The sequence below is a fragment of the Ruegeria arenilitoris genome, from assembly GCF_013032445.1.
Lineage (GTDB): Bacteria > Pseudomonadota > Alphaproteobacteria > Rhodobacterales > Rhodobacteraceae > Ruegeria > Ruegeria arenilitoris_F.
In genome coordinates this window covers 170,188-226,555 of the sequence record NZ_WQCA01000008.1, presented here as the reverse complement: position 1 = coordinate 226,555, position 56,368 = coordinate 170,188, and the positions used below count along the sequence as shown (strand labels likewise).

Here is a 56,368-nt window from a genome sequence, read left to right as displayed (position 1 = left end):
TATGGAATGTGATCCTCGAACCGCCAGCGCAGGCCACCGGACATGTCCAACTGCCGCTCGACCGGGTGGCCTTCGGCGTTGTGGCGGGTATGGGCATAATAGCCGGTGCTGTCCAGCATCGCGCGGTCCGGTGCGACTCCGTTCGGATAAGCGTTCAGGTCGTCGGCATAGAGGTCGATCACATGGCTCAGCATCGCGTCGCGGCGTTCTTCGGCGTGAAAGGCCAGCAATTCGCCCACCGTTCGGGTCTCGCAAAACGGAAAGAACAGGTATTCGGCGTTGTAGCAGTAATACATCCAGATGCCGGGGGCGGCGTGGATGATTCTGTTGATGGTGTCGAAGACAACGGCGCTGGGTACACAGGTCAGGGCGACGCGGTGGATGCGCTCGGACAGCTCGGGGTCCAACGCGAAATCCTGCGGCATGAAGGCGATCACGGATTTGAACCCCAGATGCAGATGGTGCCGGATGGTGCTGTCGATCTCGACCATGTCCTCGGCAAAGATCAGGGCGACCGGGCCTTTGGCCAGCGCCGATTTGCCTGAATTCAGGAAAACGTCGAGTGAGTCGTATTGCATTGCCTGTCCGGTTCCACTTTGCTGGAATCTTCGGCCAAAATCGGGTATCCGCCCCGGCATTGCAAGCGGCGTTCGTAAGGTATAGATGACGCCGATCCCGCGAACGCAAAGGCCATATCCATGTCAGAACCCAAAAAGCTGTACATCAAAACCTATGGTTGCCAGATGAACGTCTATGACAGCGAGCGCATGTCCGAGACGCTGGGCGGGCAGGGCTATGTGGAAACCCAAAGCCCCGATGATGCGGATATGATTCTGTTGAACACTTGCCACATCCGGGAAAAGGCCGCCGAAAAAGTCTATTCCGAGTTGGGCCGGTTCAAGGGGCTGAAAGCGGAAAAGCCTGATCTGAAGATCGGTGTGGCGGGTTGCGTGGCGCAGGCCGAGGGCGAGGAAATCATGCGCCGTCAGCCGCTGGTCGATCTGGTGGTTGGGCCGCAAAGCTATCACCGCCTGCCCGAGATGGAGGCCAAGACCCGCACCGGTGCCAAGGCGCTGGACACGGATTTCCCCGAGGAGGACAAGTTCGAAAAGCTGAAGAACCGCCCCAAGGCCAAGCGTGGCCCGACGGCGTTTCTGACCGTGCAGGAAGGCTGCGACAAGTTCTGCGCCTTCTGCGTGGTGCCTTATACCCGCGGTGCCGAGGTCAGCCGCCCGGCGGATCGCATCATTCGTGAGGCGCATGATCTGGTCGAACGCGGCGTGCGCGAGATCACTCTGCTGGGTCAGAACGTCAACGCCTATCATGGCACGGGTCCAAACGGAGACATGACGCTGGCCGGTCTGATCTGGGAGTTGAACAAGGTCGACGGGCTGGAGCGTATCCGCTTTACCACCTCGCACCCCAATGACATGGCGGAGGATCTGATCGAGGCGCATGGAACCTGCGAAAAGCTGATGCCCTATCTACACCTGCCGGTACAGTCGGGATCAGACCGCATCCTCAAGCGCATGAACCGCAGCCACACGGCTGAGAGCTACCTTCGTCTGATCGAGCGTATTCGTGCCGCACGCCCAGATATTGTTATGTCCGGTGACTTTATCGTCGGCTTCCCTGAAGAAACCGAAGAGGATTTTCAGGCCACGCTGGATTTGGTCGAAGAGGTTAAATACGGCTATGCCTATTCCTTCAAATACTCGACACGCCCCGGGACCCCAGCGGCCGAACGACCTCAGGTCGATCCTGCGGCGGCGGATGACCGCCTACAGCGCCTGCAGGAAATGATCACCTGGCATCAACGGGAAATTCAGGACTCGATGGTTGGCCGCAAGGTCCGCGTTCTGTTTGAGAAAACTGGTCGTTTGCCGGGGCAAATGGTTGGAAAGTCTGAGTATTTGCATTCGGTTCATGTGTCTGATGCAAATGTCGATGTGGGTGACTTGCGAGAAGTTTTGATCACCGACTCTGGGGCCAATTCGTTAGCAGGGGCGCTGGTTTGATCCTGTGGGCAAGTGCTGTTTGAAAACCATAGTCAGCATTTGTTTCCGTTTTTAACCCTTGATTTATCACTGGTAACTATGGTCCGAGAAAGCTCAGGTTTTTTGGGCGCTAAGTTTACGCGTCCCTTAAGGCCCAAGTATGTGCTGACCCGAATCGCGGGCTGGGACGATGGAGGTTTCGAGTGCTTTTTCTAACACGTTGCTTTGGATCAAATAGCCGAGTTGCTTTAACTGCGGTTTTGGTCCTTTCACTTTGTTCTAACGCAACGGTTGCGGGCAATCTCGAACAGGGCGTGACTGATCCCCCGGTTGTCAGTTCCAAGCGCCTTGGTAGTGACGTAAGCGCTTTCTATTTGGGCCTCAGTGGCGGTCATGCCTCAAACGGGTCGGATCGATTCGGTCTGCGGACCCCGGCGGGAACATTCCAAGTTGGTGAATTGGACCTGCGCGGAGGGTATTTCGGTATTCGAGGTGGCTGGCGTGGTGTTCTTCCGGCCGCGGGCGGGCGTGACTATGTCTATGGGGTCGAACTGGGTTATGATACTGGAACGATTGATGATTTGGTCTCAACCGAGATTGGCGGCATCACGGCCACCGGAGGTTCGAAGGTCTCGGACGTTCTCTCGATACGGTTACGTAATGGTCTGACCAACAAAAGCGGATCCGTCCTTTATTTTGTTTCAGTCGGGTATGTGCAAGGTGACGTTGAAACCACCAGCAGTTTGGCCCTTGGGCCCGTCCCACAACGCTTTGAAGAAAGTGATACGCGCGGCGGGTACTCGGCCAGTATTGGGGCGGAGCACAAGCTGAATGAAAACTGGTCGATCACAGGCGAGTATGAATACGTGCAGTTCGATTCACGTACCGTTGAGTTTGACAACGGATTTTCGACGAAATCCACACCTCGTTACCGTGGCCTGAGATTTGGATTGAACTATACATTCTGATGGCGCGGGTCTTGCCGATCTGTGTCCCGCGTCGGCGGTTTTACCATCCATTGGTGAAAATTTGAATCTGTGGCTTGCGCCTACCGAGATTTGTTGTCTACGCTCAGGGTGAAACGCCAAGACAGGAGAACGGATTGGCCATCGGTGCCCTTACCCCACCGCAAGATGACATGCCCCAGAGCGAGGCGTTTGTTGAATTCCCTGACAATCGGTTGTTGATTGATTTGTGCGGCGAGTATGACCGCAACCTGACCGAAATCGAACACAAGCTGTCTGTGCAGATCGTGCGACGCGGCAATCAGTTGGTTGTCATGGGCGACGAAGACTCGCAAAAACAGGCCATTGAGGTGCTGCAGGCGCTTTATACCCGTCTTGAGGGCGGTCGCGATGTAGAGGCTGCGGACGTGGACCGCGAGCTACGGATGGGCAGTTCCGAGACAGGAACCGGCAGCCGCGACGGCGACCAGCTTGAGATGTTCAAGGGTGGCACGGTTGAAATCAAAACCCGCAAAAAACTGGTTGAGCCACGCACAGATGCACAAAAGGCCTATGTCCAATCCCTGTTCAACAACGAACTGGCCTTTGGAATCGGCCCTGCGGGCACCGGCAAAACCTATCTGGCGGTGGCTGTCGGCGTGTCGATGTTCATCGGAGGGCATGTGGACCGGATCATTCTCAGCCGTCCCGCCGTCGAGGCTGGTGAAAAGCTGGGCTATCTACCGGGCGACATGAAGGACAAGGTCGATCCTTACATGCAACCGCTCTATGACGCGCTGAACGATTTTCTGCCCGGCAAGCAGTTAGCCAAGTTGATCGAAGAAAAACGAATCGAAATCGCTCCGCTGGCGTTCATGCGCGGTCGGACGCTGGCCAACGCGTTTGTTGTGCTGGACGAGGCGCAGAACGCTACCACCATGCAGATGAAGATGTTCCTGACACGTTTGGGTGAGGGCAGCCGCATGGTCATTACCGGAGACCGGTCGCAGGTGGACCTGCCACGTGGGGTTCAGTCGGGGCTTGCGGATGCCGAACGGTTGCTGAAGACGATCCCGAATATCAGCTTCAACTATTTCACCTCGAAAGACGTGGTCCGCCACCCGCTTGTCGCCGCCATTATCGAAGCGTATGAGGCCGACTCAGGCCGTGAGACGGGGTAATCGTCCAGGGCCGTGGGCTTTGGGCACGGTGACATGAACCTTGAAATAACGATCGAAGACACGCGCTGGCAGCGGCTGGAGCCCTTGGCCACGCGGGCCATACAGGCGGTATTGGATCATTGCGATCTGGACGCTGATCTGTGTGAAATCAGCCTGCTGGCCTGTGACGACACCCGGATCGCCGATCTGAATGCCGAGTTTCGGGAAAAGCCCACTCCAACCAATGTGCTCAGTTGGCCAGCCGAGGATTTGGCTGCTGACCAACCGGGCCAGTCGCCGCTGCAGCCCGAACAAGACTTCACAGGTGAAATCGCGCTGGGGGATATTGCGATTTCCTATGACACCTGCGCGCGCGAGGCGGACGAGGCGGGCAAGCCCATGGATGATCACGTCACGCACCTGATCATTCACGGAACTTTGCATTTATTGGGATACGATCACATCCGTGATGAAGACGCGGATTTGATGGAAGCCGTCGAGGTCGATATACTTGGCAAACTGGGTCTTGATGACCCATATAACGCGTAGACAGGCCTATACGGCCGATTAATTGGAACAGGATTATGGGCGATACAGACGGCAGTTCTATGGCGGCGCAGAGCGCGCAACCAAAGAACGGCGGTGACAATGTCAAAGAGAAACCCGGATTGTTTTCTCGAATAGTGGATGCGTTCTCGCCACCGGACGAGGATGAAGTCCACGTAGCCAATGGGCACGAGGCCGACAAGGCGCAGCCGCGTGGTATGATCAACCTGCGGCGGATGCGGGTCGAGGATGTGGCCATTCCAACGGCCGAGATCATCGCAGTCCCTTCAACGATTTCCAAAGATGAGCTGGCACAACTGTTTCGCGACAGCGGGTTGTCCCGGATACCGGTGTATGAGGGCACGCTGGACACGCCCTTGGGGTTCGTGCACCTCAAGGATTTCGCGCTGACCCATGGATTTAACGGCGGCAGCACCGAGTTTGATCTAGTGTCTATGCTGCGGACATTGTTGTTTGTGCCGCCCTCGATGCCGATAGGTGTGCTGCTGACGAAAATGCAGACAGAACGCCGCCACATGGCGCTGGTTATCGATGAATATGGCGGTGTTGATGGCTTGCTGACCATCGAGGATCTGATCGAACAGGTGGTCGGTGAGATTGCCGACGAACACGACGCTGACGAGGACCAGCTTTGGGTACAGGAAAAGCCCGGTTGCTACATCGTTCAGGCCCGGGTGCCGCTAGAAGAGTTCGAGGCTGAGATCGGGCGCTCGCTGACCAGTCACGAGGACGTGGACGAGGAAGAGATTGATACTCTGGGCGGTCTGGTCTTCATGCTGTCGGGTCGCGTACCCGCACGGGGCGAGGTCGTTCTGCATCCCGAAGGCCCCGAATTCGAGGTGATCGACGCTGACCCGCGCCGGATCAAGCGGTTGCGTGTCATGCTGCCGGATCTTGCTGCATGAACCCATCGCGGGGCTGGCCGTTTTGGTTAAGGTTCGTCCTGTCGGCCCTGTTGGGTTCGCTGGCAGCGTTTGGTCTTGCGCCGTTTGGTATTTGGGTAGCCACTCTGGTTGCACTGGTGCTGTTAGCCCCTTTGTTTCTTTCGATTGAGACACGTGGTCGGGCCGCGTGGTTGGGCTGGGCCTTTGCCACCGGTTACTTTGCCCACGGTCTCAGTTGGATTGTCGAGCCGTTTTTCGTAGACGCCGAGCGCCACGCCTGGATGGCGCCCTTTGCCCTGATCTTCATGGCAGGTGGGTTGGCTCTGTTTTGGGCGCTGGCTTTTTGGGCTGCGAAACGACCGGGTGGACACCCTGTCGGGCAGGCGGTTTTTCTTGCAGTCGCAGTGTCTCTGGCGGAATGCGCCCGAGGCTATGTGTTGACGGGGTTCCCCTGGGCTGGTCTGGCGCAGGTCTGGGTCGACACGCCGGTGGTGCAACTTCTGTCCCTGTTCGGGCCGTATGGTCTGGGGGCGGTGACTCTGCTGGCAACCTTGCCACTAGGCGCGGCGCTGGCGCAACGTAGCGGGTTCGCACTGCCACTGGGACTGACGGTTGGCGCGGCCTGTTTGGCGCTGGGCTATGCTGTAACGCGCCCGCCTGTCATAGAAACCGACCACATCGTGCGCCTGATCCAGCCTAACGCGCCACAGCATCAGAAATGGGACCCGGATTATGCGCCCTTGTTCTTTGCGCGCCAGATCGAGTTCACTGCCGCACACCCCCGGCCAGATCTGATCGTTTGGCCGGAAACCTCAATCCCCGCTTGGCTGGGCAGCGCGCAGCCGTATTTGACTGCCGTTACCGATGCAGCGCAGGGCGTGCCTGTGTTTCTGGGGATTCAACGGGGTGATGGGCCGCGCATCTACAACTCGATGATCTATCTGGATGAGCAGGGCCAGCAGCAGGGCCTGTATGACAAGCACCATCTTGCACCGTTCGGAGAATACGTGCCGTTCGGAAACCTGATGGCAAGGTTCGGCATCCACGGGATGGCCACCACCGCTGGTCACGGGTTCAGTTCGGGACCGGGCGCTGTACTGATGGACGCGGGAAAGCTGGGTAAGGCCCTGCCGTTGATCTGCTATGAGGCGGTTTTCACGCAGGATGTTTTGGCCGCGCCTGCCCGCGCTGATTTCCTGCTGCAAATCACCAATGACGCCTGGTTCGGCACGCGGTCCGGACCGTACCAGCATCTGGCACAGGCGCAGATGCGCGCGATTGAGCAGGGCCTGCCTATGATGCGTTCGGCCAACACCGGGGTGTCGGCGATGATAGATCCGTTGGGGCGCGTCACTGTCTCACTGGCTTTGGGGCAGGCGGGCTTTGTGGACGCAAAATTACCGGCATCGCTGCCCCGGACATTATTTGCCCGGATCGGGGATATTCCGGTCTTCGCACTGCTGGCGGTACTGTATGCGCTGCTTTGGCGCAACGCTCGACGGGAACGGGTTTAATTACCGATTGACCCCGTGTTGCTGTGGGCGTATCCACTCGCATGCCTGTCACAACGGCTTCCTGGCGTGATGGGGAAATCTTAATGGAGCACTTTTATGTCCCGACAGAACTATGTTTTTACTTCGGAATCCGTTTCCGAAGGGCACCCGGACAAGGTTTGCGACCGGATATCCGATGCCGTACTTGACGCTTTTCTTAACGAAGAACCCGAAGCGCGCGTGGCGTGCGAAACCTTTGCCACGACCGACCGTGTGGTGATTGGTGGAGAGGTAGGTCTTTCTGATCAGGAAAAGCTGCACGATTATATGGGTCGAATCGACGAAATCGCGCGGGCCTGTATCAAGGATATCGGATACGAGCAGGACAAGTTTCACCATGAGACCGTCGAGGTGACGAACCTGTTGCACGAACAGTCCGCCCATATCGCGCAGGGTGTGGACGCGTCGGAAGACAAGGACGAGGGTGCAGGCGATCAGGGTATCATGTTCGGTTATGCAACGACCGAAACGCCCGCTTTGATGCCGGCTCCGATCCAGTATTCGCACGCGATTCTGCGTCGTTTGGCTGAGGTGCGCAAGAACGGGACCGAGCCCGCATTGGGGCCGGACGCAAAGTCGCAATTGTCGGTCGTGTACAGAGACGGCAAGCCGGTCGGTGTTAGCTCAATCGTGCTGTCGACCCAGCATCTGGAGGAGACGCTGACCTCGAAGGACATCCGCGCCATCGTCGAACCCTACATCACCGAAACCTTGCCCGAGGGCTGGCTGACCGCAGAAACTGAATGGCACGTAAACCCCACCGGCAAGTTCGTGATTGGCGGACCGGATGGCGATGCGGGTCTGACAGGGCGCAAGATCATTGTCGATACCTACGGCGGTGCCGCGCCGCACGGCGGTGGCGCGTTTTCGGGCAAAGACCCGACCAAGGTGGACCGTTCAGCCGCATATGCCGCGCGCTATCTGGCCAAGAATGTGGTCGCTGCGGGTATGGCCGAGCGCTGCACCATTCAGTTGAGCTATGCGATCGGTGTGTCCAAACCTCTGTCGATTTATGCGGACACGCACGGTACGGGTCAGATTGCGGACGCGGTGATCGAGAAAGCCGTCGGTCAGGTGATGGACCTGACACCGCGCGGCATTCGTCAGCATCTGGAGTTGAACAAACCGATCTATCAGCGCACTGCAGCCTATGGTCATTTCGGTCGCGAGCCGAATGCCGATGGCGGCTTCAGTTGGGAACGCACCGATCTGGCCGACGCCCTGAAAGCGGCGGTTTGATCTGAAACCAAGGAAAGCGCGCCGAGGTTGGCGCGCTTTTCGGTTCTGCGCCGGGGTTGCAACGTGGCGACCCGCGCAGTATGGGCACCGCCATGAGCACCCAGACACCACAACGCCCCCGCAGAAACTTCTATGGTCGCTTCAAGGGCAAGACCCTCAAGCCCAGCCAAAAGACGTATCTGAACGAAGACCTCGACGCCCTGTCGCCGGGCGCTGTCGATTGGGAGGCCAACCCAGAACGCCATCCTTTGGACCTGAAGGCGCTGTTCGGAGGCAAGGAGGTCTGGCTGGAGGTCGGCTTTGGCGGCGGTGAGCATCTGGTCCATCAAGCCGCCAGTAACCCTGATATCGGGATCATCGGCGCCGAGCCCTATATCAACGGTGTTGCCATGCTGTTGGGCAAGATACGTCAGGCGGGGGTCGAGAACCTTGCTGTCTATCCCGGTGATGCACGCGATCTGTTTGACGTGCTGCCCGAAGCCAGTATCTCGCGCGCGTTCCTGCTGTATCCTGATCCCTGGCCCAAAACCCGGCACCATCGCCGCCGCTTTGTGACACAGGAACATCTGGAGCCTCTGGCACGGGCGCTGAAACCCGGCTCGATCTTCCGCGTGGCCACTGACATCCCCGACTATGTTCGCCAAACGTTGGAAGAGGTGCCGCGTGCCGGCTTCGAATGGCTGGCCGAGCGCCCAATTGATTGGCGCGAGCCTTGGGAGGATTGGATTTCCACCCGCTATGAACAAAAGGCCCTGCGCGAAGGGCGGACGCCGCATTATTTGACCTTCCGGCGGACCGGGGTCTGATCCGTTTCAAATTTCTGTAATCCTGAACGCTGTGCTAGGCTGAGTGTGTTTCTTAGCTTAGCGTTTTTCCAGGATTGCCATGTCTGATATTCGGATCACGAACTGTCACACGCACTTGTTCCATTCGCGTCACGTGCCGGCGGCTTACCCGTACCCGGCGCTCAAACCGTTCAGGAAGATGCCGTGGCTGATAAAGGCTTTGTCATTTGGCGCACACCTGATCGGCCAACAATCTGTCTCTGAAAAACTGGCTCGACTGTACCGCTTTCAGAAGGAAGCGGACGAGGCCAGCCAACGCGACATTTTGGACAACCTCAGACGACACTATCCGAACAATACCCGGTTCGTAGCGCTACCAATGGAAATGTCGGCGTTTGGGTTTGGTGCGCCAGAGGTCCCACTGAGCGCGCAGCATGACGAGTTGGCAAAGCTGTCCGGTGATCCAGAGGTTGGTCGGTCAGTGATCCCGTTTGCAACGATTGACCCGCGTTCCGATCCTCAGGCGCAGGAACTTTGGCGCGCAATTGACGGTTTGAAGTTCCGTGGCCTCAAACTCTATCCGCGATTGGGGTTTGCGCCTGACGATCCGGTCCTGATGCAGAAAGTGTACCCCCGGTTGGAGGAAAAGAACCTGCCCGTAATGTCGCATTGCTCGCGCGGTGGCGTACAGGGGCGATATCTTTCAGACCATTGGGCAGATCGATACACGGAGCCAGAGGCCTTTATTCCGGTTATGCGTGCGCATCCAAAACTTCGGATTTGCCTGGCGCATTTTGGTGGGCAGCGTGATTGGGATGCTTACATCAATCCCGACCTTGAGGATCCTCTGGACGACGCTTTTGGCCGAAACTGGCAGGTCGCGATTCGGCGCATGATCGGCAGCGGAGATTATCCGGGTCTGTGGACCGACATTTCCTACACGCTGTTTCAGTTCGAGGAATACGCCCCGTTTCTGAGGATGTTCCTGACCGGCGATGATGACGAAAGCGAAAGGCTCAGGTCCCGGGTTCTGTTCGGGTCGGATTACTACATGACCCGGCTGGAGGCGCTGTCGGAAAAGGCGGTCTGTATCCGGTTGCGGAATGTACTGGGGGAAGAGATTTTCAGGCAGATTGCAGAAGAAAACCCCGCGAAATGGCTGGGTGAGGCCTGATAGACGCTTTCGCACCCAAGCGGCGCGTCATTGCGGCTGGACCAACCGGCGCCAATTCGCTAATCGGCTTGGGCACTGATAGCGAAAACAGGAGCCCCCATGTCCGGACACGGCACGCCCATCCCGATGACCTCGCATCCCTGCGGCCCGCTGACCGGCACGGCAGAGGTGCCCGGTGACAAATCGATCTCGCACCGGTCGCTGATTCTGGGTGCTATGGCGGTAGGGGAGACCAAAATCTCGGGCCTGCTTGAAGGTGAAGACGTTCTGGATACCGCCAAGGCGATGCGCGCCTTTGGCGCCGAGGTGACGGATCACGGCGGCGGTGAATGGACCGTGCATGGTGTTGGCGTCGGTGGCTTTGCCGAGCCCGATCAGGTGATCGATTGCGGCAACTCGGGCACTGGGGTGCGGCTGATCATGGGCGCGATGGCGACCTGCCCTATCACGGCGACATTCACCGGCGACGCGAGCCTGAACAAACGCCCGATGGCGCGGGTGACCGATCCGCTGGAGCTGTTTGGCACGCAATCCGTGGGCCGTTCCGGTGGGCGCTTGCCGATGACCATCGTGGGCGCGGCGGAACCCGTTCCGGTCCGCTATGAAGTTCCAGTGCCGTCTGCGCAGGTGAAATCCGCCGTTCTGCTGGCCGGATTGAACGCACCCGGCAAGACTGTGGTGATCGAGAAAGAGGCCACCCGCGACCATTCGGAACGAATGCTGGCCGGTTTCGGTGCTGAAATCACCGTTGAAGACAAGGATGAGGGCCGGGTGATCACTCTGACCGGGCGCCCCGAGCTGAAACCGCAGGTCATTGCCGTACCGCGCGATCCGTCCAGCGCGGCCTTTCCGGTCTGTGCGGCGCTGATCACGCCCGGCTCGGACGTTCTGGTGCCGGGTATCGGCCTGAACCCGACCCGCGCGGGTCTGTTTACCACGTTGCGTGAAATGGGGGCCGATCTGACCTATGAAAATGAACGCGAAGAGGGTGGCGAGCCAGTTGCCGATCTGCGCGCGAAATACTCTCCCAATATGAAGGGCATCAATGTGCCACCGGAGCGGGCGGCCTCGATGATCGACGAATATCCCGTTCTGTCCGTGGTCGCGGCGAATGCCACGGGTACGACGATGATGGGCGGCGTTAAAGAGCTGCGCGTCAAGGAAAGCGACCGGATCGACGCGATGGCACGCGGGCTGCGCGCCAACGGCGTGACCGTTGAAGAGGGCGAGGAATGGTGGTCGGTCGACGGGCTGGGCATCGGTAACGTCCCCGGCGGCGGCACCTGCGAGAGCTTTCTGGACCACCGTATCGCCATGTCGTTCATGGTGATGGGGATGGGCGCGAAGACTGCGGTTTCCGTGGATGACGGCGGCCCGATCGCAACCTCGTTCCCGATTTTCGAACCGCTGATGGCGTCTTTGGGTGCCAAGGTCGAACGCACGTGAGCTTTACGGTCGCCATTGACGGTCCCGCGGCGGCGGGCAAGGGCACGATCTCGAAAGGCGTAGCTGCGCATTTCGGGTTCGCGCATCTGGATACCGGATTGCTCTACCGCGCGGTTGGACGTCGGACGCTGGACGGCAGCGATCCTGTCGAGGCGGCGCAGGCGTTGACCGCTGAGGAGCTGGAACAGGGTGATCTGCGCACAGCCGAGATTGCACAGGCGGCGTCGAAAGTGGCGGTGATCCCCGAGGTCCGCGCGGCGTTGGTCGATTTCCAGCGCGCTTTTGCCCGACGTGCCGGGGGTGCAGTCTTGGACGGACGCGATATTGGGACAGTGATCTGCCCCGAAGCTGAGGTGAAGCTGTTCGTCACCGCAAGCGCTGAGGTGCGGGCCGAAAGACGTTTTCTGGAACTGAGCGCCAAAGGCTCGGACGTCACCCGCGAACACGTGCTGGCCGATGTGCGCGAACGTGATGCGCGGGATGCCCAACGCAGTACCGCCCCGATGAAACCCGCTGACGATGCCGTTCTTCTGGACACCTCTGAACTGAGTATCGAGGCGGCATTGTCTCAGGCCGTGGCCTTCATCGAACAGAAAAAAACCGCGACGCCATAACGCCGCGGGCTTTCGCGATTACAACTCGCCGACGGCGACGCTTTTGATATTCGCCCACTGATCGTCAGCGGTTTTTGCCGTGGCTCCTACGTCCTTCAGGAAGGCTGCACGGGTTTCAGCGTTTAGGAACAGGTACAGCTTGCCATCCGCGACCAGATACTGATCCGGGTCGCCATCGAACTTCTTGCCCACGGATACGCCGAACGAACAGAACCCGCCATGCTGCGGCAGATAGGCGGCGGGGTTGGCCTCGAACGCTTCTCGGTTTGCGGCGTTGGTAAAGTAGTAGGACGCGCCGTCATAGGTGGCGGAATGGGTGGCAAAGCCCTCGACGGGGTTGCCGTCATTCACCAGCGCGACCAGATCGACACCATGCGCGGCCAGCGGCGCTCCTGCGGCCGAGATACCGTTAGAGACGTTGATTTCGTCTGCGGCAAAGGCCGGGGCCGCGACCAGCGGCAGAGCGGCGATGAGGGTGGTCAGAACCAGAGACTTCATTGGAATTTCCTTTCCTTTTCAAGTTTCGGTTAACCGGCTGGCCAACCGCTGAAACATAGGTAGAGGGGCAGTTCTGAACGGGCTATCGCAGCAAGCCCATCAAACCTTGCAGATCGTTCAAACTTGCGGTCGGACGGAGTAAGCTCTTCACCAAGCTTTGTTTGGTCAGCCTGTCAGGCGGCCCCTATGGTTGGGGCATAGCCTGCAGGAGAGATGCGATGATCCGACTAGCCCTAACGCTGATTTTTCTGGCCGGAAGCCTGGCCGCTCAGGAAGCCGAGCCGCCAATGGACTATGAACGTCTGGGCAAGATCATCTTCGCGCTCGACCCCGAGGCACAGCCGCGTGGGCCGGGATTCCAGTTGACAGTGTCAGACGTTCCGGTGCTGGTCATCACCGACAGCAATGCCGACCGGATGCGCGCGATGGTTCCGATCCGCAGCGCCGAAGGACTAACTGCCGACGACATGCAGCGCATGATGCAAGCCAATTTCGACAGCGCCTTGGACGCGCGCTATGCGATTGCCAATGGGATGCTGTGGGCGGCGTTTATTCATCCGTTGTCACCGCTGGAAAAGGACCAACTGATCTCGGGGTTGGCGCAGACGGTGAACATCGCCAAAACCTATGGCTCGCTCTATTCCGGTGGGGCGCAGCAATTCGGCGGGGGCGACAGTGGCAATCTTCAGCGGGAACTGATCGAAGAGTTGTTGAAGAAGGGCGAGGAAATCTAAGCTGCCTTAAGCTTCAATCCTAGGGGCAAAATCGCGTTGCGATCCATTTGAAGTAGATGTAATAACATCTCACTTAGAGGATCGTATGCCCCACTTTCTGCTTTCCAACATTTCAACCCAGTTTGTCTGGATGTGGTGGGCCTGATGGCAAAGCGCCGTACGGGCAGAAACCTACGTAGCGGCCTCAAGCGCCGCAGACGTCAGAGGCCATCCATGCAAGCTTATGACGCGCTGCCCCCGCAATTGCGGCAATGGTTGGCAAACGCATGCCTGCCCTGGAGTCCTGACTCGGCCTTTCGGATTTGGCGGGGCGCGGGTGGTGGCGCTGACCCTTCGGCTGCACTGGGCCGGCTGGAAGAAGTCGAGCAGGCTATGTTGCGTCGGGATGCGAAAATATGGGACGCGCATCCTTTGGCGGCGCGGGCGGGCGAGAATTCTGCCTGACAGCGCGAAAATTGGCTTTCTGCTTGCACATCATGGGGAATCCGCCTATACGCGCGCTGTCTGAACAAGGGCGGTTAACGTCTGGATGACGTATCTGAGCAGGGCCGGGTCACCTCGGCCCTTTGTGTTTGTGTAATCAGATGCGCCCCGGATCACGCGATCAGGCATCACGAAACAAGACCGGCGGAGACAACCGCTCGGCCAGCAAAAACGTACTGTAAAGGAAAACAACGCCACATGGCTAACGCATCCATGGAGGAATTCGAAGCCCTCCTGAATGAAAGCTTCGAAATGGACACACCCGAAGAGGGTTCTGTTGTCAAAGGCAAGGTTCTGGCGATCGAAGCCGGCCAAGCCATCATCGACGTAGGCTACAAAATGGAAGGCCGCGTTGATCTGAAAGAATTCGCAAATCCCGGCGAAGCCCCTGAAATCGCTGTAGGCGACGAGGTCGAAGTTTACCTGCGTGCCGCAGAAAACGCCCGTGGCGAAGCCGTCATCTCGCGCGAGATGGCCCGCCGTGAAGAGGCATGGGACCGTCTGGAAAAAGCATATGCCGACGACCAGCGCGTCGAAGGTGCAATCTTTGGCCGCGTCAAAGGTGGCTTCACCGTCGATCTGGGTGGCGCAGTTGCGTTCCTGCCCGGCTCGCAGGTTGACGTTCGCCCCGTGCGCGACGCTGGCCCGCTGATGGGTCTGAAGCAGCCGTTCCAGATTCTGAAAATGGACCGCCGCCGTGGCAACATCGTTGTGTCGCGTCGCGCAATCCTGGAAGAATCGCGTGCCGAACAGCGTGCCGAAGTCATCGGCAACCTGTCCGAAGGTCAAACCGTCGAGGGTGTTGTCAAAAACATCACCGAATACGGTGCATTTGTTGACCTGGGCGGCGTAGACGGCCTGCTGCACGTCACCGACATGGCATGGCGCCGTGTGAACCACCCGTCCGAGATCCTGACGATCGGCGAAACCATCAAGGTTCAGGTCATCAAGATCAACAAAGAAACCCACCGCATCAGCCTTGGCATGAAGCAGCTGCAGGAAGATCCGTGGGATCTGGTTGCTGCGAAATACCCGCTTGGCTCGGTTCATCAGGGTCGCGTCACCAACATCACCGACTACGGCGCGTTCGTCGAACTGGAAGCCGGTGTCGAAGGTCTGGTGCACGTGTCCGAGATGTCCTGGACCAAGAAAAACGTCCACCCCGGCAAGATCGTTTCGACCAGCCAGGAAGTCGACGTCATGGTTCTGGAAATCGACGGCGCCAAACGTCGCGTGTCTCTGGGCCTGAAGCAGACTCAGCGCAACCCGTGGGAAGTGTTTGCAGAAACGCACCCCGAGGGCACCGAAGTCGAAGGCGAAGTCAAGAACATCACCGAATTCGGTCTGTTCATTGGCCTCGAAGGCGACATCGACGGCATGGTTCACCTGTCGGACCTGTCCTGGGACGAGCGTGGCGAGGACGCGATCCAGAACTACCGCAAAGGCGATATGGTTTCGGCTGTTGTCTCGGAAGTTGACGTTGAGAAAGAGCGTATCTCGCTGTCGATCAAAGCCCTGGGCGGTGACAAGTTCGCCGAAGCCGTGGGCGGCGTGAAACGTGGTTCTGTTATCACCGTCGAAGTGACCGCGATCGAAGATGGCGGCATCGAGGTCGAGTACGAAGGCATGAAGTCCTTCATCCGTCGTTCGGACCTGTCGCGTGACCGTGCTGAGCAGCGCCCCGAGCGTTTCTCGGTCGGTGACAAGGTCGACGTCCGCGTCACCAACGTCGACAGCAAGACCCGCCGCCTGGGCCTGTCGATCAAGGCACGCGAAATCGCCGAAGAGAAAGAGGCCGTGGAACAGTACGGTTCCTCCGACTCGGGCGCATCGCTGGGCGATATCCTGGGTGCAGCGCTGAAGTCGGGCGACTAAGCCCGGGCCTCAGCCTTAGCCGAATTTACGGCCTCGCGCAGACGCGCGGGGCCGTTTTTGTTGCGAATCAATATGTTCCGATTTTCGGGCTTATTCCGGGTGTGGTTTGCGCTTTACGCGCGGAATTCGCGTGAACAAGCAAAAAATCGCGCGGTTTAGCAGCAAAATTAAGGCTTTGCACAAAGAGTTTACGTTCCCCCGATCCGACTTTTTTCCTATACTGTTCAGAACAATAGAGATGGTTAACCGGTCGCCTGGGAGGGTAGCGCTCATGATCCGTTCAGAACTGATTCAGAAAATTGCCGACGAGAACCCGCATCTGTACCAACGCGACGTCGAGCGGATCGTGAATACAGTGTTCGAAGAAGTGACGGATGCCATGGCACGAGGTGATCGTGTGGAGTTACGCGGTTTCGGTGCGTTTTCGGTGAAACAGCGTGACGCGCGGGTGGGTCGCAATCCTCGCACCGGTGAGACCGTTCAAGTCGAAGAAAAATGTGTGCCGTTTTTCAAAACTGGCAAGTTGCTTAGGGATCGATTGAACGGTAAAGCCTAAGCTATGATGCGTTACCTTCGATATGCTTTTCTGGCGATCCTCGGGATCGTGCTTATTTCCGTTTCGCTTGCCAATCGTGAGACGGTTGAACTGTCGCTGATGCCGGAGCCTTTTGCCGAGGTTGTGGGCTTTAACTTCAGCACGTCGCTGCCACTGTTCGTGGTGGTGTTGGGTGGTGTGGTTGCGGGCCTGATCATCGGTTTCCTCTGGGAATGGCTGCGCGAGCACAAGCACCGCCGGGATGCGTCCGCCAAGAAAAGCGAAGTGCGCAAGCTTGAGCGCGAAGTCAAAAAGCTCAAGAAAAAGCAGAACGAAGGTCAGGACGAAGTTCTGGCCCTGCTGGACGAGGCCAGCTGAGGCAAACCAATGCCCCAAGATACAAGTGTTAAAATCTGCGGTCTGACCGCCCCTGATCACGTGCGCGTGGCTACTGAGGCTGGCGCGCGCTACGTCGGGTTTGTGTTCTTTCCGAAATCGCCGCGGCATCTGGAAATTGAGACCGCTGCCGAACTGGCACATCTGGTGCCTGCCGGGATCGCCAAGGTCGCGCTAACCGTCAACGCGTCGGATGAGGAACTGGACCGTATTGTAGCCAGCGTGCCGCTGGACATGTTGCAGCTGCACGGAAAGGAAAGCCCGGATCGCGTGGCCAAGGTTCGCGAACGGTTTGGTCTGCCCGTGATGAAAGCCATCGGCGTGGCCGAGGCCGAGGATCTTGCGGCAATCGACCAGTACTCCGAGGTCGCAGACCAACTTCTGATCGACGCCAAACCGCCGCGCAACGCCAAGCTGCCGGGCGGAAACGGGCTGGCTTTTGACTGGCGTCTGCTGGCGGGACGCAAGTACTGGCGCCGTCCGTGGATGCTGGCCGGAGGGCTGACGCCTGACAATGTGGCCGAAGCCATGCGCATGACCGGCGCGCGTCAGGTCGATGTGTCTTCGGGTGTGGAAAGCGCGCCCGGCGTGAAGGACGCAGTCCTGATCCGCGCCTTTATTGACGCCGCCCGGTGATCTGAACACCGGGTGCCTGCGTACCTCCGATAGGGGAGGACGCGGCAATGCTGGCAGCGATTGGCGGAGTTTCATTGAAACGGTGGTACTATGGGCCGGAGTTTTTCTGGCGTGCCCGTCAGGCAATGCTGCAGGCGCGGGGTGACCCGCTGTGCGTGAAAGTAGAGGTCTTCCCGCATCAGGGGCTCTATTTCTCGCTGAGTGTCTGGCACGACGCCGAGGCGATGCTGACCTTTGCCCATTCCGGACCGCACCGCCGCGTCGTGCAGGCGGCCACGCGTCTGGCCGAGGTGAACGAGTTTCATCACTTTCCCTGTATTGCAGTGCCCAGCAGAGATCAGGCGTTACAGGTTTGGGCACAGCGCGTTCAGGCGGCGGAATGATACGTTTTGCCATGGCAAATCCCGCCGCTACCTCCTATGAACGTCGCGTACGACGATGGAGACACCCATGGCCAACGATCTTTTCAATTCCTTCATGTCCGGTCCCGACGAACAGGGCCGCTTTGGCATCTTCGGCGGGCGGTTTGTTAGCGAAACGCTGATGCCCCTGATCCTGTCGCTGGAAGAAGAATATGAAAAGGCCAAGGACGATCCCACCTTCTGGGCCGAGATGGACGATCTGTGGGCGAACTATGTGGGTCGCCCCTCGCCGCTGTATTACGCGGAGCGCCTGACCGAGCATCTGGGCGGTGCCAAGATCTACCTGAAGCGCGATGAGCTGAATCACACCGGCGCGCACAAGATCAACAACGTGCTGGGTCAGATCATTCTGGCGCGTCGCATGGGCAAGACCCGGATCATTGCTGAAACCGGTGCCGGTCAGCACGGCGTGGCCACCGCCACCGTCTGCGCCAAGTTCGGCCTGAAATGCGTGGTTTATATGGGCGCGCATGATGTGCAGCGTCAGGCGCCGAACGTGTTCCGTATGCGCCTGCTAGGGGCCGAAGTGATCCCGGTGACCTCGGGCCGTGGCACGCTGAAAGACGCGATGAACGACGCGCTGCGCGATTGGGTGACCAACGTGCGCGACACGTTCTACTGCATCGGTACCGTTGCCGGTCCGCACCCCTATCCAGCAATGGTGCGTGACTTCCAGTCGATAATCGGCAAGGAAGCCAAAGAGCAGATGATGAAGGCCGAAGGCCGCCTGCCGGATACGCTTATTGCGGCCATTGGTGGTGGCTCGAACGCAATGGGCCTGTTCTACCCGTTCCTCGACGACAAAGACGTTAACATCATCGGCGTTGAGGCTGGTGGTAAGGGCGTGAACGAAAAGATGGAGCATTGTGCCTCGCTGACGGGTGGTCGTCCGGGCGTACTGCATGGAAACCGCACCTACTTGCTGCAGGACGATGACGGCCAGATTCTCGAAGGTTATTCGATCTCGGCCGGTCTGGATTATCCAGGTATCGGGCCTGAGCATTCCTGGCTGCACGACATTGGCCGCGCCAACTATGTCTCGATCACTGACAAAGAAGCGCTTGAGGCGTTCCAGCTGTGCTGCGCGACCGAAGGCATCATCCCGGCGCTGGAGCCCTCCCATGCGCTGGCCCATGTGATGAAAATCGCGCCCGAACTGCCCAAAGACCACCTGATCTGCATGAACATGTGCGGACGCGGCGACAAAGACGTTCAGACCGTGGCCAAATATCTGAACTTCGACATGTCGGATACCGAAGGCCGAACGGCCGATTGACCAAGCGGTAAATTTTGAAATTTCAGAAAAGAGCGGCGTGCCTTTGACGGGTGCGCCGATTTGTTTTTGGCGTGCCGCCTTTTCGAATATTGCGCAACTGGGTAATTTTGTTGCGTGCTCGCCACAGGTTCTTTTTTGGGGCGCAAGAAATTATTGAGCGAATCCAGCGCCTTCGCCTAAACCCGCCGTTACCGGTCACAACGGGCCGGACCCTAGCGGGCAGAGGTGATCACTCTCCCGGTGCGGACGGCGCTGCCGAAACCGTATGCCAGGGCCGAAACCGGGGATTGGTGCGCTTTGTAGCTCAGGTGGATAGAGCGGCAGACTCAACTCTGCAGGCGAAGGTTCGATTCCTTCAAAAGCACCAAATGTAGCTCATTCTGGTTAGAGCAATCGACTGCAAATCGAAGGGTAGCGGGTTCGATTCCCGCCATTTGACATAGCTGTTCAGTCAGCACTGGCCTTCCACGCCGGCCCGTGAAAACGGTCCAAAACATATGGGTCCGGGTGTTCCCCAGCAGGGGCGGCACCGCGCAACGTCAGGCTTTGGCCGGGCGGGGCAGGGGCCTTCGCTGCTCTGGCCTTGGGCCGGAGGGCAGATGACGGTGCCGCCGGATCGGTGTCCCGTATGACCCTTGGGTCACACGGCGCATGGGTCCCGCGCCCCTCTCTATGACCCTCCCGCACAGGGGCATGGCGCGGGGGATGTCCGGATCTTTCCCGCCTTTATCCGAAGGCTTCACAACTGTCACCCGTTCGGGGTGCAACCCACTGAAAACATGAAAAGGAGTTCGCATTTGCGACGACGATAGAGCGAGACGAAAAGGAGAAATGATATGACACTGTTCCAAGATCTGATTGACCGGCTGACCGGCCACCGGCGGCTGACCCTGACCGAGACCCAGCGGATGCTGGTCCTGCGCAATGGGGTGTTCGATGCAATCCTCGGCCCCGGGAAACACCGGCTGCCGCGCAAGGATGTGCTGACCGAACTGCACGATCTGGAGAAGCTCTTTTTCGTGTCGCCCTATGAGCGAGCGCTGATGCAGAACCGGCCTGAACTGGCCGCCAAGCATCTGACCGAGTTCCGGGCCGGACCTGAAGAAATTCTGGTTCTGCTGCGGGATGGGGTACCTGTTCGGGTGCTGAACCCCGAAGCGCGAGCGCTGGTCTGGAAAACAGCAGGTCCGTGGGAGGTCGAGCATCACGCGCTGACTGAAACCATGGCCGTTCCCAAAGCAGTCGCGCAGCGGCTGGTTCGGGCCGGGCTGCGGCTGAACCTGACGCAGGTCGAGGTTGCCGAAGGGCATACCGGGCTGCTGACGGTGGACGGAGTGCTGGTGGATCAACTGAACCCCGGTGCGCACGCCTTCTGGAAAGTCGGGCGGAACGTCGAGGTCAAGCAGATCGACCTGCGGCAACGCACCCATGAGGTGACCGGGCAAGAGATCCTGACCAAGGACCGGGTGACCATCCGGGTCAACCTCAGCGCCGACTACCGGGTCGTTGATCCGGTCACGGCGGTGGGGACGGTCAAGGACTTCGATCAGGCTCTGCATCGGGCGCTGCAACTGGCGTTCCGGAAAACCTTGGGGGCGATGACACTGGACCGGCTGCTGGCCGAGAAAGTGACCGTCGACACCGAGGCTGCGGATCGGGTGCGGGCACAGATGGCCGGGATCGGTATCGAAGTGGGTGAGATCGCGTTGAAAGACGTCATCCTGCCCGGGGAGATGCGCGAGATCCTGACCGCCGTGGTCGCCGCCGAGAAACAGGCCGAGGCCAACGTCATCCGGCGGCGGGAAGAAACCAACGCCACGCGGTCCCTGCTGAACACCGCCAAGGTGATGGCGGAAAACCCGGTGATGCTGCGGCTGAAAGAGCTGGAGGCGCTGGAAACCATCGCCGGAAAGGTCGAGCGGCTGACGGTCCACAACGGGACCGAAGGTCTGATGTCCGACCTTGTCAAACTGCGGGAGTGATCCCGAATAAGGGCCGGTCCGGGGTATCCCGGGCCGGCCTGTTTATTCCGTTGCCGCGTGTTCGGCCAGCAGGCGCAGCGGCACCACGTCCAGCGCGCGCTGATGGGTGGCCTCAAGATGCACCTTGGGCGCACAGCCTTCGTCATGGGCCTGCAGAAAGCGCCCGGCGCACAGGCACCAGCTGTCACCGGGTTTCAGGCCGGGAAAGTTGAACTCGGGGCGTGGGGTGCTCAGATCGTTTCCGACATATTTCGAAAAAGCCAGAAATTCGGCTGTCATCACAGCGCAAACTGTATGGCTGCCTTGATCCTCGGGGCAGGTGTTGCACGCGCCGTCCCGAAAAAATCCGGTCAGCGGATCGCGGGAACACGGGGCGAGCACACCGCCCAACACATTGATACTGTCCTGTTTTTCCATAGGCCTACCTTACAGGCTTTGGGCGATCTTGCGGAACATTTCTATGTTTGCTTCGTTCACGCCGTCATCGCGGAATTTCCGATCCGCCCCGGTTGTCACGATCAGAACCCCACGCGGCTGGTCGAAATAGATGTACTGACCATAAACGCCACGTGCGAGGAACTCACCCTCATGCGCTCCGACCGGAATCCACCATTGATAGCCGTACCCGATTTTGCCCGTCTCGGTCGGCGCGTTGGGCAGGACGGATTCAGCAATCCAGTCTGCAGGCACCAATTGTTGACCATCAATCTCTCCGTTTTGCAGGATCATCTGACCAAAGCGGGCGAAATCGCGTGTTGTGAAGTTCAACCCACCCAGCACAAAGGCAACCCCGGCACCATCGGTCACGTAGTAGCCATCATACTCCAAACCCAGCGGCTGAATGATCTTTTCGGTCAACAACTCGGTCACACTGCGCCCGGTTGCGCCACGGATCACCATGCCGATGACGTGGGTGTCGATCGAGACGTACTGCCAGGTCTCGCCCGGGGTAGCGAAAGTGTCCTGTAGCGAAGCCGCGAAGTCATCCAACTCTCCGCCCAATGCCACCACGCGGCCCATCCGATTAATGTCTGAGTTGGGGTCGAAATAGTCCTCGTCAAAGGTAACGCCACTGGCCATGTTTAGCACATTGCGGATTGTCGCGCTGTCATAGGCGCTGCCCTTCAGCTTGGGCGCGTATTTCACTACCGGATCATCCAGCGAGTCGATGGCACCTTCGGCCAGCAGAATACCGAACAGGGCTGAGAGATAGCTTTTTGCAACCGACCATGAGATTCGGCGATCCTCGGGGGCGGTGCCCAGATAGTACTCTTCGAACCGGATTTGTCCGTCCTGCATCACCAGCAGAGAGGTTACGGCCCGATCCTCGATCCATTGATCCGTCCCTTCGGGCAAATCAAAGCCAGGGCCATAGGGCAGTTCCCATGTTGGCCTGTTGCCGCGCGGAAGATCGGTCGTCAGGAACGCCTCATTCATGTGAGAGAAATTGTGGACGATCTTCTCTTCGGAAAACAAAGAGTTCACAGCCATCAGCCGTTGAATCTCTTCGCGTTTCCAAAAACCTACGACAACTGCGGCCAGCACCAACATAAGCAGGATGCGCAGCACCCACTTCAACAGAGCTTTCATCTATCGCCTCCCGTATCCCCGCAACATTGGAACCCGTCCGACGCAGTTCCGCAATTGGGACGTTACGGCAAGGTCAGCAGCCTTACTTGAACTTGTCCAGCAGCTTTTGCATGGCCGAGCGTTCATCGACCTCGGGTTCCGGTGCAGGAGCGGCAGCGGGTGTCGTTTCTTTGGCCGGAGATTTCGAAGATCGCGGCGGCGCGGTGCGCAGAGCGACCGCATTCATGAACTTGCCGCTTTCCCTATCGGCCAGAAATCCAGCGCCGCCTGACACACCGCGTAGAACTTCATCAAGCCAGTCGGCATCGGCTTTGGCAAAATCGCTCAGGACATACGGCGAAACTAGCTCTTTCCGTCCCGGATGCCCGATACCCAGCCGCACCCGGTCATAGGCGGGGCTGATATGTTCGTGGATTGATCGCAATCCGTTGTGGCCAGCATGACCACCACCCGCCTTGACGCGTACTTTACCGGGGGCAAGGTCCAACTCGTCATGAAAGACGGTTACATCGGTCGAATCCAGTTTGTAGAACCGCATCGCTTCGCCCACCGACTGACCAGAGCGGTTCATGAAGGTCTGCGGCTTGATCAGCAGGACCTTCTCGCGGCCTAGACGCCCCTCGGCAATCTCGGATTGAAACTTGGATTTCCATGGGCCGAAACCGTGATCTTCAGCGATCCGGTCCACGGCCATGAAGCCGATATTGTGCCGGTTGCGGGCGTATTTCGATCCCGGGTTCCCCAATCCGACAAACAGTTTCATAGTCTCGTCCTTGTGCGATGCACGTGGTTGATGGCACGGAATGCCACCCGTTTTCCAGCCTAGGTGTCAAAAGAAAACGGGGCCTGCTAGAGGCCCCGTCTCAATATCCGGATAGTTGGGTCCGGACTTATTCTTCTGCTTCTTCCTGGCCGACGACTTCAACTTCGTCTGCGGCCACTTCTTCACCTTCCTCATCGTCGCTGGACGACAGGCCGGTCGGTGCCGAGATGTTCGCGATCACGAAATCGCGGTCGATGGTCGGTTTAGTGCCTGTGGGCAGATCAACGGACGAGATGGTCACAACGTCGTTGATGTTCAGACCGGTCAGATCAACAGTGATCTTCTCAGGAATGTCACCGGCGGTGCACATCAGTTCGACTTCCGGACGAACAACGGTCAGAACGCCGCCCTTCTTGATGCCGGGTGCTTCTTCTTCGTTGATGAACTCAACCGGGATGTACAGCGCGATCTTGGTGGTCCGGCGCAGGCGCATCAGGTCCAGGTGGGTCGGCAGGTCTTTGACGACGTCACGCTGAACGTCGCGGCAGATGACGCGAACGTCTTCGTGGCCTTCGACCTTCAGGTTCCACAGGGTGGACTTGAACCGGCCTGCTTTCAGGCTCTTGAACAGGACGTTGAACGGGATCTGGATCGGCAGCGGCTCTTTGTCACCACCAAAAACAATGCCCGGAACCATGCCGTCGCGGCGTGCTTGACGAGCGGCGCCCTTGCCTGTCCCCGTCCGTTCCAGAGCTACGAGATCAGGAATCTCACCAGCCATGATATATCTCCAAATGTTAGGGCGGGCATCCTCCAAGGCTGTATGCCCGCGTGAAGCCGCGTCCTTAGCTTGATTCATTGGGTTTGGAAAGGGTTTTTTGACCTTTTATTTCAAAGGTCAAATCACTCCTGCCAGCGGCCACCGAAATCTGCGGGGATAAGCAGATTGTGCCGTCCCAGATCGCCAACGTTGCGCTCGCCGCACAGGGCCATCGTGGTGTCCAGTTCCTTCTGGATGACTTCCAGCGCCGTTGTGACACCTTTCTGCCCCATCGCACCCAGCCCATAGACAAAAGCGCGGCCGATATAGGTGCCTTTGGCCCCGAGAGCGACGGCTTTCAGAATGTCCTGACCAGACCGGATGCCGCTATCCAGATGAACCTCGATATCCCCGCCGACCGCGTCCATGATCTGCGGCAGCATACGGATCGAGCTAAGCGCACCGTCCAACTGCCGCCCGCCATGGTTCGACACGACGATGGCATCAGCCCCCAGCTTTGCGGCCATCTTGGCGTCTTCGACATCCAGAATGCCTTTGAGGATGACCTTGCCGCCCCATTGTTCCATCAGCTTTTCGACCTTGCTCCAGTCGAGGCTGGGATCAAATTGCTCAGCAGTCCACGCGCCCAGAGAGGAAGCGTCCGAGATGCCCTCGACATGACCAACGATGTTTCCGAATTCGCGGCGCTTTGCGCTCAGCATTTCGATGCCCCACGCCCATTTGGTCGCAAGGTTTGCGATGGTTTTTGCCGTCAGTTTTGGAGGTGCGGACAGGCCGTTTTTCAGGTCCTTGTGGCGTTGGCCCAGAATCTGCAGGTCCAGCGTGATCACAAGGGCCGAACATTTTGCATCCTTGGCGCGTTGGATCAGCCGGCTGACATAGTCCTGATCCTTCATCGTATAAAGCTGAAACCAGAAGGGCTTCGTGGTGTGCTCGGCCACATCCTCGATCGAGTTGATCGACATGGTCGACAGGGTAAAGGGCACCCCAAACTCTTCGGCAGCTTTGGCGGCCTTCATCTCTCCATCCGCGTGCTGCATGCCCGTCAGCCCGACCGGGGCCAACGCGACCGGCATCGCGACGTCCTCTCCGATCATCTGCGAAGCAGTCGAGCGCCCGTCCATGTCCACCGCAACACGCTGGCGCAGGCGGATATCCGAGAAATCCGAGCTGTTGTCGCGGAAGGTCTGTTCGGTCCAACTGCCGCTTTCGGCATAGTCGTAGAACATCCGCGGCACCCGGCGTTCATAGATGCGTCGCAGGTCTTCGATAGTGGTGATTACGGGCATGGGGCCGTGCCTTTGGTTGAGTGGTCAGATATTTCTACTGGGGCAATCGGGTTGGCGCAATTGGTTGCGAACAAGAAAAAACCGCAGCAGGCCAGTCGCTTGCTGCGGTTTTTTTGGATGGATAGCGCGCTGAACGATCAGGCAGAATGCGCGCCGTCAGCCAGCGTTTTCACAAAGTCCAAAACCTCGGCCACGGGTTTGCCCTCCGCGATCTGGCTGACAATGGCCGAACCGACCACGGCACCATCGGCGACGCTGGCGATGCCTTTGGATTTCTCGGGCGTATTGATGCCAAAGCCCACGATCACCGGCAGGTCAGTTGCGGATTTGATCCGGGCGACTTCCGGGCCGACATTCGTGGCCTGCGCCTCGGCCGCGCCGGTGATGCCGGTGATCGAGACATAATACACAAAGCCCGAAGTGTTCTGCAGCACGCGGGGCAGGCGTTTGTCGTCGGTGGTTGGGGTCGCCAGACGGATGAAGTTCAGACCGGCCGCCTGAGCGGGCAGGCACAGCTCTTCGTCTTCTTCCGGCGGCAGGTCCACGACGATCAGGCCGTCGATACCCGCGGCTTGGGCATCAGCCAGAAACTTGTCCACGCCCCGGCTGTAGATTGGGTTGTAGTAGCCCATCAGCACAATGGGCGTCGTGTCGTCGGTTTCGCGGAACGCACGCGCCAGATCCAGCGTGCGCTGCAGGGTCATGCCCCCGTCCAGCGCCCGTTGACCCGCGGCCTGAATGGTCGGGCCATCCGCCATGGGATCGGTAAAGGGCAGACCCAGTTCGATCACGTCGACTCCGGCTCCGGGCAGGCCTTTCACAATCTCAAGCGACGTGTCGAAATCGGGGTCGCCTGCCATGATATATGCGACAAAGGCCTTTTTCCCTTCGGCCTTCAGGGCGGCGAACTTGGCGTCAATACGGGTCATCTGCAGTCCTTGCATTCAGAGTTGAACCTGATGTGCAGAAACTTTGCCCGGAAATCAATCCCGCCGGGTCAGATTGCCTCAAAACTGGTAGTGGTATCGCAGCAGGGCCGAGTTGACGCCGGGGTTATCGTCATGCGTGCTGGCGTTGGACTTGTGGGTGATGGCAAAGGATATCTTGTTACCACTTTCCAGAGTGTACCCCACACCCAAAAGGCTCCGGATCTGGAATTCGCCGCCAAGATCGTTCAGGTCGTCACCTTCGGAAAAGTATCCCGGCATGACACTACCTTCGACAAACCAGCGGTCGGCGAAGGTGTAGAAGCCGATCAAGCCGATGCCGATATGAACGTCGCTTGCCGTATCCACGGTCAGGGCACCGCCCCACGTGGCGGAAAAGCGTGTTGCTTCGTAAAACGGGCGGTGCTGGTATTCGAGCGCGAATACGGCTTCGTCATCTGCTGCGCTGTCGGAGAAATCTGAGTACCCGGCGCCAAATACAAGGGATTGGGCTTGCGCTGTCTGGGTGGCCAGCAGCAGCGCAAATGCTGTAATAAGACTCTTCATACCTACTATTCACTTATTGTTTGTTCGCATCGTTCTATTTGCCGATCTTAGAGTGGTGTTTCGAATTCGGGCAAGCTGGCAAGGGGTGAACATTTCCGTGATGTTGCAATTTGGACTTGGCCGGGCTTGACGCGGTCTGACTTGCGCATTGACCCGGACCTGCATAGAAGCACCCCTCGAATGACATCAGGAGACCGTCATGGGCTTTAAAATGGGAATCGTGGGTTTGCCGAACGTGGGCAAGTCGACCCTCTTCAATGCGTTGACCAAGACCGCAGCCGCGCAGGCGGCGAATTTCCCGTTCTGCACGATTGAACCCAACGTGGGCGATGTTGCCGTTCCTGATGATCGCCTGGACAAACTGGCGGCAATTGCCAGTTCGAAACAGATCATCCCCACGCGGATGACCTTCGTGGATATCGCCGGTCTGGTGAAGGGGGCTTCGAAAGGTGAGGGGCTGGGCAACCAGTTTCTGGCCAACATTCGCGAGACCGACGCCATCGCCCATGTGCTGCGCTGTTTCGAAGATGGCGACGTGACCCATGTGGATGGCCGTGTCGATCCGGTGGCTGATGCCGACACCATCGAAACCGAACTGATGCTGGCCGATCTGGAAAGCATCGAAAAGCGCCGCGCCAATCTGGTGCGCAAGCTGAAGGGCAACGACAAGGAAGCCCAGCAGCAGGATCGCCTGCTGGCCGAAGCGCAAGCGATGCTGGAAAATGGCAAACCCGCGCGTCTGGTTGACGTGTCCGATGAGGATGCGAAAGCGTGGAAGATGCTGCAACTGCTGACCACCAAGCCGGTGCTCTATGTCTGCAACGTGTCCGAGGAAGAAGCCGCCGAGGGCAACGAATATTCAGCCAAGGTTGCCGAGATGGCCGCAGCGCAAGGCAATGCGCATGTCATCATCAGCGCCAAGATCGAAGAAGAGATTAGCCTGCTTGAAGACGAAGAGGCACAGATGTTCCTTGAGGAAATGGGTCTGGAAGAACCCGGCCTCGACCGCCTGATCCGCGCCGGTTATGACCTGCTCAAGTTGGAAACCTATTTCACCGTTGGCCCGAAAGAGGCCCGTGCTTGGACCATCCGTACGGGTACCGCCGCGCCGCAGGCGGCTGGCGTGATCCACGGTGATTTCGAAAAAGGCTTCATCCGCGCCGAAACCATCGCTTATGACGACTATGTATCCGCCAATGGTGAACAGGGTGCCAAAGAGGCGGGCAAGATGCGGGCTGAGGGCAAGGGCTACATCGTCAAGGACGGCGATGTGATGCACTTCTTGTTTAATACCTGATTGTTTGGGGCTTTTCCTGCGGGATGAGCAGGTTATCCTGTCTTATCCGCAGCCCCGAGGCCCCAAATGATCGAAATCCGCGACCTTCAACTGCTCAGCGCGTTGGCGCGGCATCGGCACTTTGCCAAGGCGGCTGAGGAATGCGGGATTTCGCAGCCTGCGTTCTCTATGCGCATCCGCAACCTCGAGGATCGGCTGGGTGTTTCCATTGTCCGCCGTGCCAATCGGTTTCAAGGTCTTACAGAAGAGGGTGAAATGATCGTCCAGCGGGCGCGGCGTATCCTCGATGATGCCAAGGCGCTGGAACAACAGGTGCTGGCCATCAAGGGCGAGATCATCGGCACGCTGATACTGGGCGTGATTCCAACGGCGATTGCGTTCACCGGGCGTCTGACCAAACGCCTTCGGCAAGCGCACCCTCGCATTGTCACACGGATTGAAACCATGTCGGCCACCGCGATCCAGCACCGGTTGGACGAAGGCAGTCTGGATGCGGGTATCACCTATGGCGACAGTATCGGCACCGATCTGCGGCAGGTGCAGCCTTTGTACGAAGAGACCTATGTGCTGCTGGTCCCGTCGCACATGACCAATGAGACCGGCCCGATCCCATGGGCGCAGGTGGCCGAATTCCCGCTCAGCCTGTTAGAGCCACAGATGCAAAACCGGCGCATTTTGGAACGGATTTTTGCAGACCAGGGACTGCACCCGCAGGTTGTTGCAGAAACCAGCGGTTTCACTGCCTCAATGGTCATGGCGCGCGAAGGGCTGGCGGCCACCGTGGTTCCGCGCGTTTTGGTCCGCGCGCTGGGTGATTTGAAGGGAACAAAGGTGCTGCCACTGGTCGATCCCGTTGTCAGTAAACCGATTTGTCTGGCGACCCTATCCCGTGATCCGGAACTGCCCACGGTCGAGGCGTTGCGGGCGGTGGTGACGTCTTTGCGGTGATAAGGTGTCGTTATCGTGCGATTGCGATAAGCGATTTGACGATATGTTATTCTGATGAGACACGGAGCCTCAATCGGAGGGCATCATGGCACCATTAGACACCAAGCCATCAGGCGCGCCAAAGGGCGTCTGGAAGTCAGGTAAAGGCAAAGGGCGGCACACGCCCAAAGGCCGTCAGTTCACGGACGAAGCGCAGGCTGAGATTCATCGCCTGCTGGGCGACCGCCCGCGCCGCCGCGATCTGCTGATCGAATTCCTGCATTTGATTCAGGACGAACACGGCCATATCAGCGCTGATCACATCGCCGCGCTGGCGGTCGAGATGCGGATCGGTCAGGCTGAGATTTACGAAACCGCAACCTTCTACGCACATTTCGATGTGGTGAAAGAAGGCGAGACGCCTCCTCCGGCGTTGACTATCCGGGTTTGTGATTCTCTGTCCTGTGAAATGGCCGGTGCCCAGCAGCTGCAAAAAGCGCTGGAAGATGGTTTGGACCCTGCTGAGGTTCGTGTTGTTCGCGCGCCGTGCATGGGCCGCTGCGATACCTCTCCTGTGCTTGAGATTGGTCACAACCATATCGACCATGCGACCCCCGAAATGGTGCAGGCCGCGATTGCTGCCAATGACACCCACGCCCATCTGCCCGACTACGAAGCCTTTGCCGCTTATGAGGCAAATGGCGGTTACGCCAAGCTGAAAGAGCTGCGCGAAAGCGGTGATTGGGAGAAGGTTCAGGAAGACGTTCTGTCCTCGGGCCTGCGCGGTCTGGGTGGTGCTGGCTTCCCGTCCGGCAAGAAATGGGGCTTTGTTCGTATGAACGAAGGTCCGCGCTATCTGGCCGTGAACGGGGATGAAGGCGAGCCCGGCACATTCAAAGACCGTTACTATCTGGAGCGCACGCCGCATGTGTTCCTCGAAGGCATGTTGATCGCGGGCTGGGCTGTCGAGGCCGAGACCTGCTTTATCTACATGCGTGACGAATACCCGGCGGTTCTGGAGATTCTGCGCCGCGAGATCGCCGCGCTGGAAGAGGCCGGGATTGTTGAGCCGGGTTACATCGACTTGCGCCGGGGTGCTGGTGCTTACATCTGCGGTGAAGAATCCGCGATGATCGAGTCGATCGAAGGCAAGAAAGGCCTGCCGCGTCACCGTCCTCCGTTCGTGGCGCAGGTTGGGGTCTTTAACCGTCCGACCTTGGTGCACAATGTCGAGACGCTGTATTGGGTCACTAAAGTTTGCCGCGAGGGGCCAGAGTGCCTGAACAGCACTGAAAAGAACGGTCGTAAGGGCCTGCGCAGCTATTCGGTCTCGGGCCGAGTTGCGAAGCCGGGTGTATATCTGTTGCCCGCCGGTTCGACCATTCTGGATGTGATTGAGGCCGCTGGTGGTATGGCCGAAGGCCAGACCTTCAAGGCCTATCAACCGGGTGGCCCGTCCTCGGGCCTGCTGCCCGCGTCGATGGATGATATCCCGCTGGACTTCGACACCTTGCAACCGCATGGAACTTTCATCGGCTCTGCCGCGGTTGTGGTTCTGTCCGATCAGGATACTGCCCGCGATGCGGCACTGAACATGCTGCGCTTCTTCGAGGATGAAAGCTGCGGCCAGTGTACGCCATGCCGGGCGGGCTGCGAAAAGGCGGTGAAGCTGATGCAGGCCGACAAGTGGGACACTGATCTGCTGGAAGATCTGTGTCAGGTCATGGGCGACGCCTCGATCTGCGGTCTGGGGCAGGCTGCTCCGAACCCGATCCGCCTTGTCATAAAACATTTCGCTGACGAAATCTGAGGGAGACAGAGCCATGCTTGATGCAAGCCCAAACAAGACCGTCACCTTCAACCTGAACGGCGAAGATGTCACCGTGCCCGAGGGCTGGACCATCTGGGAAGCCGCCAAGGGGCAGGGGTTCACCATTCCGCACCTGTGCCACAAGCCGCAGCCGGGCTATCGCCCCGACGGCAATTGCCGCGCCTGTATGGTTGAGGTGGAAGGCGAGCGCACGCTGGTCGCCTCGTGCATTCGTCCCGCGGCGGACGGTATGGTCGTCAAGACCGACAGTGACCGTGCCGAGAAATCGCGCGCCATGGTCATGGAACTGTTGGTTGCTGATCAGCCCGAAGAGGCGCACGACACCTCCAGCCACTTCTGGGATATGGCCAAGCTGAACGATGTCAGCGACAGCCGTTTCCCGGCGAAAGAGGTCGAGAAAATCCCGCTACTGGATGACAGCCACGTTGCGATGCGCGTCAACCTGGATGCATGCATCAACTGCAACCTGTGCGTCCGTGCTTGCCGTGAAGTGCAGGTGAATGACGTGATCGGCATGGCCGGTCGTGGCCATACTGCGCAGGTGGTGTTCGATCAGAACGACCCGATGGGTGACTCAACCTGTGTCGCCTGTGGCGAATGCGTTCAGGCCTGCCCGACCGGTGCCCTGATGCCTGCCACCGTGCTGGACGATCAGCAGAAGGGCGACAGCAAGGACTACGATTCTGAGACCGAAAGCGTCTGCCCGTTCTGCGGTGTGGGCTGTAAAGTCTCGCTGAAGGTCAAGGACGGCAAGGTCAAATATGTCGAGGGCATCAATGGCCCCGCAAACGAAGGCCGTCTGTGCGTCAAAGGCCGGTTCGGTTTTGACTATATCCATCACCCACACCGTTTGACCAAACCGCTGATCCGGCGCGAGGATGCGCCTGCCAAGGGCCTGAACGTCGATCCGGGCAACCTGTCGACCCATTTCCGCGAAGCGACGTGGGAAGAGGCGATGGATCTGGCCGCCACCAAGCTGAAAACCCTGCGCGAAGAAGATCCGCGCAGCGTTGCAGGCTTTGGTTCGGCCAAGTGCACCAACGAAGAAGCGTATCTGTTCCAGAAGTTCATCCGTCAGGGCTTTAGGCACAACAACGTCGACCACTGCACCCGTCTGTGCCACGCGTCGTCCGTTGCTGCTCTGATCGAGAACGTGGGATCGGGCGCTGTGACCGCGACCTTCAACGAGATCGAAAACGCGGACGTGGCGATCATCATCGGCTCGAACCCGATCGAGAACCACCCGGTTGCGGCGACTTATTTCAAGCAGTTCGCCAAGCGCGGCGGCAAGCTGATCGTGATGGATCCGCGCGGCGTTGGGATGCGCAAGTTTGCGGATGAGATGCTGCAGTTCCGTCCGGGTGCCGATGTCTCGATGCTCAACGCGATCATGAACGTGATCGTCGAAGAAGAGCTCTATGACAGCCAGTACATTCACCGCTGGACCGAGAACTGGGAGGCCGAGAAAGAGCACCTACGCCAGTTCACGCCCGAGGCAATGTCGCCGATCTGTGGCATCGAACCGGATCAGTTGCGCCGCGTCGCGCGTACCTTTGCGCAGGCCAAGGCTGGTCTGATCTTCTGGGGCATGGGCGTCAGCCAGCACATTCACGGCACCGACAACTCGCGCTGCCTGATCTCGCTGGCTCTGATGACCGGCAACGTTGGTAAACCTGGCGCGGGTCTGCACCCGCTGCGCGGTCAGAACAACGTGCAGGGTGCCTCGGACGCCGGTCTGATCCCGATGTTCCTGCCGGACTACCAGACTGTGACCGACGATGGCATTCGCGCCAAGTTCAACGATGTCTGGAACTCGGACGACTTCTCGAACGAGAAGGGTCTGACAGTGACCGAGATCATCGATCAGGCTTATGCGGGCAACATCAAGGGTATGTACATCATGGGTGAAAACCCGGCCATGTCCGACCCCGATGTGAACCATGCACGCGACGCGCTGGCCAAGCTGGACCTGATGATCGTGCAGGACATCTTCCTGACCGAGACGGCGAACTATGCCGACATCATCCTGCCTGCCTCGGCGCTGTATGAGAAGAACGGCACCGTGTCGAACACCAACCGTCAGGTACAGCGTGTGCGTCCGGCTGTGACCCCTCCGGGTGAGGCGCGTGAGGATTGGAAGATCACCGTCGAACTGGCGCAGCGCATCGGCCTGAACTGGGATTACACCGATGTGTCACAGGTCTTTGCCGAGATGAAGTTGACGATGAACTCGCTCAACAACATCACGTGGGAGCGGCTGGAGACCGAGACCATCACCTATCCGTCGCTGTCCGAGACAGACCCGGGGCAGGCGATTGTGTTCGGTGACGGTTTCCCGCGCGCGGACGGCAAGGCACGGTTCACCCCGGCCAGCGTCATTCCGCCGGATGAGGCTCCGGATGAGGAATATCCGATGATCGCCACCACCGGCCGTCAGTTGGAGCATTGGCACACCGGATCGATGACCCGCCGGTCCAACGTTCTGGATGCGGTGGAGCCCGAGGCGAACTGTTCGCTGAACCCCCGTACGCTGAAACTGATGGGGATTGAGCCGGGCGAGATGATCCGTCTGACCACCCGTCGTGGCTCGATCGAGATCATGGCGCGGGCCGACCGGGCGATTGCCGAGGATATGGTGTTCATCCCGTTTGCTTATGTCGAGGCGGCGGCGAACATCCTGACCAACTCGGCCGTCGACCCTTATGGCAAAATCCCCGAGTTCAAGTTCTCGGCGATCCGGGTCGAAAAGATCGAAGACGCCATCGCGGCGGAATAAGACCACCATTTATAAATGTGAAAAGGCGGCCCCTTGGGTCGCCTTTTTTCTTTCCTTGACAGAGTGTTGCTTGCGGCCAAACCTGTCATCACCTTGGTGATGGAGGAGCATATGGCCCGCCGTTTTGTCGATCTGTCCGTGCCGCTGGAAACCGGAATTGTCTCCGACCCGCCGATCATGCTGCCCGAGATCGAGTATCTGACCCACGATCAGACCGCTGAACAGGTCATGGCGTTTTTCCCAGGACTGCAGAAAGACGACCTGCCGGGCGGCGAGGGTTGGGCCATTGAGCGGCTGCGGCTTGCCACCCATAACGGCACTCATCTGGATGCGCCGTATCACCATCATTCAACCATGAATAACGGCGAACGGGCGATCACCATCGACGAGGTGCCGCTGGAATGGTGCATGAACCCCGGCGTGAAACTGGATTTCCGCCATTTTGACGATGGCTATGTGGCGACAGCGGCTGATGTCGAGGCCGAGCTAAAACGGATCGGGCATGACCTACAGCCTTTGGACATCGTGATCGTAAACACATCGGCGGGTACGCGGTACGGCCAACCGGATTATCTGATGAAGGGCTGCGGCATAGGGCGCGAGGCGACCTTGTATCTGACCGAACGCGGCGTGCGCGTGACCGGTACGGATGCCTGGAGCTGGGACGCGCCTTTTCCCCTGACCGCACAGGAATATGCCGAGACCAAGGACGCCTCGATCATCTGGGAAGGTCATCGCGCCTCGATCGAGATCGGCTATTGCCATATCGAAAAGCTGACCAACCTCGAAGACCTGCCGCCCACCGGGTTTGAAATCTCTTGCTTTCCGTTCAAGATCAAAGGGGCCTCGGCAGGTTTTGTACGGGCTGTTGCGATCTTTGAGGAGGACGGAGATGAATAGGCCTCTCAGCGGACATGACGGCCCTTATGACGCGCCGGTTGAAATCCGGGGGTTCTCGGTTCTGCCAGACTGGGTCGACTATAACGGCCACATGAACGTGGGTTTTTACAGCGTGGCCTTCGATATGGCGCTGGAAAAGCTGATGGTCGATCACCTTGGGCTGGGCGAGGTGCAGGTCAAGGCGCTGGGGCAGGGACCGTATGTCCTTCAATCCCATATGAATTTCCTGCGCGAGGTTCGGCCGGACGAGCCGTTCTATTTTCGCTTTCGGATGCTGGATTCAGACCAAAAACGCGGCCACTATTTTGCGCAGATGCTGTCAGAAAAAGACGATGCTGTCTGCGCCACGCAGGAAGCGCTGTTCATGAATGTCAGCCACACTACCGGCCGGTCAGAGCCCTACCCGGATTGGGCGGCTGCCCGGCTGGTCCGCATGGTCGGGGATCACGCCAAGCTGCTTGCCGCTCCACAGGTTGGACAACCAATTGGTATCCGGCGGAACAGTTAATAATCCCGCTGGAAGAACACACCAAGCCCGGTTTCACCGCGCCCGTCCACAGTGCCGCGCACGGTGAAGCTTTCGGTAACGTCCAGATTCAGGTTCACTTCGGTGTCGCCCTCAGTGTTGACGCTGAAGTCAGTGTAAAGGTTGTCGCTGAGGTAAGCGCCGCCACCCAATACTCCGCCTCCACCTTCTGCTGTTCCGACGTCGATTGTATCCAGGCCAGTTGCTTCACGGACACCTTTTGTCGCATCTCCCCCGGCACCGCTGAGCTGGGCAAGCGAAGCCGCCATTTGCGCGACGACGAACGGCGACAGTTCCGAGAAACGGTTGCCGAACAACAGCATTGCCAGCGCCTCTTCGGCAGGGCGCTCGGGGTCTGAATAGACATCGACTTCGGGCGCATCCAGCGGACCGGCGATTTCGATTGTGGCGGTGCCTTCAGAGGTGCTGGTCGATGAGGCGAACTCAATATACGGTTTCAAATCCCCCTGCAGCGTGACGATTCCCTTGGTCAGCGCCAGCCTGCGGCCCAGAATGTCGAAATTACCTCGGATCAGCTGAATTTGCCCGGATGGTACGACCGAGTTTGTTGTACCACGGATGAACAGGCTCCCCCCCAGTTCGGCATTCACGCCGCGTCCACGCACGAAAACCGCTTTGGGGGCCAGCAAGCTAATGTCCAAAGCGATGCGTGAGTCGCTTTGGGTTGCATTCTCTTCCACAACCAGCCGTGCTCTTTCACGGGTGATAAAACCTGCCTGGCTCTCGTTGATATGCTGGATTTCGGGGATCGGAGCAGCTCCGACTGCACCGGTCGCGGCTGCGAGGTTGATGTTGGTCTCTTCGAACGTAATCTGACCGGAAATGGTGCTGCTACCCGCCAACGCCCCGGTTATGGCGATCTCACCGTCTAGCGTGGTTTCATAAAGCAGCTTGTCGGTGAGCACGAGCTGGTTGAGGCGTGTGACGATGTTCGCGTTGAGCGGCGGCGTCAAATCCACGGGACCCGAGACAGTAAAATTACCGCCCGCGCGCATACCACCATTCAGCGAGATCGTAGCCCGGCTTTGTGCCAACTCGACCGATCCGCTGATGCCGGTGACTGTCTGCCCGATATCGGGGATCGCAAACGACGTGCCGGATGTGGTGATAGAGCCGCTGAGCGATTCCAGTGCGGGCTTACCCTTAAGTCGCAAGTTATGCCGGGCTGTTCCGTCGATCTTGTTGGGCGAGATAAACAGGTTGGCAATACCCAGATTTACGCTGCCCTGCGCCTGCAGATCGGCTTCGCCGCTGTTTTCGTCAAAGGTGCCTTTGACAATACTGCTGATTTCGGCAGGGCCATTGGCCGAGCCATCGATGGTCCAGACGCCGCTGTTGCGTTTGGCGTTTCCGGTTGCCGCGATGGTGCCGGGAAATTCGGGCGCGAAACGCTCGATCTTGTTCAGTTTGGCGTCGAAATCCACATCCGCCGAACCATCGGTATCGACGGTGCCTGTCAGTGATGCGTAAGAGCTGTCCGGCCCGTTCAGCCGCATGGTGCCCTCAAGCCCCAATCTGGTTGGGGCGACATTTCCATCCAATGTCAGCGGGCCAGACATTGTGGTCAGGACACGGGACAGATCATCAAGCTGAGCAGTGAAATCCAGCCCTCCGGCTTCACGGTCCAGTTTGCCAGACGCGCTGGCGGACAGGGCAGTGCCCTTCAGGCGGAAGGTGCGAATATCCACCCCTTCCTCGCCCTTTTCGGCATCGACATCCAGGGTTGTGCGACCCTGGATCAGTTTGTCGACCATTTCTATGCCGGTTTGAATGTCGTCCGCATCCACGTCGCCCTGAATGTCAAAAGCTTTGCTGGCAAGGGCAGCATTACCTTGTAGGTTTGCCGAAATCGAACCAGCCAGATCGCGTTTGGCCAGACCCGAAAACAACGAAAGGTCAGGGGCATTTACGCGGGCGTTTCCATCCACTGCCAAATCGCCAGTCGGGTCATCAACGGTCGCGGCGACCTGCGCGGTCAGGGCGGTACCATTTACTGTCGCCTCGCGAATTTCGATCCGTTCGGTCGTGCGCGCGCCGTCCCAAGTGATAGCGGTTTTTCCGGTCAGCAACGGATCAATCTCGGCCATCCCGGTCTTGATGTCCTGCCCGGTCACGTTGGCCGTGCCGTCGAATTCCAGCGTCTGCACCGTACCTTTGCCGTCCAGTTCAGCCTGCAGGGCGCCGCTGAGCTCGCGTTTGGCCAGACCAGAGAAAACCGACAGGTCAGGTGCGTTTACGCTGGCTTGCCCGTCAATGGTCACGTTTCCGTCGGGTGTCGTGACGTCACCGCTGGCCTGTGCTTGTGCGGCTTGGCTGTTCAGGTCGAACTCGCGGATGGTGATGCCGTCGCTGCCGCGGCTGGCATCCAGCGTGATCGTCGTCTCGCCCTTGATGACAGGGTCGATATCGTCGCGTCCGGTGACCAGATCGCGGCCTTCGACCACTACCTTGCCGTCAAAGCTGCGCTCCAAAGGAGAGCCTTTGCCCTCGACCCGCGCCGTAGCTGTACCACCCAGATCCATCTGCGCCAGCTCTGAAAACCGTGACAGGTCCGACGCCCTGAGCGTGGCTGATCCATCAACCGTCAACCCGCTGTCCAACCCGTCAATCAGCGCGTCCAGTGCCAATGTATAGTCGGTCCCGACCAACTCGAATCCCGAGAGGTTCACGGATTGGTCGCTGCCATAGTCGAACTGACCGTCCAGCGTAACGCGGTCTCCTAAAGCGGTGTTCAATGCCTGATCGTTCAGATCGATACCGTCAACGATGGCCTGAAGATCACCGGCGATTGAAAACGCCTCACCCTGTTCCAATGTGCCCTGAGCGGTGATCCGGGCGTTGTCCAGTTTCGCCTGCGGTGACTGAAACGCGTCTGCCGTAAGGCTCAGATCCCACAGGTTGCCGTTTTTCTGATCGAACAGGGCAGAAATCTGTGCGGCTTCGATCGAGGTATCTCCACCCGCAATCGGCAGCACCACGGTATCTCCGTCCGGCGGGGTGATCCGGCCCTGCAAAGCCGCAAGCTGCAGGGTGCCGCCTTCGGCCAGTTGCAGTTCACCCTTCAGGTCTAGTGCCTGCGTGGTCAACTCCAGATCGGGGATGTCCAACGCGCCTTCGGGTTTGGTTTGTCCGTCCACGAACAGTCGTGTTCTCGGCCCAAAGAATGGGTCCAGATCCTCGGCCATGAAGGGCGTCAGGTCACCGCCAAGATCTGCGGTAAAGGCGATGCCGTCTGCTGCGCCGCTTTCTGCCGCGCGCAGTTGGACCTGACCGGTTACGCGCGGCTGCTTGTCACTGCTCAGCACAATGTCGGCGGTGAAATCTGTTAGCGGCCCGGCGCCTTTGGCCGAAAAGCCAATCGGGGGGCTGTCAGGGATTTTCAATGCGGTGGAAATTAGGCCGCCTTCGGCCTCATTCACATCTAAATCCAGATTGATTTCTCGCGATGAGTTCTGGAACCCGGCGGCAATCTTTATCCTGTCACCTGCCCGGTCCAGTCGAGTGATGTCCAGATTGGTGTCCAGCGCTCCATCGGCCAGCGACAGGTTGCCGGTCACGGACAGGGCAGCTGAAACTCCGATCAGAGGCTCACCCAGCAACAGCTCATCCACCCGGATTTCACCAATTTCAATGGAAACAGGCAGTTCGGGCAGTTGAAAGGGTTGCGTTTCGGCCGAGGCGGGCGGCTCTTCTTTCGTAGTCGTGCCAGGAGTGCGGGCGATGTCGATTTCCTGCGCGGTCAACGCGTTTACCGAGAACCGCCCCCGGATCAGGGCCAACCGGTTCCAGTCCAGTTCAGCGTCCTTGATGGTCAGCCAGACGCCTTCATCGTCCGAGATGGTGATCTCTTGAATAGTGGCGCGTGCGCTCAGCGCCCCCTGTAGGCCCTTGACGGTGACGTTCTGGTCATCGCCCGACAGCGTGTCCTGAAGGAACCGCTCAAGCATGCTGCCGCCGCCATCATCCTCCTGCGCGATGACAGGCGGTGCAGTCAGGATCAGCACCGTAGTCACAACAGGATATGAATAACGCCGTATCAAAATGCCTGCCCGATCCCGATATAAAACTGCAATCCATCGCCAGTATCGCCCTGAACAGGCAAGGCCAGGTCCAGACGCAGCGGGCCGAACCCGCCCAGATCATACCTGACCCCAAGCCCGGCACCTGAATGATACTCGGCATCGCTGCCGATAAAGGACGATGTGTCCACGGTACCGAAATCGTAGAACCCGACAAGGGATATTGCCTCGGTGACTTTTCCACGAACTTCGCCGGATAGTCCCAGAAAGGACTTACCCCCCGCGACACCGCCGTTGACCGGGATGCCAAGGCTTTCATAGGGCTGCCCGCGTACGGTTCCTGCACCACCCGAGAAGAACAGGAAGTCCGGCGTCACACCGCTTGCAGAAGGGCCGATGACAGACCCCAACTGGACTCGGCCCGCCAGAACCAGCCGCCCACCTGTATTCAGGCTGGTATAGCCGCGCCCGTCAAAGAACAGCCGAATGCCATTCTGTGTGCCGGACAGTCCGGCAAATGGCATGGCCTGAGAATCCAGATAAAACCCGCGTGTCGCGCTGACTTTGCTGTCACGTTCATCCCATTCCGACCGGAACGGGATGATGAAATAGCGGAACTTGCGGCCATCGCCATATGCATCATCCGCGTCAGACCATTGGAACCCGGCTGCGGCTTCTGCATAGAGCCTGTCTGAAAAGGTGCGCCGCGCACCATAAGCCAGCGAAGCGACGGTCACATTGTAGTTCTCGGTGTTGCGCCGCTCGAGCAAAGCGCTCCAAAACGTGTTGTCATCCGGACCCAAACGGTCGGGTTGATCCAGGCGCAGGCCTATACGACCATCCAGATCTTCGGTTCCGCCGATGTTTCGCAGCGCGGCTTCGAACCTCAGTCGTTCGGCGCGGCGGAATACGTTGCGGTGCGTCCACGTCGCGGTTACGTCCAGCCCGGCGTTGGATGCCGCTTCGATCCCAAAGGTCAGGCGGCGTTTGGGCATGTCTTCAAACGTGGCATCGAAATCCAGCGTGCCATCCGGATTGGGCGTCTCATGTTCCTCGATCGAAACGACGCTAAACGTTCCGGTGCGGCGTAAACGCGTGCCGACCTTCTGTATCTTTGCCGGTGAAAACACCTCGCCCGAGGGGAATCCGGCAATCTTTTCAATCGACCGGTGACGTACATCCGTGTCGCCTTTGATGATCATCTTGCCAAAGGTCAGACGCGGACCCGGTGCAAGGTCGATCTCGGCGTCCAGACGCCTCTGCGCGTGGCGGGCGATAACCTTTTGACCTTCAACCTCGGCCTTGGCGTGGCCGATATCGCGCCAGCCCTGCACCCCGGCCGAGGCCGCCTGTTGAATAGCCCCGGTCGTGGCCAGCTTGCCGGGGGCAAACTCTTCGGGCAGAACGGTGCCCTGCGCGACGGGGTCAACAACGGCGGTGCCAAAGGTGAAGGTGGGGCCGGGGTTCACTGTGATGACGGCGCGGTTGATTGCGTTGGGCACAGTAAGCGAGCTCATGTCAGCAGCTTCCTGCCCGTCCAGCTTAATGCTGACGACCGGGCTGAAATAACCCTCGTCATACAGAATCTGAACAATGGTGCGGTAATCGGACAAGGCTGCGGACAGGATTTCGAGCGGCGTGTCCAGTCCCCTGTCTTCGGCGGTGGCGACCGAGGACGTCTCCTCAATGCGTTCGATCAAAGCTTTCGGGGCGCCGGGTGCGGAAACCGTGGTTTCAAGCGCGGCCAAAGAAGAGGGCAAGGCGGCAATCGCACCAATAAGGCAATATTTCACAAAGCCCTTTGGCTTTTTTCCCCGCATCGAATGGCTCCAACTGCCCCAAGTCGAAATCAATTTCACCGTCTTATGCAAAGCAACGGTTGATTACATTCATGTTAGAGCATCAGTTTCCACGCAGGGAAAGAGATTTCGAAGGGTCGACCGATTTAACGGGATATGTTGTGGTCAGGACCCGGCATTACGGAACCTGCGAATGACCGCCTCGTAGTCTTCGGGTTCCCTGCGCGGGCGTGGCGGGTGTTGAAATAGTGCCGAATGGTGACACCCATCAGGAAGACCAGTGCGGCGATGATCCAATTGAATTCGGTTGCAAAGGCCAGCGGGTAGTGGTTCGACAGCATCAGGAACACAACCGGCAAGGTCAGGTAATTGTTATGGGTCGACCGCAGCTTGGCGATCTTGCCGCAATTCGGGTCCGGCGTGCGGCCGTTTTTCAGGTCATCGACCACGATCCGTTGGTTCGGCATGATAGTGAAGAACACGTTTGCCGTTATGATCGTGGCGGTGAACGCCCCCAGATGCAGCATCATCGCGCTGCCAGTGAAGATCTGAACATAACCCCAGCCCATTGCCACCAGCAGGACAAAAAGCAGCACCATAAGAAGGGTGGGGCGCTCTCCCAGCCCGGACTTGCACAGGAAGTCATAGATCAGCCAGCCCACGGTCAGTGATGGGGCCGAGATCAGAATTCCCTGCCAAAGCGCCGGATCGGCCTTTTCCGCGTAGATCAGATACAGTTCGCCCCCGACCCAATAGATGATCATCAACAGCGCGGCACCGCTGAGCCACTTCGCATAGCTTTCCCATTTGAACCAGGTCAGGTGGTCCGGCATCCGCTCGGGTGCGACCAGGTATTTCTGGATGTGATAGAAACCGCCGCCATGAACCTGCCATTCCTCGCCATCCGCCGGGCCGGGGATATTGCGGTTTAGGCCAAGATCCAGCGCGATGAAGTAAAAGGACAATCCGATCCAGGCGATCGCAGTGATGACGTGCAGCCAGCGCACGGCAAATGCTATCCAATCCAGAACACGGCGAATTCGAACATGAGAGGTCTCTCCGGTAAGTTATCGCCACACTAGGCAAACGGGTTTTTTTCGGTATTTCCGTACATTGTCAAAACGTATCAAGAAAAACGATAAGATGCCCTGCCTCGACAATATCCGCACTTTTGTTCGTGTCTACGAACTGGGCAGCATGTCCGCTGCCAGCCGCGATTTGCGGATTTCGCCTGCGGTGACTTCGGCGCGGTCGCGCTTGAGTGTGCGATACGGGAAAGTGAAACTGGGACCGCGGAACGCCCGAAAGGCGTGGCGCTTTGCCCAACGGGAGGCGCCCTTCAGGGGCAGGCGACGGGCGGGAGCCTTATGCGGAGTGTTCAGCTACCCCGATAAGTCGAGTAACCGTAAGGCGATAGCAACAAGGGTACGTGGTAATGTGCATCTGCGTCAGACATGCCGAAGCGGATCGGCACTTGATCCAGAAACAGTGGTTCCTCGGCGGTTTGACCTGTGGCGCTCAGGTAGTCTCCGGCAAAGAAAACCAGCTCATAAGAACCTGTTTTGAAGACTTCTTGCGGCAGGATCGGGCTGTCGGTGCGGCCGTCGGAATTGGTCTCAGACTCCGCCAGTTTGCGGCGGGTTTCCCCGGTGATCTCAAACAGGGCGATCCGCAGCCCCTCGGCTGGGTAGCCGCGTGCCGTGTCCAAAACGTGGGTTGTCAGATAGCCAGCCACGGGGATCTCCTTTGATTTGCCTTTAGGTTTGTCGCAGTGTGGCGCAAAGTTCGAAACAGTGGAAATGCCGAAAGAACCGGAAACAGCGTTCGGGTTAGTTTGATAATCAATCGCGCGTTTCTGGGCTAAGGCTGACGAAACGCACAAGAACGGAAGATGCCATGCAGCCGCCTCGATACCCTCGTGACATGATCGGATACGGAGCCAACCCACCCGACGCCAAATGGCCCGGCGGGGCCAAGCTGGCCGTGCAGATCGTGTTGAATTACGAAGAGGGCGGCGAGAACAACATTCTGCACGGTGATGCCGCGTCCGAGGCCTTTCTGTCAGAGACCGTGGGTGCTGCAGCATGGCCCGGGCAGCGCCACTGGAATATGGAAACGATCTATGAATACGGGTCGCGTGCGGGGTTCTGGCGTCTGCACCGCTTGATGCAGGACGTGCCGATCACAGTTTATGGCGTGGCGACGGCCTTGGCCCGGTCGCCGGATCAGGTGGCGGCGATGAAGTCGGCGGGGTGGGAGATAGCCAGCCATGGTCTGAAATGGATCGAGCATAAGGACATGCCCGAGGATGAGGAACGTGCGCAGATCGACGAGGCCATCCGGCTGCATACAGAAGTCGTAGGTGAACGCCCGCGTGGTTGGTATACCGGGCGCTGTTCCGAGAATACCGTTCGGCTGGTGGCTGAAGAGGGCGGCTTTGACTATGTCGCCGATACCTATGCCGATGATCTTCCCTATTGGTTGCAGACCGGCGGGCGGGATCAGTTGATCGTTCCCTACACACTGGATTGCAACGATATGCGCTTTGCCACGCCGCAGGGGTTCAACTCGGGCGATCAGTTCTACACCTATCTGAAAGACAGCTTCGATGCGTTTTACGCCGAGGGCGAGGCGGGTGCGCCGAAAATGCTGTCGATCGGGCTGCATTGCCGCCTGATCGGGCGGCCCGGGCGGGTGATGGCGTTGAAGCGATTTCTGGACTATGCGCGCGGGTTCTCGGATGTGTGGTTTGCGACGCGGTTGCAGATTGCTGAACACTGGGTGGCGCAACATCCTGCCGTGAAGCACCCGAAGCCATCGCAGATGGAACGGGATGCGTTTGTCGCGGCTTATGGGGGCATTTTCGAACATTCCGCATGGATCGCGGAACGCGCCTTTGATCTGGAACTTGGACCGGCCCATGATACGGCGGGGGGATTGCACAACGCGTTGGCGCGGATGTTCCGCTCGGCCTCGGATGAGGAGCGGCTGGGTGTGCTGACCGCGCATCCGGATCTGGCGGGCAAGCTGGCGCAGGCCAAGCGGTTGACGCAGGAAAGCACGTCCGAGCAGGCCTCGGCGGGGTTGGATGCTTTGACGGATGAAGAGCGTGCGACCTTCACCGACTTGAACCAGCGTTACATCGAGAAGTTCGGTTTTCCGTTCATAATTGCTGTGCGCGATCACGATAAGGCCTCGATCCTACAGGCGTTTCAGCGGCGGATCGAACAGGATCGGGATGCGGAACTTGCCGAGGCCTGCCGTCAGGTCGAACGGATCGCAGAGTTCCGTTTGCAGGACGTTTTGCCCGCATGAGCCGCCGGATCGTTTCCGCGCCGTTGACCGCAGAAGCCTTTGCGCCCTTTGGGGATGCGCTGGACGTTGCAGGCGAGCCGGACAAGATCATCAATCAGGGGCAGTGTGGCCGGTACCATGACCGCGCGGGGCTGGATTTTTCTAACGGGCGCGCGGGGATCAGCCTGTTCAATGCCAATCCGCGCAGCTTTCCGTATCGGCTGGATATGGTCGAGCGACACCCCGAGGGCAGTCAGGCCTTCATCCCGATGACGCAGCAACCGTTTCTGGTCATCGTCGCGCCGGATGTGGACGGGCATCCGGGTGCGCCTTTGGCTTTTGTTACCGCGCCCGGACAGGCGGTGAATTACCATCGGGGCACGTGGCATGGTGTACTGACACCGTTGCACGCTCCGGGCCTGTTCGCCGTTGTCGACCGGATCGGAGAGGGCGCAAACTTGGAAGAGGTCTGGTTTGACGAACCCTATGATGTGGTGTCTGTGTAGAGGCGCTCTCCCGCCCGGTCCCGGGCGCATCTAAGATGCTTGGGACCCGTTGGGCCGGGCAGCGCGCGGGCAAGCCCGCCCGCTGAAGTCTCGCAGGGGTCAGGGTTCTGCCATCAGGCGGGCGACGTCGAGCATTCGTGCCGAAAAGCCCCATTCGTTGTCATACCAACCGAAGATACGCACCTGACGATCTCCGACCATGCGGGTTTCGGGGCCCGCGATGACCAGCGATTCCGGCCGGGTTCGCAAATCTGAGGACACCAGCGGGTGGTCGGTCCAGCCCAGAACGGAAGAGTGGGCGACGGCTTTGCGCAGTTCGGTTTCAAACTCGGCGGCGGACATGCCACGATCAAGGGTCGTGACCAGATCAACGGCGGAGACGCTGGCGGTTGGAACGCGGACAGCTGCGCCTGAGATGCGACCTGCGAGGTGGGGCATGACCTCGTCGATCAGATGCGTTGCACTGGTGGTGGTGGGGACCATGGACAGGGCCCCGGCGCGGGAACGGGCGAGATCACCGCGCGGCGCGTCTACCATCGGCTGGCTGTTGGTATAGCAGTGGATCGTCGTCATATGAGCCGAGGCGATGCCTGCGATTCCGTCCACTACTTTTACCAGCGGGGCCAGCCCGTTGGTGGTGCAAGATGCGTTCGACACGATCCGGGCATTGCCCAACTGCCCTTCATTCGCGCCCAGAACGATGGTCACCTCGGTCGCCGGCGAGGGGCCGGAGATCAGCACTTTGCCTGCCCCTGCGGTTAGACCCTGACCGGCTACGTCGGAAGTGCGCGCAACGCCGGTACAATCCATCAGAACATCGACCCCGGTCAGATCAACGCGCGACAGGTCTGGGCTGTGGGTGACCGGGATGTTGTGGCCGTCCACCACGAGGGCCTCGTTACCGGCCTCGACCGCGCCAGGAAAAGGGCCGAAAGTGCTGTCATATTTGAACAGATAGGCACAGGTTTCCAGCGGCGCGATATCGTTGACCAGCACCAGTTCCACATCACTGTCCTGCGGCAAAGCCAGCAGCTGCCGAAGAATCGTGCGGCCGATCCGGCCGAATCCGTTGATCGCAAGTTTCATGCGCAAGCTATGGCAGCGGGTTGCGTTGACCTCAATGCCCGTTTCGACCTGAGGTTAGTTGCAGCTGACCTGCGAGAAGAACTGGCCTGAGATGTTCTGATACATGCTGGTCCTGATCGCCTTGCACCCGGTTGCCGCTTGAATGGCCGCCATCGCTTGAATGGTGCGCAAGCGCGGCGGTGGGCCAAACGGGTTCAGATTGTTGTTGTCACGGGTTGCGCGATAGACGACCGGAGCGTCAGAGACCTGCGTTACAGCCCAGGTGCGGCTCATGACGAATACCGATTTGGTTTCCTCTTTGGCGGCAACGGGGGTCGCCTCTAGGGCCGTCAGGCCAACTACAGTTGCCAGTGCCAGCATCGATCCGCGCAGTACCATTGAACAATCTCCAGTGCTAAAAACCTGTGTTATTTCACCAGATTAAAGCGCTTCTGTGAACCCCCGCGTCGGAAAAAGCCGATTTGGCGTCAGCGTTTGGGCAACGACAGCGGCATGTGCCGGTTCACGTCCTTGTAGAGCAGATAGCGAAATCGCCCCGGACCGCCTGCGTAACACGCCTGCGGGCAGAAGGCGCGCAGCCACATGTAATCGCCGGCCTCGACCTCGACCCAATCCTGATTGAGCCGGTAGACGGCCTTGCCTTCAAGCACATAGAGGCCATGCTCCATCACATGCGTTTCGGCAAAGGGGATCACGCCACCGGGTTCGAAATTGACGATGTTCACATGCATATCGTGGCGCAGGTCCTGCGGATCGGCGAAACGGGTGGTGGACCAGCGACCTTCGGTGCCTGGCATCTCGACAGGGGTCACGTCGCGTTCATTGGTGATGATCGGATCGGGGGCGGGCAGGCCGGGGACGGCGTCATAGGCCTTGCGGACCCAATGGAAGCGGGCGGTTTCTTCGGTGTTGTTGTGCAGGGTCCACTCGGAACCGGCTGGAATATACGCGTATCCGCCTGTGTCCAATTGGTGCACCGCGCCGCCCAGTGTCAGCGTCACCGCGCCTTCGACAACGAAAAGCACGCCCTGCGCCTGCGGGTCGGTCTCGGGTCGATTGCTGCCGCCGCCGGGCTGAACCTCCATAATGTATTGAGAAAAAGTCTCGGCAAATCCGCTGAGGGGACGGGACAGCACCCAAAGCCGGGTCTTTTCCCAGAACGGCAGTGCACTGGTGACGATGTCGCGCATCGTGCCTTTGGGGATGACCGCATAGGCCTCGGTGAACATGGCGCGGTCGGTCAAAAGCTGATCCTGACCGGGGTGGCCGCCTGTGGGCGCGTAGTAGGTGGGATGTGCCATCGGGTGCCTCTGCTTGGTGGTTTAGGCACTATGCGGGGATTGCCTCACCGGTCCTAGCGGCAGAGTTGCGATAGGTTTGTTCGGGATAATTTGAAGGTCGTCCAACAGGGCTTGGCCCCGGTTCGCGGGCGGTATAGTCTTGAATGCAAATCTTTTTCAGCAAGGCGAGGCGATCATGAAAGCCTGGATTTCTTCTACACTGGCAGCGGTTATTGTTCTTGGCGCGGTTACCGTCGCGCAGGCAAAGCCATTGTCGCGAATCATCTCGGAAATGGGCCTGACCCCTGCGGATTTTGAGGTCGTGAATGCGACAGCCGATGCAATGTTGGCGGGCGCGACCCCCCGTATTGGTGAGGAGCGCAACTGGGCGAACGACGCGACCGGATCAAAAGGCACGATCCGTGTCCGGGATGTCCGTGACAATTGCGTTCATCTGCAACACTTTATCCAGCCCGAAGGATCGGATCAGACCCGAGAGGTCAGGACCCGCCGCTGCCGCGATGCAGGCGGCAACTGGATCCTGACGCCGTAATCCGGGATCAGTAGCCGCGCGCTCTGTCGACCTCGTGCAGCAGGGCTTGCCCGGCGGTTAGCCTCTGATAGTTTTCACCCACATCTGCCAGAGCTTCGCCCAGATGCCAGCCGGAGACATGCGGCGTGATGGTGACGCCCGAATGCACCCAGAGTGGGTTGTCAGAGGGCAGGGGTTCTTTCGAGGTCACATCCAGAACCGCATGACCCGGCGCACCGCTGTCCAGCGCAGCGATTAGTGCGGTTTCATCAATCAAATCACCTCGACCGGCGTTCAACAATTGGCTGCCGGGCTTCATCGCGGCCAGCATCCGGGCATCGAATAACCCGACGGTCTGAGGGGTCGAGGGCAGGATCGCGCAAACGTGGTCGCACTGGCCCAGCAGTTCCGGTAGGGCGGCATCACCGTGCAGACAGGTCACGCCGTCGATCTGTTTGGGGGAGCGGCTCCAGCCCATCACCTGAAATCCGACTGCCCGCAGCATTCGGGCACTGCGAGCGCCGATATGGCCCAACCCGAGAACTCCGACCACAGTTTCGGGTGCGTAAAGGGGGGCTTTGGGCAGCCATTCCGCGCGGCGCTGGGCAGCCTCGTGAAAGGTCATGTGACGTTGATGGCGCAGGACATAGGCCACGAACCACTCGGCGATTTCCTGAGCAGGCGCATCCGGTTTTAACCGCGCCACGCGCACATTATCTGGCAGGTTGGGATTGCTGACGATGGTTTCGACCCCGGCGCCCAGTTTTTGCACCAGTTGCAGGTTGGGCAGGCGCTCGGGGTGGTCGTTTTTCAAGCCGACCACGGCAACCATCGTGATGTCTGCGGGGTCGCCCAAAGTGGCCGGCGTCCGCACATCAGCTTCGGGGTATTGCCGCAGGATATCACGGGCAATATCGCTGTCGCTGATCCAATCAGACAACCCGGTTTCGATCAACAACGCCATGTCGCACCTCCCACTGCTTAAATTTGCGCTATGCCCCGTTACCGAACTGGACATTTTCCCCGCAGCTAAGTCATTCTCGGGCCGAAGGTAAAGCCCGGTCTTGGCACCGGGTACGCAGAAAACGTTTGAGGCAGTCCATGAGCGGGACATCAGAGCAGAGCCGTCCGGCCTATTTCCACTTGCGCGATGACGGCGCGTTTGTCGGTAATGATCCGGCGCGCGGGCCGTGGTCTGCCGATCACTGCCACGCAGGGCCGGTCAGCGGCCTGATCGTGCGCGCGGCAGAAACCGAGGTCGGTCCCGAGAAGATGCTGACCCGCCTGACGGTTGACCTGCTGCGGCCGCAACCTTTGGCAGGTCTGCGGGTGGCGGCGGAAACCACGCGCCACACCAAGACGCTGGCGACCACACGGGTTACGGTGCATGATCTGGACGACAGACTCTGCGCCACCGCCACAACCATGCACTTGGCACGACGCGATCTGGGGCCCGTTCCGAATGTGTCGATTGCTGCGCCCCGGTTGGAGGACGCGGTGTCCGGCCCGTTTCCGATCGGCGAGGTGCGCCATGATCTGCCCGGCTTCGCCAATCATTCCGACGTGCTGTATCCGGAAGACGGCAATCAGGGGGCGGGCCCCAAGACGGTCTGGATGCGAGTCCCAGCCTTGTTAGAGGGAGAGGTTCCGTCGCCGATCCAGGCCCTGTGCCCGCTGGCCGATTGCGGCAACGGCATTTCATGGAACGCACCAACAAGTGAAATGGGGTTCATGAACACCGACCTGACCGTCCAGATCCATCGTGAGCCAGTGTCGGATTGGCTGGCCTCAGAATCGGTCAGTCATTGGCGGCCCTCGGGGATCGGGATGTCTCAATCGGTGCTGTATGACACCGAAGGGCCGGTGGGCACGGCCTTGCAAACCATTATTCTGTTCCCACCATCCTGATCCTTTGGCCGGATTCTGCACGTCACCCGTGAATCGCATTGCCGGACGTGAGGCGAACCCCTATCTTTCGCCTATGCGCTGGATTGTGACCCTTTTGACCTGCTGCCTGCCGATCCCGGCGATGACCCACCCGCATGTCTTCATCGACACCGGGCTGGAATTCATAGTGGACGACACTGGCCAACTCACGCACGTGCGCGTGACTTGGGCGTATGATGAGTTCTACTCGTTGCTGATTCTGGAAGACATGAAACTGGATCAGGATGCGGACGGCGTTCTTACAGACGGCGAGAAAGGCCTTCTGGCTGGTTTCGATGCGCAATGGGTAGAAGGGTATAACGGCGATCTGGTCGTGTTTGCGGACAGTGCTCCGGTCACCTTGTCCGGCCCGCTGGAGCCGCAGGCCACCACCGAGGACGGGCGCATTGTCTCGTCCCATCTGCGCGCCGTCGAAGGTGGCGCGGTGCCAGCCTCTTCGCTGACGGCAAAAGCCTATGACGAAACCTACTACACTGCATACGAAGTGACCCGCCCGGTGACGGTGACAGGTCCTGCGTCTTGCCAGATCAATCGAATTGATCCCGACATTGACGGCCAGTTAGCGCAAATGCAGGCTTTCCTTTTGACGCTGGATGCCGACTACGATCTTGAGGAAAACGATATCCCGCTGGTCGGGGAAAGCTTTGCGACCGAGATATTCGTTTCATGTCCAAATACCTGATTGTTCCGGTTGCCATCGCCATTGCCTTGCTGCTGTGGTTCTGGGGAATTGGCGGCTTTGACAGTCTGGCCGCCTGGGCTGCTGGTGAGCAGCGCGAGTTTCAGAACCAGATTGCCCGCGCCCTGCGCGCCGCCCGCGCCGAACAGCCCGAGGCGGTCGCGACCCTGCTGACGGTCTGTTTCGCCTATGGATTTTTTCACGCCATCGGCCCCGGCCACGGCAAGGTGCTGATCGGAGGCTACGGGCTGGGTCGCCGCGTCGCCTTCTGGCGCCTGTCCGCGATCAGCGTGCTGTCCAGTCTGGGACAGGCAGTAACGGCGGTTGTGCTGGTTTACGCGGGGGTCCTGGTCTTTCAGATGTCACGTGAAAGCCTTGTGGGCACGACCGAGCAGGTCATGGCCCCGATCAGCTATGCAGCCATTGCGGCAATTGGTCTTTGGCTGGTGGTCCGGTCTGTTCGCAGTTTTGCGCGGCGGCATCGCACCCATACTGCGCATCACCACCATGATCACCACCATCACGACCATGCTCACCACCATCATGACCACGACCACCATCATGATCACGATGATGGCGTCTGTTCCGATTGTGGTCATCGTCACGGCCCGACGGCCGAAGAAGTGGCTCAGGTTGGCAGCCTGCGCGAGGCCCTGCTGCTGATCGCGGGCATTGCGGCGCGTCCCTGTACCGGTGCTCTGTTCGTTCTGATCCTGACATGGCAGATGGGTATCGCAATGGTCGGCATCGCGGGTGCCTTTGCGATGGCTTTGGGCACCGCGTTGGTGACGACTTTGGTCGGGTGGACCTCGTTCGGGTTGCGCGGAGGTTTGCTGGCCTCTGCCTCGGCCACGCGGTTTGCCTCGGTACTTGCGCCGACGATCGAGTTGGTGGCGGGGCTGATAATCGTGGTGATCGCCAGCGGCTTGCTGATGCGCGCGATCTAGCCGAACACAGGTTCCGGATAGCCAACCCGCGCCAGATACAGGCCCTGTGGCGGGCAGACCGGCCCGCAGGCAGCACGATCTGCAGCTTCCAATGCTTCGCGCACATCCTCGGGTGACCATGCACCCGCGCCGACACGTTCCAGCGTTCCAACAAAACTGCGCACCTGATTGTGCAGGAACGAGCGCGCACGGACATGGAAATGGACCTCGGGGCCGGAGAACCCCTGAACCTGTTCGACCCGCAACTCATCCAGCGTTTTCACCGGGCTGGCGGCCTGACAGATCGAGGACCGGAAGGTGGTGAAGTCATGCCGCCCAATCAGCATATCCGCCCCAGCCTGCATCGCATCGACGTCCAGCCGGTGGTTGATCCGCCAGACCTGCCCAGCGTCATGGGTCGCTGGCGCACGGCGCATCAGGATGCGGAACAGGTACTGACGCTCCAGCGCCGAAAACCGCGCGTGCCAATCGTCATCCACCCGCGCGGCCTTGACGATGGCCACCGGTTGCGGCTTGAGGTGATAGTTCAGCGCCTCGGAAAGGCGAAACGGATCCCAGTCCTTGACCAGATCGCAATGGGCCACTTGACCCAGCGCATGAACCCCCGCATCCGTGCGACCGGCGGCGGCGATGGTGTGCTCTCCGGGTTGAATGCGCGACAGCGCTTGTTCGATTGCCCCCTGCACAGACGGCAATTCCTTTTGCCGCTGCCACCCGGCAAACGGTTCCCCTTGGTATTCAACTTTCAGAGCGTATCTGGGCATGGGCCGCTGGTAACGTGCCGCGCGAAAAGGGGCAAGGGCGGGAAAGCTCTGGCAAGTACGACAACCTCTACCTATCTTGAGCGAAACGATAAAAGCGGGGCGACAGTTTGGTCATCTCATCCCTGGCAGACAGTCTTGTACGCGGTGTCGAAACCGTGGGCGACCGTATGTCCGAGACATTGTTCGAGCCGGTCATACGTCTGGGTGTCACCGGTTTGGCGCGGTCGGGCAAGACGGTGTTCATCACTTCCCTGGTTGCAAACCTGCTGGACCGGGGGCGGATGCCCGGACTGGTCGCACAGCAGGAGGGGCGGATTAATACCGCCTATCTGCAGCCACAGCCCGACGATACTGTGCCCCGGTTCGACTATGAAAACCATCTGGCCGCGCTGACCGGCCCGCAACCACATTGGCCCGACAGCACCCGTGCCGTGTCCGAACTGCGCCTGTCGTTCAAGGCCCGCCCTGCGGGTTTGCTGTCCGGCCTACAGGGGCCGCGCACCATCCATTTGGATATCGTGGACTATCCCGGCGAATGGCTGCTGGATCTGGCCTTGCTGGACAAATCCTACGAGGTCTGGTCGGCCGAAACCTTGGAGCGCATCGCGCGGCGATCCGAGGCCGAGGCATTTCTTACGCAGGCCAAAGCAGCCGACCCAGCTGCAGCGCATGATGAACCGACGGCGCAGGCACTGTCCAAAGCATTTGCGGCTTATCTGGCTGGCGCACGAGATGCCGGGTTCTACGATTGCACGCCGGGCCGATTCCTGTTGCCGGGCGATCTTGAGGGCTCACCGGTGCTGACCTTTGCTCCCCTGCCGGTGGAAGGACACGCCCCGCGCCGTAGCCTGCACCGGGAAATGGCGCGGCGCTACGAGGCCTATAAGGCACAAGTCGTAAAGCCGTTCTTCCGCGATCATTTCTCTCGGATCGACCGGCAGGTGGTTCTGGTCGACGCCCTGGGCGCGATCCACAAGGGGCCACAGGCGGTCGAGGATATGCGCCGAGCGATGGCTGAAATACTTGCGGCCTTCCGTCCGGGGCGCAACGCTTGGCTCAGTCAGTTGCTGTTGGGCAAACGGGTCGAGCGCATCCTGTTCGCAGCCACCAAGGCCGATCACCTGCACCACACGCAACATCCCCGCCTGACCCATATCATGGAGGCCCTGACCCGCGACGCCCGCGACCGGGCCAGTTTTGCCGGTGCGGAAACGTCAGCGCTGTCGCTGGCGGCCCTGCGGGCGACGACTGAGGAAATTCGCACTCATAATGGGGTCGAACTGCCCTGCGTGCGCGGCACTTTGCTGGACGGAAAACAGGCGGCCTTTTATCCTGGTGATCTGCCTGAAGACCCGGCGCATCTGTTGGGTCCGGCTCGCAACGGGGCCGAAAGCTGGTTGGGTGAGGAATTTGGCTTCATGGCCTTTGCACCCGCGCATCTAACCCTGCGCCCCGGTGATGGCCCGCCGCATATCCGGCTGGACCGCGCCGCGCAGTTCCTGATCGGAGACCGCCTGTGACTGTCACTCTCCGTCCAGCTCGCAGCACGGATGCCGGTGCGACCGGAGAGATCCTGCACGGGTTCGCCCTCGAAAACGACTGGATGCCCGAACTGCATTCCTGCGCCGAAACCATCGCCTTTTGTGGCCGGATGATCGATCAGGGCTGGGTCACGGTGGCCGAGGCGGATGATGGTGTCATAGGGTTCCTGGCGTTGAACGGGGATGACATCCACTCGCTGTACCTGACATCTGCGGCGCGCGGGCAGGGGGTCGGGCAGCGTCTATTGCAACATGCCAAATCCCGTCGGGCGCAGCTGTCTCTTTTTGCGTTTCAGGCCAATTTGGGTGCGCAGCGGTTCTATGAGCGCAATGGGTTTGCCGAGGTTGCCCGCAGCGACGGCGCCGGCAATGATGAGAACCTGCCGGACATCAAATATGTCTGGCGCAGGGAAGGAGTGGCGGATGGCTAAAGGTCCGGTGCTGATCGATCTGGATGCAGAAGAGCCCGCAGCCGATGTGTCGCAGGCTCCGCCGGTGCCCGACATTGCTCCACCGCAGGGGCAGGCGATGCAGACGGCGGCTCGGCTGGCGGCGCGAAAACCTTCGGCCCTGTCGCGGTGGTTCTGGGGGCTGGCGCTGGCGGTGATTGGTACGGTGGTCTCGGTCGCTGCATGGGATTTCGTTAATTCGCTGCTGCTGCGCGCGCCGATTTTGGGCTGGGTCGTGACCGGCTTGATGGTCGCGTTTGTACTGGTCGCCCTGATCATCGCGATTCGGGAATTGGCGGCCATCGGGCGATTGTCCCGCGTGGACGGGATGCGCCACGCCGCAGATGTCGCATTGGCCGAGGGTGATCTGGTGCAAGCCCGTGCAGTCACCGACCGCCTGATTGCGTTCTACAAGGGGCGCGACGAAACCCAGTGGGGCCGCGACCGGCTGGCCGAGCGGATGGGTGAGCAGTTCGACGCCTCCACCCTGCTGACTCTGGCCGAAGATGAACTTCTGGCCCCCTTGGATGCTGCCGCCAGCCGCGAAGTCGAAGCGGCGGCTCGACAAGTTGCGACCGTGACCGCGCTGGTGCCTCTGGCGCTGGCGGATGTGGTGACGGCCCTAGCGGCGTCGCTGCGGATGATCCGTCGGGTGGCTGAAATCTACGGCGGTCGCGCAGGGTTTCTGGGCAGTTGGCGACTAACCCGCGCGGTGTTCGTACATCTGGTCGCGACCGGGGCCGTCGCCGTGGGCGACGACCTGCTGGAGCCGGTTCTGGGCGGATCGGTTCTCAGCAAACTCTCTCGCAGGTTTGGTGAGGGGCTGGTGAACGGTGCCCTCAGCGCGCGGGTCGGGGTGGCCGCGATGGAGGTCTGCCGTCCGCTGCCGTTCTCCGACCGGCACCAACCTTCGACGCGCGGGATGATCAAACGGGCCCTCAGCGGGTTGTTTACGAAAACTTGACCTGACGCAAAGTCATCCGGTCTGCTGGTGCGCAAAATAAAGCCGGAGCCAGCCATGACCGATCACGGACACAGCCAGCAGGAAATCGTCGCAAGGATCAATGCGCCACCGGGGCGGGGGGTGCTGCGCGATGTCGTCTACGGAGGCATTGATGGCTCGGTGACCACCTTTGCCATCGTGGCCGGGGTTGCCGGGGCCGGCCTGTCACCCTTTATCATTGTCGCGTTGGGGTTGGCCAATGTGCTGGCGGATGGGTTTTCCATGGCCGCCGGGAACTACTCGGGCACCAAGGCCGAGTTGGACAACATACGCCGTATCCGTGCCATTGAAGAACGCCACATCGACCTCTACCCCGACGGTGAGCGCCGCGAAGTGCGCGAGATTCTGGCGCAGAAGGGCCTGTCCGGTCGCGTGTTGAACGAGGCGACAGATGCAATCACCGCCAACCATGAAAACTGGATCGACCTGATGGTCGAGGGCGAATACGGGCTGGGCAGTGTCGATCCCCATCCGTTCAAGGCTGCGATGGCAACCTTCATAGCGTTCCTCGTTGCCGGTATGGTGCCGTTGTTGCCGTTCCTTCTGGGGCTTGATCAGGCTTTTGTCATCTCGGCCTGCATGACCATGGGGGTTTTCTTCGCCATCGGCGCGTTCAAGAGCCGCTGGTCTCTTGCCCCGTGGTGGAGATCGGGGTTCGAGACTTTTGCGATCGGCGGGGCCGCCGCGTTGATCGCCTATCTTGTTGGATCGCTGTTCCACCCGTGACGGCCAAGATTGTCGCAGAGTGGCGCATATGGCTGGTCAATCCCGGGTCAGCAGTTAGGCTGCTGAAAACAAGTTCAGGTGTTTGAGGCCCAGTGCAGCTTGCGAATAAAAACGTTCTGGTTTTAGGGGCTTATGGCTTTATCGGCGCTGCTGTTACGCGGTCGTTGCGGGCTGAGGGCGCGCGTGTTTCGGCCTTTGTGCGCAGCGGGAAATCGGCCGCGCAGGTTCTCGGCGACGTTCCGCAGATACAGGGCGACTTGCGGGCCTGTTTGCAGTCCGAGGATTGGGACAGTCACCTGCAGCGCATTGATTGCGTCGTAAACTGTGCGGGCGCTTTGCAGGATGGGCCTGCCGATGATCTTGAGGCCGTGCATCATACCGCCATTGCCGCTTTGGGCCGTG

Annotated in this window: 55 protein-coding genes, 2 tRNA genes, 1 pseudogene and 1 riboswitch (2 of these 59 running past the window's edge); of the genes and pseudogenes, 40 read left to right on the top strand and 18 right to left on the bottom strand. The window is 59.5% G+C overall.

Annotated elements, in window-relative coordinates; genetic code table 11:
• Positions 1-578 carry the 5' portion of a hypothetical protein gene (locus GOW98_RS13750; RefSeq protein ID WP_170332939.1) on the bottom strand. 286 nt of this gene lie to the left of the window's left edge, so only the first 578 of its 864 coding nucleotides appear in the window; its start codon is at positions 576-578; the stop codon falls past the left edge of the window.
• A 120-nt stretch (positions 579-698) separates the two neighbouring features.
• On the opposite strand from GOW98_RS13750, the gene miaB reads away from it, so the two are divergent.
• The 11 genes from miaB to cmk all read left to right on the top strand — a co-directional run bounded on the left by miaB (position 699) and on the right by cmk (position 12,363).
• Positions 699-2,018: a tRNA (N6-isopentenyl adenosine(37)-C2)-methylthiotransferase MiaB gene (gene miaB / locus GOW98_RS13745; RefSeq protein WP_170332937.1), complete on the top strand. Its 1,320-nt coding sequence runs from the start codon at positions 699-701 to the stop codon at positions 2,016-2,018.
• Positions 2,019-2,311: 293 nt separating this feature from the next.
• Positions 2,312-2,965: an outer membrane protein gene (locus tag GOW98_RS13740; RefSeq protein ID WP_367646846.1), complete on the top strand. Its 654-nt coding sequence runs from the start codon at positions 2,312-2,314 to the stop codon at positions 2,963-2,965.
• Positions 2,966-3,099: 134 nt separating this feature from the next.
• Complete coding sequence (locus GOW98_RS13735) at positions 3,100-4,122, top strand: PhoH family protein (RefSeq protein WP_170332933.1); 1,023 nt, start codon at positions 3,100-3,102, stop codon at positions 4,120-4,122.
• A gap of 33 nt (positions 4,123-4,155) precedes the next feature.
• Complete coding sequence (ybeY, locus tag GOW98_RS13730) at positions 4,156-4,650, top strand: rRNA maturation RNase YbeY (protein WP_170332931.1); 495 nt, start codon at positions 4,156-4,158, stop codon at positions 4,648-4,650.
• Between the two features lie 35 nt (positions 4,651-4,685).
• Complete coding sequence (locus tag GOW98_RS13725; protein WP_170332923.1) at positions 4,686-5,573, top strand: hemolysin family protein; 888 nt, start codon at positions 4,686-4,688, stop codon at positions 5,571-5,573.
• Positions 5,570-7,066: an apolipoprotein N-acyltransferase gene (lnt, locus tag GOW98_RS13720; protein WP_170332921.1), complete on the top strand. Its 1,497-nt coding sequence runs from the start codon at positions 5,570-5,572 to the stop codon at positions 7,064-7,066. Before GOW98_RS13725 ends, lnt begins: the two co-directional genes overlap by 4 nt.
• Positions 7,067-7,108: 42 nt before the next feature.
• Positions 7,109-7,157: riboswitch (SAM-SAH riboswitch) on the top strand.
• A gap of 5 nt (positions 7,158-7,162) precedes the next feature.
• Complete coding sequence (gene metK / locus GOW98_RS13715; protein ID WP_170332919.1) at positions 7,163-8,344, top strand: methionine adenosyltransferase; 1,182 nt, start codon at positions 7,163-7,165, stop codon at positions 8,342-8,344.
• Between the two features lie 92 nt (positions 8,345-8,436).
• Positions 8,437-9,150, top strand: a complete 714-nt coding sequence (gene trmB, locus GOW98_RS13710) for a tRNA (guanine(46)-N(7))-methyltransferase TrmB (RefSeq protein ID WP_170332917.1) — start codon at positions 8,437-8,439, stop codon at positions 9,148-9,150.
• 79 nt (positions 9,151-9,229) lie between these two features.
• Positions 9,230-10,303, top strand: a complete 1,074-nt coding sequence (locus GOW98_RS13705; RefSeq protein ID WP_170332915.1) for an amidohydrolase family protein — start codon at positions 9,230-9,232, stop codon at positions 10,301-10,303.
• A gap of 99 nt (positions 10,304-10,402) precedes the next feature.
• Positions 10,403-11,749 (top strand): 3-phosphoshikimate 1-carboxyvinyltransferase, encoded by a 1,347-nt coding sequence (aroA, locus tag GOW98_RS13700; protein WP_170332913.1) that lies wholly within the window; start codon positions 10,403-10,405, stop codon positions 11,747-11,749.
• Positions 11,746-12,363, top strand: coding sequence for a (d)CMP kinase (gene cmk, locus GOW98_RS13695; RefSeq protein WP_170332911.1), 618 nt, complete (start codon positions 11,746-11,748; stop codon positions 12,361-12,363). Before aroA ends, cmk begins: the two co-directional genes overlap by 4 nt.
• Before the next feature lie 18 nt (positions 12,364-12,381).
• Here cmk and GOW98_RS13690 read toward each other — a convergent pair whose 3' ends face one another.
• Positions 12,382-12,861, bottom strand: a complete 480-nt coding sequence (locus GOW98_RS13690) for a YHS domain-containing (seleno)protein (RefSeq protein ID WP_170332908.1) — start codon at positions 12,859-12,861, stop codon at positions 12,382-12,384.
• Between the two features lie 218 nt (positions 12,862-13,079).
• Here GOW98_RS13690 and GOW98_RS13685 point away from each other — a divergent pair, with 218 nt between their 5' ends.
• The 11 genes from GOW98_RS13685 (at position 13,080) to GOW98_RS13635 (ending at position 21,200) form a co-directional block, all read left to right on the top strand.
• Complete coding sequence (locus GOW98_RS13685; protein WP_170332906.1) at positions 13,080-13,595, top strand: hypothetical protein; 516 nt, start codon at positions 13,080-13,082, stop codon at positions 13,593-13,595.
• Between the two features lie 144 nt (positions 13,596-13,739).
• Positions 13,740-14,039 (top strand): DUF6525 family protein, encoded by a 300-nt coding sequence (locus GOW98_RS13680; protein ID WP_302479272.1) that lies wholly within the window; start codon positions 13,740-13,742, stop codon positions 14,037-14,039.
• A 237-nt stretch (positions 14,040-14,276) separates the two neighbouring features.
• Entirely contained in the window at positions 14,277-15,953 is a 1,677-nt protein-coding gene (gene rpsA / locus GOW98_RS13675; RefSeq protein WP_039532111.1) for a 30S ribosomal protein S1, read from the top strand.
• 271 nt (positions 15,954-16,224) lie between these two features.
• On the top strand, positions 16,225-16,509 hold the full coding sequence (ihfB, locus tag GOW98_RS13670) for an integration host factor subunit beta (RefSeq protein ID WP_037310872.1): 285 nt from the start codon (positions 16,225-16,227) through the stop codon (positions 16,507-16,509).
• Between the two features lie 6 nt (positions 16,510-16,515).
• Positions 16,516-16,866 (top strand): lipopolysaccharide assembly protein LapA domain-containing protein, encoded by a 351-nt coding sequence (locus GOW98_RS13665; RefSeq protein ID WP_170332902.1) that lies wholly within the window; start codon positions 16,516-16,518, stop codon positions 16,864-16,866.
• A gap of 9 nt (positions 16,867-16,875) precedes the next feature.
• Positions 16,876-17,520, top strand: a complete 645-nt coding sequence (locus tag GOW98_RS13660; protein ID WP_170332900.1) for a phosphoribosylanthranilate isomerase — start codon at positions 16,876-16,878, stop codon at positions 17,518-17,520.
• 47 nt (positions 17,521-17,567) lie between these two features.
• Positions 17,568-17,903, top strand: coding sequence for a hypothetical protein (locus tag GOW98_RS13655; RefSeq protein ID WP_170332898.1), 336 nt, complete (start codon positions 17,568-17,570; stop codon positions 17,901-17,903).
• A 67-nt stretch (positions 17,904-17,970) separates the two neighbouring features.
• Positions 17,971-19,218 carry a tryptophan synthase subunit beta gene (trpB, locus tag GOW98_RS13650; protein WP_170332896.1) on the top strand — a complete coding sequence of 416 codons (1,248 nt, stop codon included), beginning with the start codon at positions 17,971-17,973 and terminating at the stop codon, positions 19,216-19,218.
• 294 nt (positions 19,219-19,512) lie between these two features.
• Positions 19,513-19,585, top strand: a tRNA-OTHER gene (locus GOW98_RS13645).
• Positions 19,583-19,657, top strand: a tRNA-Cys gene (locus tag GOW98_RS13640). The genes GOW98_RS13645 and GOW98_RS13640 overlap by 3 nt, the downstream gene beginning before the upstream one ends.
• A 397-nt stretch (positions 19,658-20,054) precedes the next feature.
• The gene (locus GOW98_RS13635) at positions 20,055-21,200 is read left to right on the top strand and encodes an SPFH domain-containing protein (protein ID WP_170332894.1); all 1,146 of its coding nucleotides are present in this window, start codon (positions 20,055-20,057) and stop codon (positions 21,198-21,200) included.
• A 42-nt stretch (positions 21,201-21,242) separates the two neighbouring features.
• Here the strand turns inward: GOW98_RS13635 and GOW98_RS13630 are convergent, their stop codons facing one another.
• The 7 genes from GOW98_RS13630 to GOW98_RS13600 form a co-directional block, all read right to left on the bottom strand.
• Positions 21,243-21,617, bottom strand: coding sequence for a DUF2237 family protein (locus GOW98_RS13630; protein ID WP_170332892.1), 375 nt, complete (start codon positions 21,615-21,617; stop codon positions 21,243-21,245).
• Between the two features lie 9 nt (positions 21,618-21,626).
• Positions 21,627-22,790, bottom strand: coding sequence for a serine hydrolase domain-containing protein (locus GOW98_RS13625; RefSeq protein WP_170332890.1), 1,164 nt, complete (start codon positions 22,788-22,790; stop codon positions 21,627-21,629).
• Positions 22,791-22,872: 82 nt separating this feature from the next.
• Positions 22,873-23,553 (bottom strand): aminoacyl-tRNA hydrolase, encoded by a 681-nt coding sequence (gene pth / locus GOW98_RS13620; protein ID WP_170332887.1) that lies wholly within the window; start codon positions 23,551-23,553, stop codon positions 22,873-22,875.
• 127 nt (positions 23,554-23,680) lie between these two features.
• A complete protein-coding gene (locus tag GOW98_RS13615; RefSeq protein WP_170332885.1) occupies positions 23,681-24,334 on the bottom strand; it encodes a 50S ribosomal protein L25/general stress protein Ctc in 654 nt (217 codons plus the stop codon).
• A gap of 122 nt (positions 24,335-24,456) precedes the next feature.
• The gene (locus GOW98_RS13610) at positions 24,457-25,623 is read right to left on the bottom strand and encodes an alpha-hydroxy acid oxidase (protein ID WP_170332883.1); all 1,167 of its coding nucleotides are present in this window, start codon (positions 25,621-25,623) and stop codon (positions 24,457-24,459) included.
• 137 nt (positions 25,624-25,760) lie between these two features.
• Positions 25,761-26,552 (bottom strand): tryptophan synthase subunit alpha, encoded by a 792-nt coding sequence (gene trpA / locus GOW98_RS13605; protein ID WP_170332882.1) that lies wholly within the window; start codon positions 26,550-26,552, stop codon positions 25,761-25,763.
• Positions 26,553-26,630: 78 nt separating this feature from the next.
• Positions 26,631-27,116, bottom strand: a complete 486-nt coding sequence (locus GOW98_RS13600) for an acyloxyacyl hydrolase (protein ID WP_170332880.1) — start codon at positions 27,114-27,116, stop codon at positions 26,631-26,633.
• A 199-nt stretch (positions 27,117-27,315) separates the two neighbouring features.
• Here GOW98_RS13600 and ychF point away from each other — a divergent pair, with 199 nt between their 5' ends.
• From ychF to GOW98_RS13570, 6 genes are all read left to right on the top strand, one after another.
• Positions 27,316-28,413, top strand: coding sequence for a redox-regulated ATPase YchF (gene ychF / locus GOW98_RS13595; RefSeq protein ID WP_170332878.1), 1,098 nt, complete (start codon positions 27,316-27,318; stop codon positions 28,411-28,413).
• Positions 28,414-28,479: 66 nt separating this feature from the next.
• Positions 28,480-29,361, top strand: coding sequence for a LysR family transcriptional regulator (locus tag GOW98_RS13590; protein WP_170332876.1), 882 nt, complete (start codon positions 28,480-28,482; stop codon positions 29,359-29,361).
• Between the two features lie 85 nt (positions 29,362-29,446).
• Positions 29,447-31,150, top strand: a complete 1,704-nt coding sequence (locus tag GOW98_RS13585) for an NAD(P)H-dependent oxidoreductase subunit E (RefSeq protein ID WP_170332874.1) — start codon at positions 29,447-29,449, stop codon at positions 31,148-31,150.
• A gap of 13 nt (positions 31,151-31,163) precedes the next feature.
• Complete coding sequence (fdhF, locus tag GOW98_RS13580) at positions 31,164-33,947, top strand: formate dehydrogenase subunit alpha (RefSeq protein WP_170332872.1); 2,784 nt, start codon at positions 31,164-31,166, stop codon at positions 33,945-33,947.
• Positions 33,948-34,058: 111 nt separating this feature from the next.
• On the top strand, positions 34,059-34,847 hold the full coding sequence (locus tag GOW98_RS13575) for a cyclase family protein (RefSeq protein WP_170332870.1): 789 nt from the start codon (positions 34,059-34,061) through the stop codon (positions 34,845-34,847).
• On the top strand, positions 34,840-35,355 hold the full coding sequence (locus tag GOW98_RS13570) for a thioesterase family protein (protein ID WP_170332869.1): 516 nt from the start codon (positions 34,840-34,842) through the stop codon (positions 35,353-35,355). Before GOW98_RS13575 ends, GOW98_RS13570 begins: the two co-directional genes overlap by 8 nt.
• On the opposite strand, the gene GOW98_RS13565 is transcribed toward GOW98_RS13570, so the two are convergent.
• From GOW98_RS13565 to GOW98_RS13555, 3 genes are all read right to left on the bottom strand, one after another.
• Entirely contained in the window at positions 35,352-39,407 is a 4,056-nt protein-coding gene (locus GOW98_RS13565; protein ID WP_367646845.1) for a translocation/assembly module TamB domain-containing protein, read from the bottom strand. The two genes, GOW98_RS13570 and GOW98_RS13565, sit on opposite strands and share 4 nt — an antisense overlap.
• A gap of 23 nt (positions 39,408-39,430) precedes the next feature.
• Positions 39,431-41,233 (bottom strand): autotransporter assembly complex protein TamA, encoded by a 1,803-nt coding sequence (locus GOW98_RS13560; RefSeq protein ID WP_170332867.1) that lies wholly within the window; start codon positions 41,231-41,233, stop codon positions 39,431-39,433.
• A 125-nt stretch (positions 41,234-41,358) separates the two neighbouring features.
• Complete coding sequence (locus GOW98_RS13555) at positions 41,359-42,219, bottom strand: urate hydroxylase PuuD (RefSeq protein WP_367646844.1); 861 nt, start codon at positions 42,217-42,219, stop codon at positions 41,359-41,361.
• A 136-nt stretch (positions 42,220-42,355) separates the two neighbouring features.
• On the opposite strand from GOW98_RS13555, the pseudogene GOW98_RS25785 reads away from it, so the two are divergent.
• Positions 42,356-42,467 (top strand): annotated as a pseudogene (locus GOW98_RS25785) (helix-turn-helix domain-containing protein); the annotation flags it as partial.
• A gap of 123 nt (positions 42,468-42,590) precedes the next feature.
• On the opposite strand, the gene uraH reads toward GOW98_RS25785, so the two are convergent.
• Entirely contained in the window at positions 42,591-42,947 is a 357-nt protein-coding gene (gene uraH, locus GOW98_RS13550) for a hydroxyisourate hydrolase (RefSeq protein ID WP_170332865.1), read from the bottom strand.
• 161 nt (positions 42,948-43,108) lie between these two features.
• On the opposite strand from uraH, the gene puuE reads away from it, so the two are divergent.
• A complete protein-coding gene (gene puuE, locus GOW98_RS13545; RefSeq protein WP_170332863.1) occupies positions 43,109-44,527 on the top strand; it encodes an allantoinase PuuE in 1,419 nt (472 codons plus the stop codon).
• Entirely contained in the window at positions 44,524-45,012 is a 489-nt protein-coding gene (locus GOW98_RS13540; protein WP_170332861.1) for an ureidoglycolate lyase, read from the top strand. The genes puuE and GOW98_RS13540 overlap by 4 nt, the downstream gene beginning before the upstream one ends.
• A gap of 99 nt (positions 45,013-45,111) precedes the next feature.
• Here GOW98_RS13540 and GOW98_RS13535 read toward each other — a convergent pair whose 3' ends face one another.
• From GOW98_RS13535 to GOW98_RS13525, 3 genes are all read right to left on the bottom strand, one after another.
• A complete protein-coding gene (locus GOW98_RS13535) occupies positions 45,112-46,098 on the bottom strand; it encodes a type I glyceraldehyde-3-phosphate dehydrogenase (RefSeq protein WP_170332859.1) in 987 nt (328 codons plus the stop codon).
• 54 nt (positions 46,099-46,152) lie between these two features.
• Entirely contained in the window at positions 46,153-46,476 is a 324-nt protein-coding gene (locus tag GOW98_RS13530) for a hypothetical protein (RefSeq protein WP_170332857.1), read from the bottom strand.
• A gap of 89 nt (positions 46,477-46,565) precedes the next feature.
• Entirely contained in the window at positions 46,566-47,399 is an 834-nt protein-coding gene (locus GOW98_RS13525; RefSeq protein WP_170332855.1) for a bifunctional allantoicase/(S)-ureidoglycine aminohydrolase, read from the bottom strand.
• A 175-nt stretch (positions 47,400-47,574) separates the two neighbouring features.
• Here GOW98_RS13525 and GOW98_RS13520 point away from each other — a divergent pair, with 175 nt between their 5' ends.
• Complete coding sequence (locus GOW98_RS13520; protein WP_170332853.1) at positions 47,575-47,931, top strand: hypothetical protein; 357 nt, start codon at positions 47,575-47,577, stop codon at positions 47,929-47,931.
• A gap of 7 nt (positions 47,932-47,938) precedes the next feature.
• On the opposite strand, the gene GOW98_RS13515 is transcribed toward GOW98_RS13520, so the two are convergent.
• Positions 47,939-48,874 carry a 2-hydroxyacid dehydrogenase gene (locus GOW98_RS13515; protein ID WP_170332851.1) on the bottom strand — a complete coding sequence of 312 codons (936 nt, stop codon included), beginning with the start codon at positions 48,872-48,874 and terminating at the stop codon, positions 47,939-47,941.
• 137 nt (positions 48,875-49,011) lie between these two features.
• Between GOW98_RS13515 and GOW98_RS13510 the strand changes: the two genes are divergently transcribed.
• From GOW98_RS13510 to GOW98_RS13500, 3 genes are all read left to right on the top strand, one after another.
• Entirely contained in the window at positions 49,012-49,818 is an 807-nt protein-coding gene (locus tag GOW98_RS13510; protein WP_170332849.1) for a thioesterase family protein, read from the top strand.
• A gap of 73 nt (positions 49,819-49,891) precedes the next feature.
• Complete coding sequence (locus GOW98_RS13505; protein ID WP_170332847.1) at positions 49,892-50,539, top strand: DUF1007 family protein; 648 nt, start codon at positions 49,892-49,894, stop codon at positions 50,537-50,539.
• Positions 50,524-51,483 carry a nickel/cobalt transporter gene (locus GOW98_RS13500; RefSeq protein WP_170332845.1) on the top strand — a complete coding sequence of 320 codons (960 nt, stop codon included), beginning with the start codon at positions 50,524-50,526 and terminating at the stop codon, positions 51,481-51,483. Before GOW98_RS13505 ends, GOW98_RS13500 begins: the two co-directional genes overlap by 16 nt.
• On the opposite strand, the gene truA is transcribed toward GOW98_RS13500, so the two are convergent.
• Complete coding sequence (truA, locus tag GOW98_RS13495) at positions 51,480-52,247, bottom strand: tRNA pseudouridine(38-40) synthase TruA (protein ID WP_170332843.1); 768 nt, start codon at positions 52,245-52,247, stop codon at positions 51,480-51,482. The two genes, GOW98_RS13500 and truA, sit on opposite strands and share 4 nt — an antisense overlap.
• Positions 52,248-52,354: 107 nt before the next feature.
• On the opposite strand from truA, the gene GOW98_RS13490 reads away from it, so the two are divergent.
• The 5 genes from GOW98_RS13490 to GOW98_RS13470 all read left to right on the top strand — a co-directional run.
• Positions 52,355-53,767 carry a YcjX family protein gene (locus GOW98_RS13490; protein ID WP_170332840.1) on the top strand — a complete coding sequence of 471 codons (1,413 nt, stop codon included), beginning with the start codon at positions 52,355-52,357 and terminating at the stop codon, positions 53,765-53,767.
• A complete protein-coding gene (locus tag GOW98_RS13485; RefSeq protein ID WP_170332838.1) occupies positions 53,764-54,219 on the top strand; it encodes a GNAT family N-acetyltransferase in 456 nt (151 codons plus the stop codon). The genes GOW98_RS13490 and GOW98_RS13485 overlap by 4 nt, the downstream gene beginning before the upstream one ends.
• Entirely contained in the window at positions 54,212-55,201 is a 990-nt protein-coding gene (locus tag GOW98_RS13480) for a YcjF family protein (protein ID WP_170332836.1), read from the top strand. Before GOW98_RS13485 ends, GOW98_RS13480 begins: the two co-directional genes overlap by 8 nt.
• Before the next feature lie 54 nt (positions 55,202-55,255).
• A complete protein-coding gene (locus GOW98_RS13475; RefSeq protein ID WP_170332834.1) occupies positions 55,256-55,966 on the top strand; it encodes a VIT1/CCC1 transporter family protein in 711 nt (236 codons plus the stop codon).
• Between the two features lie 92 nt (positions 55,967-56,058).
• Positions 56,059-56,368, top strand: partial view of an SDR family oxidoreductase gene (locus GOW98_RS13470; RefSeq protein WP_367646843.1) — the beginning only. The gene runs 998 nt beyond the window's last position; the window shows 310 of its 1,308 coding nt (coding positions 1-310); its start codon is at positions 56,059-56,061; its stop codon lies beyond the right edge, outside the window.

Excerpts from the sequence above, each read along its gene's own strand:
- GOW98_RS13510 (WP_170332849.1), top strand. The coding sequence starts at position 49,012 with ATGAGCGGGACATCAGAGCAGAGCCGTCCGGCCTATTTCCACTTGCGC.
- GOW98_RS13585 (WP_170332874.1), top strand. The coding sequence starts at position 29,447 with ATGGCACCATTAGACACCAAGCCATCAGGCGCGCCAAAGGGCGTCTGG.
- trmB (WP_170332917.1), top strand. The coding sequence starts at position 8,437 with ATGAGCACCCAGACACCACAACGCCCCCGCAGAAACTTCTATGGTCGC.
- GOW98_RS13560 (WP_170332867.1), bottom strand. The coding sequence starts at position 41,233 with ATGCGGGGAAAAAAGCCAAAGGGCTTTGTGAAATATTGCCTTATTGGT.
- GOW98_RS13480 (WP_170332836.1), top strand. The coding sequence starts at position 54,212 with ATGGCTAAAGGTCCGGTGCTGATCGATCTGGATGCAGAAGAGCCCGCA.
- aroA (WP_170332913.1), top strand. The coding sequence starts at position 10,403 with ATGTCCGGACACGGCACGCCCATCCCGATGACCTCGCATCCCTGCGGC.
- GOW98_RS13635 (WP_170332894.1), top strand. The coding sequence starts at position 20,055 with ATGACACTGTTCCAAGATCTGATTGACCGGCTGACCGGCCACCGGCGG.
- GOW98_RS13625 (WP_170332890.1), bottom strand. The coding sequence starts at position 22,790 with ATGAAAGCTCTGTTGAAGTGGGTGCTGCGCATCCTGCTTATGTTGGTG.
- GOW98_RS13530 (WP_170332857.1), bottom strand. The coding sequence starts at position 46,476 with ATGGTACTGCGCGGATCGATGCTGGCACTGGCAACTGTAGTTGGCCTG.
- fdhF (WP_170332872.1), top strand. The coding sequence starts at position 31,164 with ATGCTTGATGCAAGCCCAAACAAGACCGTCACCTTCAACCTGAACGGC.
- GOW98_RS13525 (WP_170332855.1), bottom strand. The coding sequence starts at position 47,399 with ATGGCACATCCCACCTACTACGCGCCCACAGGCGGCCACCCCGGTCAG.
- GOW98_RS13705 (WP_170332915.1), top strand. The coding sequence starts at position 9,230 with ATGTCTGATATTCGGATCACGAACTGTCACACGCACTTGTTCCATTCG.
- GOW98_RS13655 (WP_170332898.1), top strand. The coding sequence starts at position 17,568 with ATGCTGGCAGCGATTGGCGGAGTTTCATTGAAACGGTGGTACTATGGG.
- GOW98_RS13680 (WP_302479272.1), top strand. The coding sequence starts at position 13,740 with ATGGCAAAGCGCCGTACGGGCAGAAACCTACGTAGCGGCCTCAAGCGC.
- GOW98_RS13690 (WP_170332908.1), bottom strand. The coding sequence starts at position 12,861 with ATGAAGTCTCTGGTTCTGACCACCCTCATCGCCGCTCTGCCGCTGGTC.
- trpA (WP_170332882.1), bottom strand. The coding sequence starts at position 26,552 with ATGACCCGTATTGACGCCAAGTTCGCCGCCCTGAAGGCCGAAGGGAAA.
- puuE (WP_170332863.1), top strand. The coding sequence starts at position 43,109 with ATGCAGCCGCCTCGATACCCTCGTGACATGATCGGATACGGAGCCAAC.
- metK (WP_170332919.1), top strand. The coding sequence starts at position 7,163 with ATGTCCCGACAGAACTATGTTTTTACTTCGGAATCCGTTTCCGAAGGG.
- GOW98_RS13515 (WP_170332851.1), bottom strand. The coding sequence starts at position 48,874 with ATGGCGTTGTTGATCGAAACCGGGTTGTCTGATTGGATCAGCGACAGC.
- GOW98_RS13590 (WP_170332876.1), top strand. The coding sequence starts at position 28,480 with ATGATCGAAATCCGCGACCTTCAACTGCTCAGCGCGTTGGCGCGGCAT.
- GOW98_RS13630 (WP_170332892.1), bottom strand. The coding sequence starts at position 21,617 with ATGGAAAAACAGGACAGTATCAATGTGTTGGGCGGTGTGCTCGCCCCG.
- GOW98_RS13505 (WP_170332847.1), top strand. The coding sequence starts at position 49,892 with ATGCGCTGGATTGTGACCCTTTTGACCTGCTGCCTGCCGATCCCGGCG.
- GOW98_RS13660 (WP_170332900.1), top strand. The coding sequence starts at position 16,876 with ATGCCCCAAGATACAAGTGTTAAAATCTGCGGTCTGACCGCCCCTGAT.
- GOW98_RS13615 (WP_170332885.1), bottom strand. The coding sequence starts at position 24,334 with ATGGCTGGTGAGATTCCTGATCTCGTAGCTCTGGAACGGACGGGGACA.
- ihfB (WP_037310872.1), top strand. The coding sequence starts at position 16,225 with ATGATCCGTTCAGAACTGATTCAGAAAATTGCCGACGAGAACCCGCAT.
- GOW98_RS13600 (WP_170332880.1), bottom strand. The coding sequence starts at position 27,116 with ATGAAGAGTCTTATTACAGCATTTGCGCTGCTGCTGGCCACCCAGACA.
- GOW98_RS13725 (WP_170332923.1), top strand. The coding sequence starts at position 4,686 with ATGGGCGATACAGACGGCAGTTCTATGGCGGCGCAGAGCGCGCAACCA.
- GOW98_RS13685 (WP_170332906.1), top strand. The coding sequence starts at position 13,080 with ATGATCCGACTAGCCCTAACGCTGATTTTTCTGGCCGGAAGCCTGGCC.
- ychF (WP_170332878.1), top strand. The coding sequence starts at position 27,316 with ATGGGCTTTAAAATGGGAATCGTGGGTTTGCCGAACGTGGGCAAGTCG.
- GOW98_RS13575 (WP_170332870.1), top strand. The coding sequence starts at position 34,059 with ATGGCCCGCCGTTTTGTCGATCTGTCCGTGCCGCTGGAAACCGGAATT.
- trpB (WP_170332896.1), top strand. The coding sequence starts at position 17,971 with ATGGCCAACGATCTTTTCAATTCCTTCATGTCCGGTCCCGACGAACAG.
- GOW98_RS13500 (WP_170332845.1), top strand. The coding sequence starts at position 50,524 with ATGTCCAAATACCTGATTGTTCCGGTTGCCATCGCCATTGCCTTGCTG.
- ybeY (WP_170332931.1), top strand. The coding sequence starts at position 4,156 with ATGAACCTTGAAATAACGATCGAAGACACGCGCTGGCAGCGGCTGGAG.
- GOW98_RS13475 (WP_170332834.1), top strand. The coding sequence starts at position 55,256 with ATGACCGATCACGGACACAGCCAGCAGGAAATCGTCGCAAGGATCAAT.
- truA (WP_170332843.1), bottom strand. The coding sequence starts at position 52,247 with ATGCCCAGATACGCTCTGAAAGTTGAATACCAAGGGGAACCGTTTGCC.
- GOW98_RS13535 (WP_170332859.1), bottom strand. The coding sequence starts at position 46,098 with ATGAAACTTGCGATCAACGGATTCGGCCGGATCGGCCGCACGATTCTT.
- GOW98_RS13570 (WP_170332869.1), top strand. The coding sequence starts at position 34,840 with ATGAATAGGCCTCTCAGCGGACATGACGGCCCTTATGACGCGCCGGTT.
- GOW98_RS13610 (WP_170332883.1), bottom strand. The coding sequence starts at position 25,623 with ATGCCCGTAATCACCACTATCGAAGACCTGCGACGCATCTATGAACGC.
- rpsA (WP_039532111.1), top strand. The coding sequence starts at position 14,277 with ATGGCTAACGCATCCATGGAGGAATTCGAAGCCCTCCTGAATGAAAGC.
- miaB (WP_170332937.1), top strand. The coding sequence starts at position 699 with ATGTCAGAACCCAAAAAGCTGTACATCAAAACCTATGGTTGCCAGATG.
- lnt (WP_170332921.1), top strand. The coding sequence starts at position 5,570 with ATGAACCCATCGCGGGGCTGGCCGTTTTGGTTAAGGTTCGTCCTGTCG.
- GOW98_RS13540 (WP_170332861.1), top strand. The coding sequence starts at position 44,524 with ATGAGCCGCCGGATCGTTTCCGCGCCGTTGACCGCAGAAGCCTTTGCG.
- pth (WP_170332887.1), bottom strand. The coding sequence starts at position 23,553 with ATGAAACTGTTTGTCGGATTGGGGAACCCGGGATCGAAATACGCCCGC.
- GOW98_RS13665 (WP_170332902.1), top strand. The coding sequence starts at position 16,516 with ATGCGTTACCTTCGATATGCTTTTCTGGCGATCCTCGGGATCGTGCTT.
- GOW98_RS13520 (WP_170332853.1), top strand. The coding sequence starts at position 47,575 with ATGAAAGCCTGGATTTCTTCTACACTGGCAGCGGTTATTGTTCTTGGC.